Origin of the sequence: Weissella halotolerans DSM 20190 (assembly GCF_000420365.1) — a bacterium.
In the GTDB taxonomy this organism is placed as follows: Bacteria; Bacillota; Bacilli; order Lactobacillales; family Lactobacillaceae; genus Weissella; species Weissella halotolerans.
Genome location: NZ_ATUU01000003.1, coordinates 1 through 57,671, shown reverse-complemented (window position 1 = coordinate 57,671; position 57,671 = coordinate 1). Strand labels below are relative to the sequence as shown.

Below are 57,671 nucleotides of genomic sequence, written 5' to 3'. Positions count from 1 at the left end.
GTCGCTGGCCAAACTAATAATGCTCGACCCCTTTCCTTGACGATGAATCGTTTCCAGCTCTCGATAATTCAGTAAACCACTAGCCAATAAATCAAAAAACACTTGACCCGGCCCAACCGAGGGAAGCTGATCTTTATCACCGACTAAAATAACATGCATCCCGGCGGGAATCGCCGACAACAATAAAGCAAAAAGTTGCGTATCCACCATCGACATCTCATCAATAATGACTAAGCCACCTACTAAAGGCTCAATCTCAACTGTATCTAATGATTCCCGCCCCGTAATACCTAACAAGCGATGAATAGTTGATGCTGGCAACTCAGTGGCTTCAGACAGCCGTTTAGCTGCCCGACCAGTAGGAGCCGCTAACAGAATCCCCTTTTCAATGTCCCTATCTTTTACCCCATCTTGTCGTGCTAACCGCCGATAGGTCGTAACAATCGCATTAATAATCGTCGTTTTACCAGTTCCCGGACCTCCTGTTAAGATAAACAGATTATTCGTTAAGGCTGCAATGATAGCATCTTCCTGCATAGAATCATAGGTAAAGGCATTTTGTTCTTTAACTGCAGCTAATTCCTTAACCACTGCCTTACGCTGGTAACTATGTCCTTTTAGGCGACTTAAGGCCAACAATTTTTTAGCCGTTGTTTCTTCTGCGTCAAATAAGGCCTTCAGGTACAAATGATCACCTTCAGCAACAATCTTCCCCTCTCCGGTTAACTGCAAAAGGGCTTTTTGAATCAAGGCTAATTCAATGGGCGTATTTTGGGCCTGCTCAAGGAGCGCCCGTGTTTGATCTAAAAGACTATCGTAATCACTATATGTGTCGCCAGACTCAAAGGTTACCCGGCTTAACGTAGCCATGACCGCCGCTTGAATTCGATGCTCATCCGCTGCGGGAAAGCCTCGTTCAGCTGCCAGTTGATCAATTCGCTTAAAGGAGATTCCATCAATATCCAGCACTAACTGATAAGGATTCGTTGTCAGCTGTTCCAACGTGGCCGTCTGATATTTTTCATAAATTTTATTGGCTAAGGTGGTCCCAAAGCCGTAATTATTTAACGTAATGATGGTGCGTTCCACCCCATCAGACTGAGCTAATTGCTTCACCAAGGTTGCCTGCAAGGCTGGTGATAAATCAGTTTGCTTTAATACTGTTGGATCTGCCAGAATTTTTTCAATGGCATCCTTCCCTAACGCTGTCACCACCTTCTTAGCCGTCACTTCACCAATTCCCTTAAACTGGTCACTTGATAAGTATTTAATCACACCAGCTACTGATTCAATAGCCTGGTGTTGATAGTTATCAGCAGCAAATTGATCCCCAAAACGGGGATGGTGGGTTAGCTTTCCAGTAAAGATGTAACTATCACCTGGATGAATATCCCCGAAGTTTCCAGTTACCGTCATCTCGTCGTCATCAAACTCAAAGGTCTTATCCTGAATTTTTACTGCTAAAACCTTGTAAAACGAATCAGGAGCTGCAAACACAACATGACTCACCTCACCCACTAATTGGGGCTGGTCTTCCCCAAAAGATTTTGTTACCAGGCTTGCATGCTCAGCTTCCTTGTCCATGCTGACCCCCTTTTAAAACAGTCAACAGGTCATCAACCTTTTCTTGCTCTTGTACAAAACGCTCAGGATTCCTTAATTGAGCCCGCTTAAGCCAAGGATTATCATCCAATCCCTGTTCAATCAATGCAATCAGTCCTCGACCAAAATTACCCCTAAAATCATCTACCTGCTGCAATAAGGCCATCTCAAAGGCCTGTTTAGCCCGTTTTAAGTCATTTTGGCTTAACCAAAGATCACCTAATAAATCTTGTGCCATCACATCATTTGGATCCTGTTGAACCGCAGTTAAAGCAAACGCTAAAGCGCGCTTATACTGCCGCTGACCATACCAACTTTGTGCTTGCATCAAGGTTGCATCATGTTTTAATCGCTTGGCTTCAATGGTACTAAAAAAATGGTTAGCCCGATCAAAATCTCCCGCTTGATAATAGACATTACCCAAAGCATACTGTAATTCATCCCTGGCGACAGGCAGGTCACTAAAACGGGCCAAGGCCTTTAAACCAAGTTCTTCTGCCTGTGGCAAGCTATGCGCTGCAGTTAAAGCCGACACCAAATCAACATAGGCTGACCAATTATCAGCATCTGACTCAATTGCTTGCACTAAACGATGAATCACCTCGCTTTGCTCCTGATCCTTAGTCATCTGCTTACCATCCAATCTTTAAAAATTATCATTTCCCTGCTTAACGTCAGTTAAATAATGCGTATCATTACGAACAACTAGGTCATAGTGGCGCCCATCATTGGTTTTTAGCACCGTCGTACTGGTGTTACCCAGCCCACCCGCATCCCGCAAATGGTCAATTGATTGCCCTAGTAACCCATTAATGCCGGCGGTTAAGGCCATTCCATGGCTAAAAAAAAGTAAGTTAACGTCATGGCCACCATAACGTTGCACTTGGGTTTGAATCGCGCCCCTAACCCGATCCTGCAACCCTTGAAAGCTTTCTGCACCAGGAACTTCTTGCGCCACAAACTTTTGAGGTGCCGTTCGATAGGCAGCAAACATAGCAGGATGGTTAGCCTTTGCCTCTTCATAAGTTAAACCTTCCCAAATGCCCATCTCAAACTCCCGCAAGTCGACTAAGGTCGTCAATGGTATTGACACTTGCATGTCTGCTAAAGTTAATCGAGCTGTATCTTGGGCCCGTTTAATTGGGCTTACAAAGGCCCGGGCAAAATCAATGGGTCTTAAATAAGTCGCCAATTGTTTAATCTGTTGATATGATTCAGCTAATAATGGTGAATCCCCATGGGCCCCCTGTAAGCGACCTGCTTGATTCCATTCTGTACGACCATGTCGAACTAAATATATGGTGGTCATAACTTACTCCTCTCGATGCATTTCTTCTTCATTATAAAGGACTCTTAGTTGAGTTTTAACCCCCTATCAAAAGAAAAAGCCCACTGACCGTTAGCGGGACACTGGACTTTTTCCGTAGATAACTATTCTTCTAATCCTTCTTCTAATGCTTGCGGGAAGTTTTCCCGAATAATCGCTGCTTCATGTGCTGATAACATTGGGAAATCAGGGTCAGCTCCAATGTCTAAATGATACATCCGATCGCGTGGTGAAACCTCACCTTGCGCATGGGCAACCGCAACTTTGAGTCCATCATAGGTTGGTACATCAGAACCGGCTTCTTCTACCCGTGCTAAATGCAATTGCGAAACCATCAGTAAGACCCGGACATCCTGTCCTAGGGCAGCTAACAAATCTGCTTGTTCGTCCGTGAGATACAAGGTCACGGCCGCCTGTGAGGGCTTACCAATCAACTTATTATCACGAGCCACCTCGAGCGCCTTATTCACTGCATCCCGCAGCTGCATAAAGGCTTGCCAATTAGCCATCAATGTGTCTGTATCACCTAAATCAATTGGTTCAACCATTTCTGTCAAATAAGCAAAATCACCTTCCTCAGCTGGTAAGTAATCAAAGACCTCCTCAGCCGTATGAGGCAGAATTGGCAACCATAACTTATCCAGTCCCACTAAGACCCGATAAAGGACCGTTTGAATAGACCGCCGCAAATGGCCCTTAGGAGCTTCAACATACAAAATGTCCTTAGCAAAATCTAAGTAAAAGGCTGACAGGTCAACATTAATAAAGTTAATCAATAACTTATTAACGGCCTGAAAATCATAGTGATCGTAGGCAGCCTTTACATCTTGAATGAGTTGATTAAAGCGGGCATAGAAATATTGGTCTACAGGCGTCATATCTGAGTAGGCCACTTGATCGACCCTGGGGTCAAAATCAGCTGTGTTGGCCAATAGGAACCGGAAGGTATTCCGGATCTTACGATATACCTCAGCCTGCTTATCCATAATCTCTGCAGAGACGCGCACATCAGCAGATGTGTCGACTGACGTTACCCACAAACGAATAATTTCCGCCCCATTACGTTTAATTACTTCAGCTGGTTCTATGGTGTTCCCAATTGACTTGGACATTTTGTCACCATGTCCATCCAAAGTGAATCCCTGTGATAGGACATGGCGATAAGGTGCCTGATCATGCGTTGCAACTGACGTAATCAATGAGGAATTAAACCAACCACGATATTGATCTGAGCCTTCCAAAACCAAATCAGCCGGATAAGATAAGTCTGGTCGATCCACTAAGACCCCTTCATATGATGTTCCCGAATCAAACCAAACATCCATGATATCCGTTTCCTTGGTAAAGCTTCCATGTGGTGAATGCTCATTTTGATAACCAGCTGGTAGCAAGTCCTTAGCATCCCAGCCGAACCAAATATCTGCTCCATGTTTTGCAAACAAATCAGCAATATGTTCAATCAGGTCAGGCTCTAAAATGGCCGTGCCATCTTCAGCATAGAAAATTGGTAATGGGACGCCCCAAACACGCTGACGCGAAATGACCCAGTCACCACGATCGCGAATCATATTACCAAGACGTTTTTTACCCCAATCAGGTTGGAAAGTCACATCGTCTAAACTAGCTAAGATTTCTTGGCGGATTGGCTTTAGTGATGCAAACCATTGTGGAACCGCCCTGAAAATAACGGGTTTCTTCGTTCGCCAATCAAAGGGATAACTATGTGTAATATCGCTGGCCTTGACCAAGGCATCATGTTCAGCCAATTTGTCCAAAACAATTTGGTTGGCATCTTCATAAAAAATACCAGCTAAATCAGGCCCTGCTTCTTCCGTCAAATAGCCCTTATCATCTACGTTCATAATCACTGGCAAGTCATAGTCTTGCGTAGCATAAAAGTCAATTTCACCAAATCCAGGTGCTGTATGCACTAACCCAGTTCCCGCTTCATCCGTCACATGATCACCTGTAATCACTAAAATATCACGATCCATCCATGGATGCTGCGTTGTAATATACTCTAGGTCAGCCCCTAAGACTTCCTTTTCAACCTGGTATGCACCCCACGCGTAGGTTTGTGCTAATTGGGCCAACAATGAAGTCGCTACCACGTACTTCTTTTGGCTACCTTCTGGCTTCACGACACTATATGACATCGTTGGATTAACTGCAATGGCTTCCGAAGCCGGAATTGTCCATGGTGTTGTCGTCCATGCAACTAGATAGGTATCAGAATCTAAAATTCCTTTTCCATCTTTTACTTGTTCAGCAAAACTTACTGCCGTCGCGGTTAAATCATGGTATTCAATTTCTGACATCGCCAAGGCAGATTCTGAAGACCAAGACCAAAAGACTGGCTTTTGTCCCCGATAAATTAAGCCCCGTTCAACCATCTTAGCAAAAACATGTACCTCACCAGCTTCAAAGCTATGTTGCTTCGTTAAATAAGGATGATCCCAATCCGCAGCAATACCTAACCGTTTGAAGTCGGCCATCTGTTTTTTAACCTGCTTATCTGCATATTCAGCCGCCATCTTACGCCAAATCACTGGACTGACCTTTTTGCGATCCTTACCAGCCTTAGTGAGCTGTTGCTCAATTGGTAGCCCATGCGTATCCCAACCAGGAACAAAAGGTGCATAATACCCATTCATTGACTTATAACGAACAATAATATCCTTTGAAATCTTGTTCATGGCGTGTCCAATATGAATATTTCCATTTGCATATGGAGGGCCATCATGCAACATAAAGGAAGGCTTGCCCGCATTTAATTTCTGCCGGCGCTCATAAACCTTATTCTCAAACCAAATATTTTCCCGTTCTAATTCTTTTTGGGGAAGATTTCCACGCATTGGAAACTTGGTCTTCCCTAAATTTAACGTTTTCTTCATTCTCATTAGCATTTTCCTCGCTCATGTTGTTTAAAATTAAAGACGCCCCAAACTGACTACTGTCAGTCCGGGACGTCTATTAACGTGGTACCACCCAACTATTTACTACCTACTCACTCAGCTGGTAGCCTCAATTCGAATATCTATTCAGTTAACCTTTTGCTGATAAGTAAACATGCGTCACTAGCTTGGGCTCACACCATTCCCCAAGTCGCTGCCTAGAATACATGTTACCGTTTGGCCAAAAGACTGCTTCTCTATCTTAACGAATCATTAATCCTTATTCAAGAAAGTATCATCAGTATCATCTAAGTCTGGGAAAATAACCACGGTCTCTGTCTTCGCCCCAGCATCAGCTGAAGGGGCCATTTCAGAACTGGCTGTCGTTGTTTCCTGATCTTGTTGATAGGCTGGTGCTGCTACTTGGCTGTTCTGCTCCACGGCTGCTGTGGGTCCTTGGAACTCTGCCCAGCCATCGCTATCCAATAAGTCTAATTGTGCATTCAATAAATTAGCGATTCGACCCTTGAATTCCGTCATTTCTCGTTGCAAGGTTTCGTGACGGGCAACCAAAGTCTCATTCTTTTGCTGACTCTCAGTCAAAAGTGCATTCGCCTTAGCATTCGCCTCCATCACAATTTTTTGGGCCTCAGTTTGAGCTTGCTGCAACGTTGCTTCCGCTTCCGCTTCCGTTTGCTTCTTCAAACGATCGGCTGCCTCTTGTGCAATTAAGATTGATGAATTAACTGATTGTTTCATCTCTTCAACCTGCGTCGCATTAGCGTCCGCTTCGGTCAACTTAGTCCTCAAAGACTGGTTTTCTTGCAACAGATTATCATAATCCACCGCAATTTGGTCTAAAAAGTCAGTCACTTCCGCCTTATCAAACCACTTATTTGATCGGGTTGTAAACTGCTTTGCATGAATTTCTTGAGGTGTTGTTGGCATAATTAAACTCCCATCTATTTTTTCAACACGGCCACAGTTAGCCGAATTTTTTCTTTTTTAGTTAATCCATTATCAGCCACTATTTTAAAGCGACCAAAATGGCGTACGGAAATTAAATCACGTACACCTAAAGTATAGTCCGGGCGTTGGCACTCTGTCCAGTTAATTCGTACCTGACCGTTTTCCACCACATGTTTAGCATCATTCCGTGACATATGGTAAACCTTTGCCAACACACTGTCTAAGCGCAAGGCAGCTACCGTGAATGTTTCTTCTTGCCAGTTAAGGGCTGGCTTAAGGGCTAGCCCTTGATCAAGCTCCGTTAAGGTAACCTTAGTACGCCCCACGCGATCAACCTGCTGACTGATAAATTGACCAAGGGGCTTAGTAGTAGCTAACTGCCACTGCCCTTGCCCATCGGTCACAATATCGCCCACTCCTGTTCGCTTCAATCCAGCATGCATTAATGCACCCAAAATAGACCGATGACTTAAGCTGGCAAATTTGATTGGATAGTGAAGGGTTAACAGGCTTAAGTCAAAATCTGTGGCTTCAGGAGTAAAGTAAACTGGTGCTAACATTACCCGTTGACTCTCGGCATTCGTAAAAATTCCTGCCTCATAAAACGAGATATCTGAAACTCGATTAGTCAGTGTTTGAATAATATAACGTTGTCGTGGATTCAAAAAATCTGTTAGGACGGGGCGATATTCCCCACTAACCTGGCTCAACCAGGCCTCTACCTGACGAATGAAAGGGGCCTCATCGGGACGAAAATGCTGTGTTATGCTAGCTTCCATCACTGCCCCATTAAGATCTGTATAATAGCCATAATCCCATAGTCAGCTGCCTGCAAGATTAAAATTCCAATAATTGGTGAAAAATCAAACATCCCTGCCCGTGGCATAAAGCGCCGAATTGGATCAAGAATAATATCGGCTGCCTGACTAATCCAGCTGCCTAGCTTCGACTGCTGGGCCCCAGGTAACCAGGACATGAGGGCAGAAATAATAATCATAACTTCAAAAAATTTAACAATTCCCATCAAAATGGTGATAATGATGCCCATAGCTACTCCTATATGTCTGGACCTAGTTATTAAATTGGGCCCCAATATTCTGCGATAATGAACCGGTAATTTCAAAATTATGTGGTGTGGCTAAAAAGATTTGTTCACCAACCCGTTCTACCATTCCATCCACTGCAAAGGTAGCCCCTGCAATATAATCTAGCACGCGTAATTGGTTTTTTTCATCAATGGATCCAAAATTGACAATAACCGCTTCTCCTTGCAATATTTGGGTTGCAATAGTTTGTGCATCAGCATAGGTGCGCGGCTCATATAACGCAATTTTAGAAGCACTTGTCCGATTTGATCCATCCATACTTAACACCTTTGCTCTTTGTGTTGGTCGGGTGGCTTGTTCATGCATATTCTCTGCACGGCCACTTTCAGGTCCGACTTCTTCATTAGGTTGGTCGACAACCTCATCTTTATAGTAATCGTCACCGACACCGAAAAATTCTCTAAAATTAAATGGCATCGCTTATCACCTACTTATCCCCTCGTTTGTTCCAATTGAAAAAGGCTGGCCGCTCAAGCTCATCACTAGCTGGATTGTCACTAGCCTGTGCAGACTGAGCACCCGTCGTTGTTTGCTCAGCCTGTGTTTTTTGTTGCCCAATTTGCCAATTAGCAAAAGGATCATCACTGCTTGCTTTTGTTTTAACATCTGGGGTTCCCTGTTCTTCAACTTCTACCTTAGTTTCGGTAACAGTCTCAAATGGGCTAGCAACATTCTGACCCAAGTTTAATTCAGGTCGAGGGGTCTTAGCCTTATCAATACCCGTAGCAATTACCGTCACCACTAACTCGCCATCCATATCCATATCAATCGTTGTTCCAAAAATGATATCGACATCTGTACCAGCCGCTTGGGCAATTGTTTCTGACGCCTCTTGCGCTTCAAACAAGGACATATCTGTGCCACCCTTAATTGACATCAAGACATTACTTGCACCTTCAATTTTAGCCTCTAACAAAGGTGAGGCAATGGCCTTGCGGGTTGCTTCAGCTGCCCGGTTTTCACCAGAAGCCGCCCCGATTCCCATCAAAGCAGTTCCCTGTCCAGCCATGGCTGTTTTAACATCTGCAAAATCCAAGTTAATAATACCAGGTTTCGTAATTAGGTCAGAAATACCCGATACACCCTGCAATAAGACATCATCAACCATCTTAAAGGCATCCATGATTGGGGCTTTTTTGTCAACGATCTGTAGCAAATTATTATTGGAAATGACAATCAAAGTGTCAACATTTTCCTTCAATTTAGCCAATCCTTCAGCCGCTGACTTTCCTCGGCGGGGACCTTCAAATGAAAACGGACGGGTGACAACACCAATCGTTAGTGCGCCAGACTCCTTGGCAATTTCGGCTACAATAGGGGCTGCACCAGTTCCGGTGCCACCACCCATACCTGCAGTTACGAAAACCATATCAGCCCCTGATAAGGCTTCCGCTAACTCTTGCTCGCTTTCTTTTGCAGCAGCCTCACCAACTTCTGGGCGTGCGCCAGCCCCTAGGCCGCGCGTAGCTTTAGAACCAATTTGAATCTTATGTTCAGCGGCGGACCCCTCTAGGGCTTGAGCATCAGTGTTAGCAACAATGAACTCTACCCCTTCAACACCCTCACTGACCATTTGGTTGACGGCATTACCACCACCGCCACCAACACCAATTACCTTAATCGTTGCGCCATATTCTTGATTTGCACCTGTATCCATTTGGAAATCCATATCGAGCTCCTTGTATCTTGTCCTGATTAATCAAAGAATTCACGGAAAAAACGCTTTACCCGCGAAAAGCCTTGTTTAGCTTGTTGATGTGTTGGTTTATTTATTATATCGTTAGTCGTCTCAGCCACTTCGGGAACCTCAACTGGCTTGGAAACTGGTTTAGTCAATGCTGCTTGCTGTTTAGCTGGGTTCCGTTTAGCCGAAGCCGCAATCAGTGGCTGACCAATAAAGTGTAGGGGTAATCCGTATAAGGCCTGCTTAACAATCAACTCTACTGGCGTTTGTAAAGCAGCATAGTGAACTGCTGCCCAAGCACCGGCCATTCCCGGATGATGCAACCCAATATCATCGGGAGCAAATTGGTGCGTTGGTACCTGGTAAGTCTCACTAACCGCTTCATCAATCCCTCTAAGCGCAGCAGTACCACCAATAAGGGTAATCCCACCAGGCATATCAAAAGCACTAACTGCTTGTAATTGAGTCCCTATCTTTTCTAAGATTTGGTCGACGCGCGCAGCAATGATTTCAGTTAGATAAGGTTCGGCAATCTGTTCAGCTTCTTCCTTACCAACCGGTTGAATTACTAAGAGATTAGCTGGGTTAGCCTTTTTAACCAGGGCCAAGCCCGAATCTAACTTCAACATGTCAGCATCATAATTGCCAATTGATAGGACAGTGCTAATATCACGGCTAATATTTTCACCGCCAGCAGGGAAGGTTGATATAAACCTTAACTGATGGTTTTGAACCACCGTGGCGGTTGTTTGACCAGCACCCATGTCTAATAAAATGCTACCAAATTCTTGTTCAGCATCTGATAAAACGGTCTTAGAAGCTGCCAAGGGCGCTAGTACAAAGTCTCGTAGGTGTAAGCCAGCCTTTTCAATAGCCAATCGTAAATTAGTTAAAACATTTTTAGGTGTTGTATAGGCCGTGGCAGTAAGCTTTAAGCGCATCCCAACCATATCGTTAGGATCTTGCACCCCCTCAAAGTCATCAACGGCAAAAGCGTTGGGAACTAAGTCAACCACTTCGCGGTCAGCTGCTACCTGACCTTTGAGTGCTTCTTTAACGACTGCTTGCACATCAGTATAGGCAATGTGTTGACTATCCTGAACACTCACTTGTCCTGAAATCACGTTAATTTGAACCTCTTTGGCCGGAATTAACGCAACTACTTCAGAGACCGGCGTTTGCGTTTGTTCGTTAACTTGAGCAATTGCCTGACGAATATCGTTAGCAGTTGCCTCAATATCAACGACAACACCCTTTCGAACACCGTGGGCGACTGCTCGGCCAACGGCTACGATATTTGCTTGCTGGTCACGCACATCAGCTGCCAAAACTTTAACGGTATTGGTACCGACGTCAAGCCCAACAATTAATCCATGGTTGGCCATTTTTCCCCTCCTCTACTGATTTGTCTAACTTAGTTAAATAAATAAACATTTCCTTAAAATAATACCACACTTTACCCATTTTCTACTAGGGAGCCACCCTGATTTTTAGCCCTAAAACTCTAAGATAATGGTTTGGCATATGCACCCATCTGAATATCAATCAAACTCGGTTTAGCACTTTGAGCAGCCATACTAGGATAGAACTTAAATTTTTTAGCAAAATCATCGGCATTTGCCAGCACAACATTGCCATCATTCATGTAAATGAGCAACCGCTGAGGGTTTTCCTTGGTTGGCGACCAATTGACCTCTGAAACGGCATGGCGAATGGGTAACCGCATTTGTGCGAACTGTTTTAGCACCTGGTCACGTTTTTGTCGCTTGGTAAACCCATTGTAAACTGGTAAACCTGCGATCGGTCCAGTTACCTTATCTTGCTTTAATTCTTGCCCATTGGCTAACACGGGGATATAATCTGCCCCACTTTGGACATAACCAACCATAGCAATTTCACTAACTTTAACAACAATGGTGTTTGGCCAATCAAATTCAAAATGCACATTTGCAATTTGTGGATCGTTATGTTTAGCCAGCTTTGAAAAATAGCTTTGGTTCGTCATAATAAGGCCCAGTGATTGCCCAGTTGTTAAACCGGCTCGTTTAAGCACCTGTTGATCAGGAATTTCTGTGTTACCTTCCACTCGGTAATGTTGGGCAGTGCCCAGTGGGGAAAGACAATACAACAGCACTATCGCTAGCCCCAGAAAAGTGGCTAGCCATTTAAGTCCAATCTGATACTGCTGCCAAAAAGCATGTAAGTCGACCTGACCATGCTGATGCTTTGTTTGCACCACGCCATTAGCATGGTCCCTACTTTTTATACCTTTTTTTTGGACTAAAGCATGTAAGGCTGGCCACTGCCAGCGTCTCATGACTTGCACCCAAGTACCTGCTATCCAGTCCTTCACTTGCAAAACCCATGACCGGGGGGTTGATTCCTGCTGGCCGGCCTTCTCCCCTGAATCTGCTTGTGTTTCTAAAAGCTGATCTAAATGTTCCTGAATGGAGGGAGAATGATGTTTAACGTCCAAGGGGTGACTCGTTTGCTGTGCTTGTTTGTCTGTATCCTCTGCCATCGATTCTCCCTCCTTTCGCTACCTTTTCATTCATGAATGTTGCTTTAGACTATTTGTTTGCCACTAGCTTAATTAAGTCAATAAATTGGTTTACCGCGTCTGGTTGGCCTAGTTTCTTAGCTTCTTCGGCCATCAGTTGCCGTTTGGGTACATTTTGCATGATTTCATCAATCGCTTTAAAGAGGCTATTACCAGTTAGTTCATCTTCAGTAATCATCGTTGCTGCGCCAGCATTCACCAATGAGCGGGCATTCTTAGTTTGATGATCATTTGTCACATAGGGACTTGGAATCAAGACCATTGGCTTACCCAAAGCGGTTTGCTCAGCAATGCTCGTCGCCCCTGCTCGACCCACTACTAAATCAACGGCTGGCATTAATGCTGGCATATCTTCAATATAGGGTACCACTTGAATCGTTTTTGCTAAATTCAATCCTTGTTTAGTAAGCGCAGCTTGCACATCAGCAAAGCGTTTCGTTCCAGTAGCAAAAAGCACCTGGTAAGTAACCTGATTAAACTGCGGCATGGCCTCAACCATAGCTTGATTCAACTTCAGAGCACCTTGTGAACCACCAAAAATTAGAACAGTTGGAATGTCTTTTGAAAAATGATAGTTTGCCCAGTCAAATTCTGCTTGGCTATGGGCGACCTCTGAAGCCCTCGGATTACCGACTAAAACAGCTTGTGCTGGCTTAAAGGCCGACTTTGCAGCGGCAAAGGCTACCCCAACCTTATCAGCATGTCGGGCTAAAAATTTGTTGGTCACACCAACGACAGAATTTTGTTCATGAATCACCGTTGGAATATGTAATAACTGTGCCGCATACAAGACCGGCCCAGACACATAACCACCTGTTCCCACGACAACATCAGGCTTAAAGGCCTTTAAAAGACGCTTAGCTTGATGTGTTGCCGTCAAAAACAGATAGACTGTTTTAACATTATCCAATGATAAGGACCGCTTAAAGCCCTGCACAGCCAAAGCCTTAAAGGGAATATTGGCTGCTGGCACAATCTGCTTTTCTAACCCCCGCTCGCCACCAATATACAAAACATCAGTGGCTGGCTCGGTCGCCTTTAACTGTTTAATCGTTGCTAACGCTGGGTAGATATGACCACCTGTTCCGCCACCAGAAAATACTATGCGCATATCAGTCACCTCACTTTGCTGCTTGTGCATACTGCTCAACCGCATCAATAAATAAATCGCCTCGTTTTTCAAAACTTGGATACTGATCCCAAGAAGCCGCGGCAGGCGACAACAAAATCACGTCGCCTGGCTGACTCTTAGCAAAGGCGAGTGGTACCGCCGTTTGAACATCTTGTGTCTGTACAACTGGAATACCAGCTGCTTTTGCTAGTGCTATTAATTTAGGTGCTGTCTGACCAAACACAATCAATTGCTTCACCTTACCCTGTACAGCTGACAGCAAGCGCATCTCATCATCGCCACGGTCCAACCCACCAGCTAAAAGCACAATCGGTTGTTTAAAGCCAGAAAGCGCACTCTCAGTAGCTTCAATATCAGTAGCCTTTGAATCATTGTAGACTAGTCGTCCCGTAATCTTTCCAACTTTTTGTAGGCGGTGGCGTACGCCCTGAAACTGGCTCAACGCTTGCGCTATCTTATCGGTAGGGACGCCACTCAACTTGCCAACAGCAATGGCATTTAATGCATTTTCAATATTATGTTCACCGGGTACACCAAGGTCGAGCACTGGCATAATAGCTTCCTCCTTAAAGTAAAGCCAGCCTGCTTCTTGATAGGCGCCTTCGTGTGACAGTCCTTTTCGTGAGGTAGGAATCACTTGGGCCGCCGTTTCCTTAGCCAAGTCGCGCCATTCTTGACGGTCAAAATTCAATACCAGAAAATCACTTGCTAATTGATGGCGGGTAATATTCAGCTTAGCTGAGATATACGCCTCGCGACTACCATGAAAATCCAAATGCGATGAAAAAATATTGGTAATGACCGCAATATGAGGTCTAGCTGCCGGTAACCCAAGTAACTGGAAAGACGATAGTTCGGTTACGACAGTATCAGTCGGCTTTAAGGTTGGCACTAGTTCGCTAACCGGAAGGCCAATATTCCCCGCCACTTTAACTGTCGCTGGATCTTTTGCATTAGCCTTTAAAACAGCCGCAATCATTTTAGTCGTTGTGGTTTTCCCATTCGATCCAGTCACTGCAATCCAAGGGCCTTGAATATATTTTTGTGCTCGTGCTACTTCAACTTCAATCGGAATTCCCGCGGCTTGTCCAGCTTTCAAGATTGGAATCCAATAAGGTATCCCTGGATTCTTCACGATTAAATCAACATGGGTTAAAAGACTTGGGTCTTGGTCCTTTGTAAAGGTTACCCCTTTGGCTGCTAAGGCCTTCACTTTTGGATCATCTAAGTCTAACTTGGGGTCAGACACTGTAACCTTGGCGCCCTCGGCCTGTAATAATTTTGCTACGGCTGCCCCAGAACGGGCAAACCCAATGACTAATACCTGCATTACTGCCACCTTTCCCTAACGATGCGCTATGTACGTGGTCTGCTGAAACCACTTTACTCTTATTTGAGTGTTTTACTAAAAGAATATGAAATAAAGGAGCGCTCCTAACAAACCAAGCCCCCAAAAGAAGCCATCTACTCGCCATTCACTCCAAGGATGCTCTACATTTCCTGTTAAGCCTCCCTTTTCAAAACTGTGATGAATGGGGGTCATCAAGAAAACCCGTTTCCCAGTAAAATAATAGACCGGTACCTGAATCAAAACTGATAAGGTATCTAACATGAATACTAGCCCAATCAGTAATAACGACCAAGGCTGGTGGAGGACTAGCGAATTCATAGCTAATCCTGCACCGAGCGCCAAAGAACCTGTATCCCCCATAAAAATAGAGGCTGGATGGCGGTTGAAAATCATAAAGGCCAACAAGGCCCCCACCATCAGAGCATCGACCAAGGCCATGGCGCTATCCCCAACTTGAAGGGCTAGTATCAAATAAGCACTATAGGCAATAATCGCTGCACCAGCCGCTAATCCATCCAAACCGTCAGTCAAGTTCGTTGCATTAGACCAACCCACTAACCAAAAAATGGTAAAAAGTGTATAAACTAAAACACTATGCACAGCCGGCAAGCCCAGGGGTAATGGTAAAACAAAATCAAAATGACCAAACCAAAGTACCAAAGCCCCCAGGATTGCTGCCAAAATTTCAACTGTTAATTTCGGTAAGAAACGAAATCCTTCATCCCGTTGATTGAAGATCTTTACACTATCATCTAAGCCACCGACAATGGCATACAAGAAAATACCAATCAACGTGGCAAATGCCGTTGCAGCATAATGATGCGTTAGACCACCAATTATGAGATAGCCAATCAAGACTACCGGGATAAAACCAGCGCCTCCCATTGTCGGTGTACCAGCCTTAGCAGCGTGATCAGGACCACGACCATTTGTTCGCATCACTAACTGTTCAACTTTAATGCGTTTAAAATAATTTCGCAGATTAGGCTCAACCACCAAGGTCAATAAAAAGCCCATTCCTAAACCAACCATCCAAGTACTCATGCTTGCTCTCCTTTTAGTCCGTTTATTGTTTTATCTTAGGTTGCTTTAACTCAACCGTTAACTCATGAATGCCATCTTCAATATTAGTACCAGCTGTCACAGACTGAGTAGCAATAAAGCCACTGCCCTTGACAATGAGCTTAATGTTGGCTAAACGAGCCCAAATCAAAGCGTCATTTTTCGACCATCCGTGCATATTTGGCACGCGAATTTGGTCATTAGTATTAATGAAAGCCCGTTGGCCAGCCAAGGTCGACTGCCCACCAGCAGGATATTGTGACACCACCTTATCACCATCACCCATCACAACTGGATCTAAGCGGGCAGCCTTAACATCCTGCTCCGCTCGTTGTCGTGCTTCCTTTACTATCGTTGGCATCTTAACCTCTTGCTGCTTGCTGACCACAACTTTAGTATCATCAGCTGACATTTGCAGCGCTTGTTTCATCACCGAGACAAACACCTGGGCCATGTTCTTTGACACATTTCCCACATCCTTTTGGGGTTGTTTAACGACGACATACGTTAAATAACGTGGATGGTCACTTGGTGCCATTCCAATCCAAGAATGAATTTCATTCTTACTATCACCAGGTGCACTATAGCCTTGTGCCGTTGAAATTTGGGCTGTTCCTGACTTACCACTCGTGCGATAACCAGGAATTGCATAGGCCTGCCCAAATCCCTTATCAGAATATACAACCCCTTCCAAAGCTTTACGGGTTGCTTTTGCAGTAGCCTGCTTAATTGGCTGACCTACTTTTTTAGTTTTTGCCTCATAGACTACCTTTTGGGTATTAGGATCAACAACTTTACTAATAACATGCGGTTGTATCAAGTGTCCATCACCTGCAATTGCCGAATAGGCTTGAATCATTTGTAAGGGGGTCACTGAAATCGCTTGTCCAAAGGCCGTGCTAACTTGCTCAATTGGATACCTAAATTGCATACTTCCAGTAGCCTCATTGGGTAAACCAGACTGGGTCGATTTCAAAAAACGAAACCGCTGCAAATAATCATGCCAGGTTGAAGAGCCAATTTTTTGCTCTGTCAACGCCATTGCGACGTTTGAAGATTTTGCTAGCCCTTCTTCATAGGTAATCGTGCCCCAGCCCTGGCCAGCATTCCAATCATTAACGGTTTGATCGCCAACTTTAAGTTTACCAGAACGATAAAAACTATCACCATCCCAATGATTGGTATCAATCGCTGCCGCCAAGGTAACTCCCTTCATAACAGAACCCGGTTCGTAAGCCGACTGCGATAATTCATTGGACCAAAAATCTCCAGGTGCCTTCCCAGTTGCACTATCAAAGGAAGGTCGCTGGGTCTCAGCGACAATAGCTCCTGTTTTGGTATCCATCACAACGGCTATTACTGACTTAGGCGCCATTTTACTGTCTAAATCGCCAACTTGCTTTTCCAATGTCGACTGTAAATTAGCGTTCAAAGTCGTATATATGTCATACCCATTTTTTGTCGTTGTTTGTTTTTTCTGGGGCTCACTCGCTGTATCAATTGCGTTGGATTTGAAGCCATTACGTCCTGATAACTGCTTGTTCCAGCCGGCTTCAATTCCAGTCTGCCCCTTTAATACGGTTAAGCCCGTCTTCTTATCATCAACAGCCGCTACTAATCCAATTAGGTTGGAGGCATAAACCCCATTCGGATAGAAACGAGCTGGGCCGGTCACAAAGGTAATACCAGGTATTTTTGCAGCTTTAACCTTACGATAAGTCTCATTGGTCAACCGACTTCCTCGACTACCAAATTGAACCTGACTCAATTCATGTTTGCGTCCACGTTGCAAAATCTGATGATAATCAGTCGCTTTTCCTCCCAATAGTTGGGCAAGCTTTTGACTTACCACCACATCGTCTTGCTTAGCCACATAGGCCTTATGTCCGTTTGCATCAACCTGGCGCTTATCTAGTACCGCCACAACAGTATAGGCCGTCGCATTTTCTGCTAACGGATTCCCGACCGCATCATAAATGGTACCCCGCTTGGCTAAATCAACATTTTGACTTTGATAAAGTTGCTGAGTTGCCTGGTCAAGATGGTGTCCATTAACATCCTTAGTAATCGCCACATAAGAAAAACGGACTCCTAAAACCAAAAGCGTCCCCAACATCGCAAACAGTAAGAACTTCCCTGTCTGCCGACTATTTTGATCTGCTTGGGTCAATGATGTCCGTTTCTTTTTTACCATGTTATTTTACATTCCTAACATTATTATTATTCAGTGATAGGCCGTATTTTTTTGCTACCTGATCTAACCGGCTTGGATTCGTTAACTGACTAATCTCTTCTTTTAAATCCGTATTTTGATTACGAACTGTACTTAATTGAGCAGTCGTCTGACTGAGATGTTCGCTACTCATTGCAGCTTGATTTGACATATAAACGACCAGGCACATCATAACAACAGCCGTCACGAGGGCAGCTCCCAGCCAAATTTTATCCATCAAGCTCCATACTGGCTTTGCATATTTACGACGTATAGGCTTAACCTGCTGCCCACCAGTAGGTTGGGGCCGTCTTTGCGGTTGTATATAGTCAAACTCTGAGGAAGCTGCCATTGTTGATATCCTTTCATAAAATCACACGTTACTTAATCCGTTCAATGACGCGCAACTTAGCTGAATGTGCGCGGTGGTTTTGACTTAACTCTTGCTCATTCGGCAAAATTGGTTTATGCGTAATTAACTTAAAATCCGGTTCCAATTCAGCTGGAATCACCGGTAGACCTGCTGGCAACTCAGGGAGACTTGCGCGCTCACGAAACATCGACTTAACTAATCGATCCTCTAGGGATTGAAAGGTAATAACCGCAATGCGTCCATGAATAGCCAACATATCCAAGGCCTGCTCTAAAGATGTTTCCACTGCGCCCAACTCATCATTAACCGCAATTCGAATAGCCTGAAAAGACTTCTTAGCTGGGTGACCACCAGTTCGTCGGGCTGCTGCAGGTATAGCATCTTTAATAATGTTGACCAAGTCAAAGGTCGTCTCAATTGGCGCCTTCGCTCGTTCACGTTCAATTCCTCGGGCAATTTGTTTGGCAAAACGTTCCTCCCCATAACGGGACAAAATGCGCATTAAATCATGAAAAGACCAGGTATTGACCACTTGATAGGCATCTAGAGCCTGGCTTTGGTCCATCCGCATATCTAAGGGCGCCTCATAGTTATAAGAGAAACCTCGTTTACCATCATCAAACTGAGGTGATGATACGCCTAAGTCATAAAGAACACCGTCAACTCTGGTTACCCCAACTTGGGCTAAGTCTTGGGTTAGATTTCGAAAATTATCATTAATCAACGTGACCTTATCAGCGGCAATTTCTGCCGCCAAGTGTTCTTCGTTATAGTGAATAGCCGTTATATCTTGATCAAAGGACCATAAATGGCCTTGCCGCAACTGGCTGGCTAACAGTTTTGAATGTCCGCCCCCACCCAGGGTTGCATCTACGTACTGTCCAGCCGGTTGAACAGCTAATTGTTCAATTGCTTCATTCAATAGTACCGTTACGTGTTCAAATGCTGTCATGCCAACTAGTCCACCTATCTTCGTTAAAAATTCAATTCGTCTAAGCCATCCGCAATGTCATCGAAATTCTCAGTAACGGTCGCTTCATATGCTTGCCAACGTTCAGTACTCCAAATTTCAAAGGAGTCATCTCCCAAACCAAAAATAGTCGCATCTTTCGTAATGTCAGCGTAGGATCGTAAATTTTGTGATAAGTTAATTCGACCTTGTTTATCAAATTCAACTTCTTGAGCGCCCCCTAATACGAAACGCTTAAATTGTCGCGCCTTGGCATTTGTCTCGGGCAAAGCTTTGATTGAACTGGCTAATTGATCCCAACCTTGTCGGGTATATGCCCGCAGCGAATGTTCCATCCAACGAGTAATAACAAAATCATCCCCTAATTGGTTACGAAATTTGGCAGGAATAATTAACCGATTTTTAGTATCCAAGCTATGTTGATAGGTACCCATAAACATGGTCAATATTCCTCCCTTCGTTAGGTCACTGTTTGCTTAGCCAGCTAAAGACACTGCAGTTACTTTAATATGTTTAATTTACCACAATCCACCACCTTTCTCCACTATCTTCCACCCTTCTCCACACACTTGTTAGACTAACTTCGATGAGAAAGCCTGATACGTCGGTATTTCTTGCTATATCATGAATTTTAATAAAATTTATTACCCTTCTATCCCAACCTAGGCTATCGACTAAGAATGCTATGGACAGGCTGTTTTTTGACCATAAAAAAAGGTGGGCCCTGGGCCCACCTTTTAACACCACTTTACTTTTAAATACTATGATAACCACCGTCTACAGGAATTTGAGAAGCTATATCCGGTTCACTTTCCTGTCCACTCGTATATGTCACTAATTCCAAAAGTCCATATAGGATAGCCAGCGCATAACCATAATAAGCTGATACTAAACCAAACCAAGTTGCTAGACCAAACAATAATGGCCACCCCGCCAGGAACCACCAAAAAGCACCATGTTGCCTTAAGTAATGTCCTAAGTATAGGCTAAAGGTCATATTCAAGACAAAATAGAGTCCAATAATCTTAAACACAGCTTGTACACCAAGCCACTCACAAACTAAAGGGCCTAAAAAAGCCAATCCAAGCATACTTGCGATTAGCCACCAATTAATCCGTTGCCATACTTTTTGCATTTTTTCTCTCCTCATTCAGCCGCTAACTCTAACGCATAGCTTAGAGCTGCTAATATATAAAGGGGGGCGGTTTCAGCCCGCATGATACGGGGACCTAAACCAACTGGTATGAAGCCAACTTGTTTAAGCTCTGTAATTTCAGTTGGTGTCAACCCACCTTCTGGTCCAATTAGAGCAACCAAGTGATCACCCGGTTTAAGTTGCTGAAAAACACGCGCCAGTTGACGCTGTTCACCCTGTTTAGCACTTTCTTCCCAGGCTACCACTTTCTTTGCCGTCTCAGCTAGCCTTAAAGAAGTTAAAGCTGATTGGTAATTAACTATTGGCACCTTCGTCCGATGGCTCTGCTCAGCAGCTGCCTGCGCCACTTTTTGAAGACGAGCTACTTTTTTTGCTGCCTTACTACCCCAATGTACAACTGACCAAGCTGTCTCAACAAAGATTAGCTCTTTGACACCGAGTTCAGTCGCCTTTTGGACTACCAATTCAGGCTTTGTCCCCTTAGCCAAGGCAATAATCAAGGTGACCTCAACAGGTAATTCCACCTGAGGTTGGTAGCGTTCAAGCACCTCCATCTGTGCGCCATCAACTTGAAGTTGCTTAACGCGGGCCAGAATAACTGTTTCACGATCCGGTAGTACAAATTCTGCTTGATCATCCACCTGCGCTCGTAAAACGGTAATGAAATGATGAGCCAGGTCAGTTGGTAACTGAAAGGTGGTACTAGTTGGTTCAAAGTCTAAAAAATACCGTTGCATTGTTATCCCTCTTGTTTTGCCGGCTGTCGTTGTGCGATTAACCCATACCACTCGTCCATTTGTAACTGCTCTACTAACTGGTAGCCTTCTGCTTGAAGGGCTGCTTTAATTGTCGCTACCTTATCATAGTAAATTCCCGATAACAAAAACCAGCCACCAAGCGCAAGAACAGATTTAACCTGTGGAATTAAAGGTAACAAGACTTCGGCCAACATGTTAGCCACTACTAAGTCATTTGCTTGCTCTGTTACATCGGCTAAGAGGTCACTAACTTGGATCTCAATGGATCCAACCTGGGGATTTAAGGCAACATTCCCTTTAGCGGATCGTACAGCTACTGCGTCTAAATCGGTTCCCAACACGTGCTTTGCCCCCATTAATGAAGCTGCAATCGCTAAAACACCAGATCCAGTACCAACATCAATGACCCTTTCGCCACCACGCATAACGACTTCAAGCGCCTGCAACATCAACTTCGTAGTTGGGTGTGTCCCAGTCCCAAAAGCTAAGCCTGGATCTAAGGTGATAACGACTTCATCCCTACGACTAGCTTGATAATGTTCCCACTTAGGGACCACTGTAAGGTGCCGACTGACTTGAACAGGATGGTAGTACTTTTCCCATTCAGTCGCCCAATCAGTATCAGTCACTGTATTCAGCTCCACTGTCGCTGGTTGATTGTCCAAGCCAAAATTTGCTAATGTCTGCACCCGTTGTCGAATGGTCGGCAACAAATCTGCTAGCTTCACTGTATCAGGAAAATAGCCCGTCACTTGTGCCCCTTCCGTTGGGAAATCCACACTCGTCCAATCCAACAGAACGGTTTGATCAGCTGGCAAGTAATTTTTTCGGTCCGCCGCATCTGCAATTTGTAAGCCAGCGGCCCCCGCCTCCATCAAAATGTTACTAACAGCATCCACTGCTTCATTTTGGGTCGTTACCGTTAATGATTGCCATACCATGTTAGCAGCTCCTTTCTTGTTTCATCTATACTATTATGTATTCCTAGCATAGCATAAGTGAATAAAGAAAAGAGCCAGCAACACAAGGTTGCTGGCTCTTTTTACTTATATTCCTTAGTCGATTGTTACAATCGTCATCAAGTTGGTTGTACCTGATGTCGTCACTGGAATACCAGCGGTGACGATAATTGTATCACCCTTTTGTGCAATTCCTTGAGCAACTGCAGCTTCCTTAGCTGCGGCAATCATTTCATCAGTTGTTTGAACTGGAACTGACATGACTGGCTTAACACCCCAGTAAATCGTCAATGACCGTTGTACACGCTCATCAAAGGTCATGGCCAAGATAGTTGTGTTTGGACGGTACTTTGAAATCATCTTAGCTGTATAACCAGACGTTGTAGCAGCAACCACGGCCTTAACGTCCAAGTTGTTTGCTGCGTTAGCCACAGCAGCCGCTACAGATTCAGTAACATCACCGGTTACAAAGTCGTCTTGGTGACGGCCATACTTTAGCAAAGCAGTCTCAGCCTTTTCATCAATCCGTGCCATCGTTGCTACGGCCTGGACAGGATATGAACCATTAGCTGATTCTCCAGAAAGCATCGTTGCATCTGTACCATCAAAGACGGCATTGGCAACGTCAGATGCTTCCGCACGTGTAGGACGTGGGTTTTCTTGCATTGAATCAAGCATATCAGTGGCAGTAATAACTGGCTTACCTACTGCATTCAACTTCTTGATTAATTCCTTTTGTACCAATGGCACATTTTCAGCTGGAATTTCGACACCCATGTCACCACGAGCAATCATCAAACCATCTGAAACCTTCAAAATTTCATCAAAGTTGTCGATACCTTCTTGTGATTCAATCTTAGGGAGGATCATAACATCTTCCATGTTAGCTTCCTTTAACAAAGCACGGATATCCATTACGTCTTCTGGCTTACGTACGAAAGAAGCAGCGATGAATTGAATATCATGTTGCAAGCCAAAACGAATGTCATCAGCATCCTTTTCCGTAATACCAGGTAGGTTAATTGCAACACCTGGTGCATTAACTCCCTTACGTGAACCTAGGAAGCCGTGATTTAGTACCTTTACAACTAACTCACGGTTAGCTTCATCCTTATCCGTAACCAACATGTCAATGGCTCCATCATCAAAGAGAATGTGGCCACCAACGTGAACATCATCGAACAAACCAGGATACGTAACCGCAATCTTCTCCTTAGTTCCTTCAAGTGAACTATCCATTGAGATACGTGTGATATCCCCAATGTTAAACTCGATCTTGCCTGGTTCTTGAACAGTTGTCCGGATCTCGGCACCCTTCGTGTCTAACATCACACCAACGGTCTTACCAGTCTGCTTTTCAGCTTCATGGACAGCATTAATCCGTCCCAAGTGCTCTTCATGGTCACCGTGTGAAAAGTTCAAACGAACAACGTTTGCACCGTTTTCGATCAATTGGGCGATGGTCTCCACATCGTTACTTGCGGGTCCAAGGGTTGAAACAATCTTGGTCTTTTTCATGTTTTGAAAAATCTCCTTTATTAAAAGTTCACAATTGCTTGCTTAACTAAGGCTTATTGTACACCATTCCCCCATAATTTAATACTGAAAAAAGGGGGATTTTTAGATGTAAGCCTTTACACACCGGCTTTTTCACTGATCCATGAAATAAGCACCTGAGTATGCTGGTACCCAGGTGCTTATTATTATTTTCACATGTCTATTATTTAATCTTTAGGTCGAGCATCCGTTTGCAGGTCAATTTCAGTCAATGGTCGAATCTTTGAATGATGCCGCCATTGATAACCAACATAGAGACCAATAAAAATTGGAATCGCCAGATAGGTCGTTACAATTCCATGCCAGTTCCAATTTTGGATTGGACCTTGGAAGGAAGCCAAATCTTGACCAATCACTACGATGATGGACATAAACAAAGCCAACAAGGGGCCAATTGGGAAGAGCTTTGCATGGTAACGCAACTCATTAACCGAATGTCCTTGTGCTTTAAAGGCCCGCCGAAAGCGGTAATGACAAATCGCAATGCCAATCCAGGTTATAAACCCAGTTAATCCAGAAGCAGCAACCAAATACATATAAATGTTACCACCGATGACACTCATTGCAAAAACCAAAACAGCCACGACTAGGGTGCCTAGGAGGGCAATGACCGGAATACCAGTCTTAGGGTTTACCCGCCCAAAAATGCTAGGCGCAAAATGCTCGTGAGCCATTGAATAAAGCATTCGTGATGCTGTATATAGGCCTGAATTAGATGATGAAATAACTGAGGTTAGGATAACAGCATTCATTACCGAAGCAGCACTTGCTAGCCCTGCCTTTTGAAAGACTGTCGTAAAAGGTGAGACAGCGATATTAGACTCACTAGAATTTAGTAAGGAAGGATCCTTATAGTAAATAATGGCACCAATCACAAATATCGATAAAATATAGAAAAGCAAAATCCGCCAAAAAACTTGTTTAATCGCAATTGGGACTGAAGTTTCAGGCGTTTCAGACTCTCCAGCTGTTAAACCAATAAACTCGGTTCCTTGAAAAGAAAAGCCGGCGACCATCAAAACAGCCAAAATGCCATTAAATCCGTGGACAAAGCCATGATTACCAACCATTAAATTCCGTGATACATCCGGCTTATAAGTCATAATCCCTAAGATCATGGCAAACCCAACTGCCAAAAAGGCTAAAACCGCAATCACCTTAATCATGGCCATCCAGAACTCTGTCTCACCATAACTGCGTGCTGATAATAAATTAATCGCTGTAATTAAAATCAACACTAAGACTGACCAAATCCAAGAGGGTGTATTGGGTAACCAATAGCCCATCACAACCCCCACTGTAGCTGCTTCCACAGCTACAGTGACTGCCCAATTTAACCAGTAATTCCACCCCATCGCAAAGCCAAAGGCTGGACTGACAAAGCGATCAGCATACGTTGAAAAGGAGCCCGTAACAGGCATGTAAGTGGCCATCTCACCTAAACTGGTCATTAAAAAGTAAACCATCACTCCCGTTAAGCCGTAAGCCATTAAGGCACCTAGTGGCCCGGCCTGAGTAATCGTTGCACCAGAAGCAACAAAAAGACCAGTCCCAATGGTCCCACCAAGGGCAATCATCGATAAGTGGCGGGTCTTTAGCGTACGCTTTAGTTCACCCGGATGTTCAATACTCTCTGACATAAATCCTCCTTTAATATGAGGCCTAGATTTCATAACATAAAAAAAGCGCCCACCTTGCTAAAGATAGCAAACGATGGACACCCTAAGTTCCTGTTAATCTATCGATAGCGCTCCGCAATGGTATAAAATTATTGCGACAGTCTGCTGACTCTTAATCAGTAGACCAACGAACTAAGACTGCCATCCGTTCATTTCGGCAACTTCCCCTTTTACTAACCGCATTACCCGCCGGTTTGGTTAGTGACTCTTGTCAGCTGCAACCTCTATTTATTTATGTTAGCTTGTATTTTACGGCAGTCCGTCCCACCTTGTCAAGACTTAACGCTGGACATAACCTAGCCACATTGCAAAAATTAAAATGCATAACACCAAAAGGGTAATAACCGTATAAAGTTGGTCATGCATTTTTGCAAAAGATACAATCGAGGTCACCACTCGTAATACGGGTGTGAAAATTAAAATTAGCAGGCCAGTCATCATATAAGCGAGCGGGCTACCTTGTAGCAAGCCTTGATAAATTGCCCCTAATTCAGTTGGAAATTGACTACTCTCATGCACTGGATGGATTAGCGCTAAACCTAGGCCAATCACCATTACTACTATTGCTAAAGCTACTCCAAAGCGCATGTAGTAACCAATTCGTTTTTCAAGTGCTTGCATTGTTTGTTCATTTTCTTGCATGATTTAAAATACCGCCATTCCTTTATAAATCAATTGCACTGCCATCACAAGTACAATGGGGATGAAAAGCTGACGCAAACGCCTGGCAGGTAAATACTGCATAATCCGTGACCCAAACGTTGAACCAGCTAAAATACCTAGGGCTAGTGGCACAGCAATTAAGGGTTGAATATAGCCACTGAAAAAATACACTGTAGCTGAAGCAGCACCAGTTACGCCCATCATTAAATTAGAGGTAGCTGATGATGGTTTTAAGGGCATTTTCATTACCCCATCCATGGCCATTACCTTAAAAGCACCCGAACCAATTCCGAGCAAACCAGATGCTAGTCCGGCACCAAACATCACAGCTGCACCACCCGGGACATGCTCTAGGGTGTATGAGATCGAACGCTTGGACTCTTTATCATAGTAAGTCCCATTTAAGCGTAGTTTGGTGGCTAATGGATCTAAACTGTCATGTACCTGATCATCTTGATGTCCTTTAAGCTTGCGCCACATATTCCAACCTTGAAAGAGCAGTAAGCCCCCAAAAAGAAAATACAGAACTGTTGGCTTAAATATGCCTGCCAATACTGCCCCTAGTAAAGCGCCCACCGTAGTGAAAATCTCCAAGAACATGGCCACGCGCATATTTAAAACATCATCCTTCAAAAAGGCAACTGTTGCCCCAGAGCTGGTTGCAATCACAGCAATCACACTGGCTCCGACAGCATAACGAATATCAATGCCCATAAAGACAGTCAATATTGGGGTCACAATGATGCCACCACCAAGACCTAAAATAGCCCCAAGTGTACCGGCCAGTAGCCCCGTTAATAATATCAATATTACTTGCTCCATTTTATCTTCCCCTCATAAAAAATATTCTGATTTGATTATACGCTAAGTGCAAAATCGTTTACACTATAGATGACCGCTTTTTTATAGCCTGTCAAATTTTACTTATGAGGAGCAGCCATACTCATCCCATGTTAATTCGTAATCAACGTACACAACGTATTCTTTTAATCCTCTCAACGCTTGGTTTAGGCTGGTTAATTTTTGGTCATCTATTACATGTTCCTTTATTAAACATGCTCGACACGCTCAGTCAATCTTTGACCATAGAGCAGGTTCCGTCCATCTTTGCTTGGTTGACCTTTATTCCGTACTTGTTTGGACACCCCTTTGGCACCTTGGTGATCTTTACCACCCTTCTTTTTTGCTTATGGGGCTTTAAATATAAAATTCCGGCAGCTTGGTTAGCGCTTAGTCTATTAGCTAGTGAAGTCGTCTTACTTATCGCCGATCTTTTACTAACTGGTTTAACCCAGCCACATCATTTTTTTAACCACACTGTTTTTTGGTTAACGTGGCTGTATTCAAGCCTAGCTATTTTTGTGCTCCCCGAAATTAAGCGCTGGCGGTTGCGCCTACTCAACCAATTACTTCTATTAGTGACTTGGTTAGCCGGCATTAGCCATGCCCTACTGACTCCAGCTGGGACATTCACTAACTGTCTAGCTGGTTGGTGGCTAGCGCTAGTCTGTTTAACGCTAGCAGAGCATTGGTACATAAAAGGAGCTCCTTGGGCCAGTCGTTTCAATGGTTTTCATAATTCATGGTATTAAAAAGGTTTCCTTACTAGGTGCTATCGATAGCACCTAGTAAGGAAACCTTTTTGCTCTATTGCACATTAGAATGACCAAAATATTTTTTAGCAATTCGGTTTGCTTCACCATTTGCAGCTACTTGTTCTAAGGCTTGATTTAATTTAGCTTGCAAGCGACGATCGGTCTTACGCATACCAACCCCATACTGCTCTTTTGGAAAAGCTGTTTCAACAATCCGAAAATCCGTTGGCCGCGCTTCTTGCTTGACATAGTAGTGTGCATAATCCCGACTAATAAGCACCGCATCCAAACGACCAACTTGCAAATCATTCAATGCTTTATCATAACTATCATACTGAACAACCGGCTTTTTCACCGTATGTTTCAAAACTGTGGGCCGATCATTATACATCTGCAAACTAGAAGATCCAGTTTGCACCCCTAGTCGCTTATGTGCCATATCCTTAATCTGTTTAACTGATCCTCTTTTCATTGTCAGTAAAACTAATTTGTCCTCATGATATGGTTTTGAAAAAAGAACAGCCCGCTTACGTTCTGCGGTCATGGTATAACCGTTCCAAATAACATCAATATGCCCCGTTCGCAATTCTGTTTCTTTCATTGACCAATCAATGACCTGAAACTTAGGTTTAAGTCCCATCTGTTTAAACGCCGCCCGTGCTAAGTCAACATCAAACCCGACTAACTGACCATGGGCATTGCGAAAGCCCATTGGAACATAGGTATCATCAACGCCGACAACAATCGTTTGATGGGCAGACTGGGCTGACCAGTGCTTACTTGGTCGCTTTGTTAAGGCCCAAACTGTTCCAATCACCAGAACAACACAAAGCAAAACGATGCCATTCCCTAGCCACTGTTTTTTTGTTAGCTGTATTCGTTTCATCCTAGCATGCCTCTATTCACACGTCGTTACGCGCTTCTCTTGTAAATTGAGCAAAGTCCAAAATTCGGCTGTCCAAGGCTTCCACAAAAGGAAGATCGTGAGTGACAATCAATTGGGTTACGCCTTGCTCTTGCAAATCGTTAATAATTTGAATAACACGCTCAGTCGAAGCCTCATCTAGACCAGAAGTAGGCTCATCATAGGCTAAAATTCGTGGCTGCATAGCTAGTGCGCGTGCAATTGCCACTCGTTGCTTTTGACCCCCAGACAACTCAAATGGATACTGATTTTGTTGATCAAGTAAATCTAGTTCACCTAATAATTTTTTGGCTGCCCGCTCACTAGCAATCGCATTTAGTCGATTAACCAAACGAGGGGCTAAGGTAATGTTCTCTAAAACGGTATATTGTGGAAATAAATTAAAATCTTGAAAAATAACTCCCACATCAGCCCCTTTCCTTTGACCATCCAAAGCCAAGGACTGACCATCTAAAGTTAATTCACCCTCATCCGCCGCCAAAAGGCCTGCAATAATTTTCAAAAACGTTGTTTTGCCAATTCCTGAAGGACCAACAATCGTCAAAATTTCACCAGTTGGAACTGCTAAATTTAGACCCTTAAAAATTTGGTGTTGATTGTAGGTCTTGCTTAAATTAGTTAACTCTAACATGCTACCCTCCCCTAACGATAGTAATTTAACCGGGTTTCAATGTGCCGCATGCCAGCGGTCACTAAGACAGTCAACATGAGATAGAGCAATCCAACTAATAAGTAAGGAACTAAACTCACATCGCGCGCGGCTGCAATATTACCGGCTCGCATTAAGTCGCCAATTCCAATCACATAGACCAGGGAAGAATCCTTAACTAAGTTGATTACTTCATTACCGACAGAGGGCATGACCACCTTAACGACCTGTGGCAAAATAACATACCGCATCGTCTGCCAACGGGTCAAGCCCAAAACTTTGGCCCCAGCATACTGACCCTTGGGAATGGCCTGCAAGCCACCCCGAAATATTTCTGCAAAATAAGCAGCATAATTTAAAATAAAGGTCACTAAAGCCGCTTCAAATCGTGGTAACGTTGCAATATTAGCCATACTCAATCCATAATAGACAAAAACAATCTGCAAGAGTAGTGGTGTCCCCCGCATAACGCTAATGTAGAGGTTCATCAACCAACGTAACAATTGAATGTCCGAGCGTAAGCCCATGGCTACCAGGACTCCAAGTGGTAAAGCCCCCAACAAGGTCAATCCAAAAATGCCGATGGTCATTTTTAAGCCTTCTAATAGACTTGGTAAGATTTGTAGTAAATAATCCATCTGATAACCCTTCCCCAAAACATGTTATTTTCACAAAATAAAAGTCCTCAAGCCATCCATAGATGACTTGAGGACGACGTAGCGCGATTCCACCTCAATTTTGTTAACCATTACTGGTTAACACTCAAGCACCTTCACTAAACAAAGGCGCAGCGGATAGTGGCGCAACCCAGTGTGATAAAGTTTGAACTGAATAAGTGTGGTTCGGTAAAGATGTTGGCCATTTTTCAACTTCTGCATGACTCTCTTAACAACAAGCAATACCTACTCGTTTATTCTTCATACGTGAACAATCACATAGCTAAATTTTAAAAGACTGCCCTTTAAAAGTCAACTCTTATTTACGTGCTCAGTAGCGTTGTGAACGCCGTTTGAAATTTAAGCCAGAATTTAAATCACGCCGATCAACATTGTAATGTTCTAAATCTGGCTGCCTAGTTGCCTGATACAAAAAATCTAACCCTTGATAGCAGAGCAAAAACAAAATCAAGTTAATTAACAGCGTTGGAAACAAATGAAAGACCACAAAACTAGCTGGTGCCAAATTAGCTAAGTTAATCAAGCCAAAGGCTAAATAATCATAAGTTAAATACGTACACAATGACAAAAACCAAGTTGCCATGGCCCAAAACATAGTGTTTGGAAAATAACGCTGAATATTAGCTGCTACCCAAAAGGTTAAGGGAAAACCAATCATGGCAATGCCAATAATCCCTGTGTAAAAAATATCAAACACCAACCCACCGGCAAAGGCGATGACATACCCCCACCGCATCCGTACTTGATTGACCGTCCCCGATAGAATTGGCATTAAAATAACTAAAATACATAAGAAGGGACTGGCTGCTGTTGGTAATTTAAATAAGACACCGGCCAATTGTAAAGCAATCCCACCATCTAAATAAACGGCCACTAAAACCAAGATGGCATGCAGCCAGGTCGTATGAATATATTTAAGCATTGCACCCCCCATTATTTTAATCTGCTATTATGTTCTTCGTTATGGTCAAACCGAACTTTCTGGCGATAAGTGCTTAATAAGCGTACACCCAGATAAGCCAAAGCAAGCATAACCAAAAAAACGCCAATCGTGAGCCCCAGTGTGACACCATCCCCCCGTAAGACGGCATCTCCACCAACCGCATAAAAAATTGCGGTTGGTAAAAGACCAAAAATCATGACTCGTAAACGTGATCTTTGAGACAGGGAACTTTCCTGTAGGACCCAGTCAACCAAGCTGGTTGGCACTAAAGGAACCATATAACCCAAAACCAGCCCTAATTCCGGATACCGCCACTGTTTTAGCCAGGCCGCCAGTTTTTGCTGATAGCGTCCTTTAGGGTGCCCCCGATGATGTTCACCATAGTGGGCCATAATATACAGAGCTAAACAGTTACCAGCAACCATCCCCGTTAAATTAACCAGCGCACCTGATACTTTCCCCAGGCAAACGCCAGCCAACACACCAAGCAAAGCAACAGGTACCCCAGGAATGCAAGACGCAATACAGAGCATCACAATCAACAAACCCGCCCCGCTTAATCGATGTTGGCGTATTAAGGCCATAACGTCGGCCCTGGAAAAATTTAAGGGTAAACTCGTTACCAATAAATAGCCATAATAAACGACTAAGATGACCACTAGGAGGGAAAGAATTAGTTTAAGAAAATTATCTATGCGTGCAGCTTTAACTTTATGTTGCATCCCTCACAGTCCTACCTAAAATGAGGTTAGGAAGGCCAAGAAACCAAATATAATCCCGGGTACATTAGCAAAAATAATCGCCTTATCTCGGGTATGACCGTCTAAGCCAAAAAGACCGTGAATAGTCCAAAAAATACAATTTATCATCGCCACAAAAGGTTGAATTGGATTGCTAGGGTTACCATGTAAATTACCATAAATTTGTGGAATATAGGAAACATACATTAATACAGACATCCATGAAGCTAAAACCGCGATTTGATGTAATACCTTCTTTTCAGTCGGTGTAATTTTCTTAACCTGCTTGCTGGTCCCATTCTCTTCTGGTTGTTCTGACATTGTCTGCCTCCTTTTAATTGACCCGCTCAGACTCATACTATAAATAGAAGAAGCGGTCACTTCATTGAACTATTATAAGCCATTTAATACGGTTTATACAGGTGTTATTTTTGACAGCCTATTTCTTTCTTGCTATGATGAACAGAAATCAAGAAAGTGTTAGGTGAAAATTCATGTTAGATTATCATCATCAAGCAGACTAGCCCTTCATTAGCGGTCAAATGCAATCACCTGTTGACTTACCACTCAAACTAGCCTGCGCAGATTCTAGTTCCGACCTTACACCCTTACAATTAGATCTTGGACCCACTATCAATACTGTGTTTATGAGTGCAAGTAGTTTGACGTTTGGTCTAACTGCTCATAATAGCATTAACGGTCGCCGCTTTACCTTACAGGAAGGGCATATTCATACGCCGAGTGAACATAGTTTTGACCATCAATTTTTTGCCGGTGAGCTACACCTAGTCCATCAGGCCAGTGACGGTCGGCTAGCCGTGATTGCCGTCATGTTAACGCCTGGAAAAGAAAACCCCGCCATCGCCAACATACTTGCGCATTATCCAACCACAACACCTTTTTTGGCTGACCTAGGCCCACTCCTTCCTGATGATAATCACTATCTTCACTATCTTGGCTCACTTACTACTCCGCCACTGTCAGAAAACGTTGAATGGTACCTCTTTACAAAACCAATCTGTGTATCCTCAGATCAGTTAGCACAGGTGACTGCCTTTCATCCTGATAATCGTCGTACACAGCAAGCTTTAAATGACCGGCCAGTTACCTATTTTTAATCCTAAAAAAGCTCGAAGACAGCTGTCTTCGAGCTTTTTTTATTTTATGTTTCAGGAATTGCCACCGTCACTACGGAAATATTATTATAATCCGTTGCCGGCTTAATATAAATTGTCTTTGTTAAGCCCGCATCACCAGCAGAAACATGATCGACCTCACCGATATAAAGGCCAGCTGGCGTGATACCACCTAATCCACTGGTGGCTACCTTATCGCCAGGCTCAACCTTGGTGGAAGCCGTAATACGCCCCATCACAATCATGTTTTGGGCTTGGTCAAAGTTAGTGATAATACCATCTACACTCTTACCGCCGGCTGCTTGTACTCTGATTGCAAAGCGGTTGGCTGTTTGACTATTATCTGATAAGAGCTCAACCTTTGCACTCGTTGTGTCTACCTCAGCTATTCGACCGATTAGACCCCCAGGTCCCATCACGGACATATTTTTTCGAATCCCTGCATTCGAACCCCGGTTGATGATTAACTCAGACTGCCAATTACTTGGTGAACGCGAAATCACACTGGCATTTACCTTTTGATAATCGGTCAAGGTTTTACTTGTTGCCAATTGCTTCTTTAAGGATTTATTTTCAGCCCGTACTGTTTGTAATTCAACTTGAGTAGCCGCTAAACTATCAACCTTACGATTTAACCGTTCATTTTCTTGATAGGTATTCAACAATTTACCGGTTCCCTGGATACCATTAGTAACTGCCTTAACAGGTGCCGTGACGACTTGTGAAACCCACCCCGATACATCAGCAACCACCCGGACAGGCAGGGCTGGTTGTTGGCGTGTATTACGTGAGCGCGAACTCAATGTAATCACCCCAATTGTAATAATTAAAATTAACACCCCCACTACTAAGCGACGGGACGTAAATAATTTTTTCATGCTCCGGATGCCCTTTCTTTTTACTGACCAACTTAAGAGAAAGAGCGCCCACCAGCAAATAGGTGCGGCGCTCTTTTTTATTGTCTGCCGTTTTAATTATTCTTTAAAACGTCAATGGACTTTAGGGCTTCACCAGTTCCAATGACCACAGCATCTAATGGATCAGGTGCCACAAAAACAGGAACTTTGGTTGCTTCGGCAATCACCTCATCAATATGCTTCAATAAGGCGCCACCACCTGTTAAGACAATCCCATGGTCAATCACATCAGCCGCAATTTCTGGTGATGTTTCCTCTAGCGTTTCTTTGATAGCCACAATAATTTCAGCAATAACATCATTAATGGCTTCAGCGATATCAACGGCTGGAATATCAACTGTCTTAGGGAGACCTGTAACAAGATCACGGCCCCTAGCAGTACTTCCTTCCATTTCCTTAGCAGCTTGAATATCAGCTGAACCAATTTCCATCTTTAACCGTTCCGCAGTCTGCTCACCAATCAAAATCGAATAGTTTTGCCGAATATAGGTCATAATGGCTTCATCAATCTTATCCCCAGCCATTCGAATTGACCGTGATGAAACGATCCCACCTAATGAGATGGTAGCAATATCTGATGTACCACCTCCTAAGTCAGCTACCATAGACCCAGTTGGCTCCATAACAGGTAGACCAGCACCTACGGCGGCTGCAAAAGGTTCTTCAATCACATAAGCGTCACGAGCACCAGCAATCCGGGCTGCATCAATAACCGCCCGTTGTTCGACCGCTGTCACGCCAGATGGCACCCCAATGGTAATGTAAGGTTTGGCATTCGCCATTCCGCGTTCACCAAGCGCCTTAGTAATATAATATTTAAGCATGGCCACTGTTGAATCATAATCAGCGATGACACCATCCCGTAAAGGACGAATAGCCTTAATCGAGCCTGGCGTTCGACCTAACATCTCCTTAGCTGCTTGACCAACAGCGACAATTTCGTTTGTTTTTGTATTACGTGCCACTACGGATGGCTCGCGAAGGACGATTCCCTTGCCCTCGATATAAACCAGAGTATTGGCCGTTCCTAAATCAATTCCAACATTATGAGTTCCAAATGAAAACACGGCGATTATCCCTTTTCTTTAAGAATTGTTAAATTAGCGCAACTTCTCCTAAATCGTTCATCTAATTTCTAGATAAGTTTATCATAGTTTAGCCATAGTCGTCCACAGTCCTAATAAGGTTTCCAAAGTGATTTTGGGCCAACGTTTTAAAGTGCAATGACTACAAAAGTGGCTTCGGTTAATAATAATAAAGTCAAGAAATACAATCTGCATAATACTACTACAAAGTGCTAGTTGATAGATTGCCTGCCAATCAGCCCGAGAGGCTTTAAGTTGGCCGCTAGGATGGTTGTGAGCAATAATAAAGCCATACGCATTTAACGAAACTAACCGGCGAAAGATATCGCGCGGATGAATCTGCACTTGATTAACTGTTCCCAGCGCCACCGTTGAAATTTCTAATATCTGTAATTGACTGTTAACCGCAATTAAGCGACACGTTTCCTGCGGCTGACTACCATACGTTTGGGCTAAGAATGAACCCAACCCCTGGATAGACTTAATCTCTTGCATGCTGCCCCCTCTTGATTGATGCACCTTCAAACTGCGACGCCTAAATTAAACCTGTTACCCACCTTCTTTACGGTGTAGAATAGCTTATAGTTTTTATAATCTGTCGATGATTAAGGAGATATTATGCGCGTTCGTAAATTTTCACCAATGCAAATTCCAGCCCAAGACGTTGCCCGGGCGGTTCGCTTTTATCGTGAGGTCTTTGACTTACCAACTCAATTTGGCGAGCAAGAAGAAAGACATCTCTTTTTCCATGAAGAACCTATTCACTTTAACCAAACAGCCCCTTTTGAACCAATTACTGTTCAAGTCGTTGTGAGAGACCACCAAGAAGCCGTAGAAAACCATCTGATTAATTATGCTGTTCCTCAAGTTGCCCCCATGTCACAAGCCCCAGACGGACAACATGTCATTTTTCACCTTGACGACTTTGAGGGGAATCGCATTCAAGTTATTGCTAATAAATAAAAAGGGAACTGCCTTAGCAGTTCCCTTTTTATTTTTATTTAACCGGCTATTATATAGCCCAACCAAAAAAACATGAGTCCAAAACTAAACAAAGCCACCATACGAACCAAAACCCGCCAGCGAGTAGCTGGATTAGCAAGACCCTCAGTTAATTCAACAATTGGGGCCGAAAAGGTCGATAATCCACCAGCGATGCCGGCCTCCAAAAACGTTCCCACTGCTAGTGATACCGTTAAACCGTATGCCCATCCCATAATGAAAACCGCTAACATATTGATACAAAAAACCATCCAGTCACTAGCAGGACCAAACCAGCGTGGTGCAAACTCCAATAATACAAAACGCACGACAGTCCCTAAAATTGCACCAATGCCAGCCATGATTACTTGGACAACCATCACTTAACCTCCTTTGCCAGCCTGCGTGCCAGCAATACCATCCCTACACTACCAAGGACTGATAGCACTAAGTAACCTGTGGCCGCCATCAAAGAAAGCCGTGTTGCCATGTCTAAAATTGATGTTGAAAAAGTCGTATAGGCGCCCAAAACGCCAACTAACGTAAAATCAGCAAATTCTTGTGAAAAATGCCAATGATCAGCAAAGAGATCAGTTAAAAAGGCAGATAAAAAGGTTCCCGTAAGATTGACTACTACCGTCCCTAAGGGATAACCAGGCAGCGTGACCACTAACTCTACCGCTTCCCGTAAGGCACCACCAAAAAATCCCCCTAATGCCACTGCCATTAAACGTGTCCAAAATCTTGCCGTCATTACGCCACTCCTTATATAGTTAATACCGCTCAAAATAAGCTAGCAAATCTGCAACTGACAGATTAGCCTTGTCACTATCTTTGAAATCCTGTGCTATCTGACCATTAGCTAAAACTAGTAAGCGATTCCCATATTCTAAGGCATCGGCCAGATTATGGGTAATCATCAAAGCCGTTAAGTGTTCACGGCGAATATGTTCATCTGTTAAGGCCATTAGTTGGGCACTGGTTTTAGGGTCCAAAGCTGCGGTATGTTCATCTAACAGCATCACTTCTGGTCGTACCTGGGTTGCCATCAAGAACGATAAGGCTTGCCGTTGCCCCCCCGATAAAGCCCCTGTAGCGACGTCTAAACGATCGCTAAGACCATTGCCCATGGTTTTGGTCAGTTCTCGTAAGGTTTGGCGTTTTGCCTCAGTCAACCCTCGGTCACGTAAACGCCGTTTCTTACCCCGGCGTTGTGCCAGCAATAAATTCTCTGCCACAGTCATCCGGGGTGCTGTCCCTAACTTAGGATCTTGAAAAATACGAGCTAATATTTTTGTCCTTTCAATCTCATTAAGGTGGGTCACCTCTTGGCCGCCTAGATAAATATGACCACTTGTTAGTGGTAGCGTACCCGCAATCACATTAAAGAGGGTTGATTTACCCGCCCCATTTGAACCTAAAACGGTCACAAACTCACCTTGGTGCACAGTTAGTGAAACATGATCCAAAATGATGCGCTCTTCAGCCGTTCCTTGATTCACAATCACTGTTGCTTCTTGTAAACGTAAACTTGCCTTCTCTATTGCCATTTACCTAATCCTCCTGCCTTTGCGCCTTAAAATGCAAGTGATGTCCCAGTTTTGGTAACATTAAGGCCAGTCCCAAAATAATAGCACTAACCAATTTCAAGTCATCTGCATTAAAGCCAACTAACAAAACGAGGACGAGCACGAAACGATACATAATTGAACCAATTGCCACCGTAATCAAGCGATTAGTCAAGGTCATTTGTTCACTAAAGGCTACCTCACCAATGATAATAGATGCTAGCGCAACCACGATGGTTCCAATTCCCATGTTTACGTCAGCAAAGCCATTATTTTGAGCAACTAAGGCACCGCCCAGGGCAATTAAGGCATTCGATAACATTAAACCTAATATCGTCATCCGGTCTGTATTAATCCCCATAGACCGAGCCATATTAGCATTATCCCCAGTTGCAATAAAAGCTTGTCCAAGCTCCGTCTTTAAAAACCATGTGGTCAAGCCAATTACTAATACCATCACGCCAATTCCGACAATCACAACTGGAAAATTCTTTGGTAAACCCGCTAACAAGGGAGCTGAAAAGACCGTTTGCTCTTGTAACAAAGAGCGATTGGCCTGGCCCATAATGCGCAAATTTATCGAATAAACTGCTGTCATCGTCAAAATACCAGCCAAAAGAATCGGAACCTGCCCTTTTGTGTATAAGAGCCCCGTGACTAAGCCCGCAATAGATCCGACTAACATCGCAATGCCCGTTGCAACTAGTGGCTGCCAACCATTACTTATTAGAGTCACTGCCGTGGCAGCCCCCAAGGGAAAGGTTCCTTCAACAGTCATATCTGGGAAATCTAGAATCCGAAAAGATAAGTAAAGGCCAATGCCCAACGTAGCCCAAATAAGGCCCTGCCCAATTGCTGATACAAATAATGCCATCTACCTATTCCCCCTGATCAATAAACTTTGCTTGCTGGTAACCAGCTGGCAACTGCATGTGTAAGCGTTCAAGTTGACTGCGATTAACGACTAAGGTCCCTTTTTCAATAAAATCAACTGGCAAGTCCTTTGGTGATGCTCCTTTGAGTATTTTGACCATCATTTTCCCAGTTAAACGGCCAATCTCTCGTTGATTAATTGATTCAGCGGCCACTCCGCCTGCTGCCACCATCGTATCAACGGTGGGAAACACTGGTACCCCTGCTGCATCAGTATTTTTAATTAAGGTTGGCATGGCTGCTGCAATCGTATTATCAGTTGGTACAAAGACTGCTTCTACCTGCTGGTGACTAACCATCTGCTCAGCTGTCTGATTCAAATCATTAGACGACGTAATCGTATACTCTTTAACGGTCACCCCCGCCTGTTGGGCAAGTTTCACCATCGCTCTGGCTTCGGACACAGCTGAATCATCAGAAGAGGTATAGATAACACCTAACCGCTTCAAGTGGGGCACAAATGCCTGGATCATTTTTAATTGATCAGCCAAGGGGGCTTGGTCCGTTACACCTGTCACATTGCTGCCTGGGTGTTGGTAACTTTTTACCAACTTTGCCTGGATAGGATTCGTCGACGCTGAAAAGAGGACTGGGTTATCCTGAATCGTATTTGCTAAGGCCACCGCAGCTGGTGTTGCAATTCCTACAGCCAGGTCTGTCTGCCCATTAGCAAACTTAGTGGCCATCGTTTTTAAATTCGATTGATCGCCCTGTGCATTTTGAAAGTCAATCTTAATATTTTTACCAGGCTGATAACCTGCTGCCTGGAGAGCATCAATGATTCCTGCATGAATTTGATCCAAAGCCGGATGTGAAGTAAACTGTAAAATCCCCACTTCGGGCATCGTTTTTTTATCTTGGGCATGTTGCTCAAAAAAACCAGCAACCCCTAAAAATAAAGCCAATGCCGCCAACACACTCATAATTTTTTTATCCATACTCCCACTCCTATGTCTCACTTTTGCCGTTCTCTTATTCGTCAACCGAGCATAAGTAGTCGTTTCAATGCCGTCCATTGACACAAAAAAAGCCCGCCGGATAGCTAATCCGTGCGGACTTTTTGTTTCTAGGAAACTGGTCAACACAGACTCGACTACTCACTCTATCAAGAGTGCATCCATCGAATCTGTCATTTCTGATCACGACCCAATGATGCCTTAGCTGCGCCACCAACCATTTAGTTGTTGCTTTGTCACCATCATCTATGTTTCCCACCTATCATTAGAATGTTTATAATATAACACCAGTCAAAACTGTCGTCAAGCGATTATTTTGTTAAACCGTAATCATAGTCCTCATCATTCATGGTCTCAACCTGACCAAGTCGATAGCCATTTCCAACTTGAGAGAAGAAATCATGGTTAGACGTTGTCGTTGAGATACCATTCATCACCACCGGGTTAACGTCCTCATAACCGTCTGGAAAAAGTGGGTCTTGCCCTAAGTTCATCAATGCTTTATTGGCATTATATCGTAAAAAGGTTAACACTTGTTCCGTCCAACCAACACCATCGTAAAGTTCATGTGTATAGTTTTCTTCATTGGAATAAAGGTCAAACAGAAAGTCATACAACCATGTTTTTACTTTTTCTTGTTTTGCACTCGTCAATTCATTAAAACCTAGCTGAAATTTATAGCCTATATAGGTTCCATGGACAGATTCATCTCGTAAAATCAATTTGATAATTTCAGCCACATTATTCAACTTATTATGTCCCAAGTAATAAAGTGGGGTGTAAAAGCCCGAATAGAACAAGAATGTTTCTAAGAAGACTGAGGCTACTTTTTTTTCTAACGGACTGCCCGCTTGATAAACCGCATTAATCTTTTGTGCCTTGTATTGCAAATGAGGATCTGTCTGTGCCCAGGCAAAAATCGCGTCGATTTCACTGGCCGTATTCAAGGTTTCAAAAATAGAAGAATAAGACTTTGCATGCACCGATTCCATGAACTCAATGTTATTTAAAACGGCTTCTTCATGCTGAGTTCGAATATCTGCCTTCAAAGCTGACATACCATCCTGGGACTGTAATGTGTCTAAGAGAGTCAGTCCCCCAAAAACCTTCCCCACTAAATCATGTTCTTCAGGCGTCATTTTACGCCAATCATCCAAATCATTTGACAAAGGAATACGGGTATCAAGCCAAAATTGTTCGGTTAGTTTTTCCCAAGTTGCCTTGTCAATGGCATCTTCGATTTCATTCCAATTGATTGCTTTATAATAATCTGCCATTTTTTGATTCCTTTTCTACCTAAATTGAACAGCTCTCACACTCATTAACGCCGAATTCTTCCATGTCGTCTGTATATGTCCGCACATAGTAAATGGATTTAACGTTCCGATGAAAGGCGTAATTGCGTAAGATATTTAAATCACGCGTGGTCATCTTATTTGTATGCCCATCTTTCCATTCATATAGGCCTTCAGGAATTGTCGATCGCATAAATAAGGTCAGGGCCATACCTTGATCAACGTGTTCCTGGGCCGTAGCATAAACATCAATCACCTTACGCATATCCATGTTATAGGCCGATTCATAATAAGTAATTGTATCTTCAGACAAATAAGGAGCAGGGTAATAAATCTTTCCAATTTTCTTTTCCTGACGTTCTTCAACCTTATTGACAATCGGATGTAATGAGGCCGTTGAGTCATTAACATATGAAATTGACCCCGTAGGCGCAATTGCCATTCGATAAGCATTATACAAGCCATCACGCTGTACTGCAGCCTTTAAAGCCTGCCAATCGGCTTGCGTAGGAAAACCTTTATCCGCAAACAAGGCTTTTACCTTATCCGTTTTAGGTTCCCAATCTTTTTGAATATATTTATCAAAATAAGATCCATCTGCATAGGCTGACTGCTCGAAGTCATGGAAACTCTCCTGTCGCTCACGTGCCAATTTATTCGAGGCCTTAAGCGTATAGTAATTTAACATCAAGAAATACGCATTCGTGAAATCTAAGGCTTCTTCATCCCCATAATACATATGGTTTTTTGCAAACATAGCGTGTAGCCCCATTGCGCCTAACCCAATAGCATGTAACTGGCGGTTACCATTTTGGACGGAAGGAACAATATCTAAGTCAGAATGATCTGACACAAAGGTCAAGGCACGTACCATGGTATCAACTGACCGTTCAAAGTCATCTGTTTCCATCATGTTCACAATATTAGTCGATCCTAAATTACATGAAACATCTGTTCCCAAGCTAGCATAGCGTTGCTCATTCGTAATCTGCGAAGGTTTTTGAACTTGTAAAATCTCTGAGCACAAATTTGAAGAGATAATTTTACCAGCAACTGGATTGGCCCGGTTAGCCGTATCAATATTAATAATGTAAGGGTACCCTGACTCCTGTTGCATCTTTGAAAGCTCATTTTCCAAGGTGCGGGCCTTAATTTTCTTTTTATGAATGGCAGGATTAGCCACCAAGTTGTCATACTCTTTGGTAATATCAATATAGTTAAAGGGTTGACCGTATTCTTGTTCTACATCATATGGTGAAAAGAGATACATATCAGCATTGGCCCGGGCTAATTCATAAAACTTATCCGGTACAGTAACCCCTAATGACAACGTCTTGACCCGTACCTTTTCATCAGCATTTTCTTTTTTGGTACCCAAAAAAGCCATAATATCAGGATGAAAGACGGATAAGTAGGCCACGCCAGCCCCATTTCGCTGCCCCATCTGGTTAGAATAAGAAAAGGCATCTTCTAGTAGTTTCATGACTGGTACGACACCAGAGGCGGCCCCCATAATCCCCTTGATTGGCGCACCAGCTTCACGTAAATTGGCTAAGTTAATCCCAACCCCGCCACCAATCTTTGATAACTGAAGAGCAGAATTGATCACACGGCCAATGGCATTCATATCATCAGTAGCTTGTAAAATAAAACAAGACACCAATTCGCCCCGTCGTGACCGTCCAGCATTTAAAAAAGAGGGGGTTGCTGGCTGATAACGTTGATGGACTAATTCATCAGCTAAATTCATGGCTAATGTTTCATCACCAGCCCCGTAAAAGAGCGCATTCATCGCCAAACGGTCAATATAGCGTTCTACATAATAGGCACCATCATTGGTCTTTAACACATACTGGGCATAAAACTTATATGCTGCCATAAATGATTTAAAATGAAAGTCTTGTCCCTCCAAGTATGCGTATACCTTTTCAATAAAGGCAAAGTCATATTGTTCAACAAGGCTAGGGTCAATAAAATCATGCGCTATTAAATAGTCAAACCGCTCGCGTAAGGTTGAAAACTGAAGTGTATTTGGTTCGACGTTTTCCTTTAAGAAGGCCGCCAAAGCCTCTTTGTCCTTTCCTAACTGAATAGCATTATCTTTAGGGATGTTTAGTTCATTGTTTAAGTCAAAATAGGTAACCTTGTCTAAGTCAAGATCTAATAACGACATTCCTTACTCCTCTACTACCTGAACATCTGTATGTACGTAAAGCGGAATCACTTGGATTGCACCGACCTTTACATACAGATGCGTAACATTACATCGTCTCTTTAGCCAAGTTTTTTAAAAAATCTGGGCGAAAACCTTGGACAGGTTCAAACCCTTCAGCAACAATCACCGGTACCGCTTGAAAGCCGAGTGCTTTTACTGCTGACATCGCTGCTGGTTCCTCTTGGACATTATGCTCTTCAAAGTTAACGCCATACTGTGCTAAAGTCTTCTTGGTCATCATGCACTGGACACAATTATTTTTCGTGTATACGGTCACTTTTTGCATTTTCTTCACCATTCTTTCTGCTTGATGTTCTTTTAACTGTTTTCGAGTATAGATAAAAAAATAACGGTTTGCAAGGTTTAAAAATTGATAAAAAAAGGCTTGACACAGCTATGTACCGCTAGTTCAGGCTTTTCGTTCATTATTACAAATTAATTAAAAAACAACAGAGCGTTAGCTAAAAACTCACTAAGCTCCAATCTCGTATCTTCCAAATCGCTTACCCTATTTTTTGCTTGCCCCAAATCCAATTTTGGATTAGGTTAATAACAATGACTTAAAAAGGAGGGCGCTAATGACAGCCATTCGTTTGATTTTCATCTCACAAGCTGGAAATACCCGTTCATTTGTTAATAAACTTGTTGCCTATGCCAAGACACAACCCGAACAACTCACCTTTGAGGCTGTTGAAGTTACAGAATTGACCCCTGATAGATCCGAAAATGACCCTTACTTTGCCTTTGTCCCCACTTATTTAGATGGTGGCAATGGTATCGATAATGGGGTTAAAGAAATTTTAACCACCCCCTTACGAGATTATCTCACTTATGCTGACAATCAAGCACAGTTACTAGGTATTATTGGCTCAGGCAATAAGAACTTTAATGCTCAATATATCCTAACAGCACGCCGCTATGCCAGCAATCTTCATGTGCCCCTAATTGGGGACTATGAACTACGTGGCAATGAACGCGACGTCGCACGAATTTACCGCTTAATTAAGGACCGATTAGCCACTAGTAATAGTTAAGAAAAAGGAGATTAGGTTAGCTAACCTAATCTCCTTTTTCCTATGCTTAATTTATAAGTTAGATTGACCGCTTACCACCAACCATTTGCAGCTCGATAGGCTACAGCGCCCGCAATCGAACCATAACGATCAATAGCATAATTTACCATTCCTTGTGTTTGACTAGCAACAGAACCCGTACCCCAAGCTTGCATAGTTTGTCCTAATCCACGATAACCGGCAGGGCTCACCGCATTAGGGTTCCCACCAGATTCTGGTAATACAACATTTTGCCAAAGTGCATCGGTACCACCAGCAGCGATAAATTGCTCATAAACCGACCCAGTGCTCGTCTGAGTTGATTGAGCAACTGGTGCTGCTGGCTTGGCTGGCTGAGCTTCAGGTTGAGTTGGTTGAGCAACTGGTGCTGCTGGCTTAGCTGGTTGAGCTTCAGGTTGAGTTGGTTGAGCAACTGGTGCTGCTGGCTTAGCTGGTTGAGCTTCAGGTTGAGCAACTTCACCACGCAAAGTCAATTGTTCCCCAACAAAAATCATGCCTGCATTATTTAATTGATTCAACGCTACAAGCTTATCGACGGTTGTACCATACTGCCGGGCAATACTTGATAATGTATCCCCCGCCTTAATCGTATGTGTGCTTGCATTCACGTCTACTTGTTGAGATGATTGAGTAACTGGTGCTGCTGGCTTGGCTGACTGAACTTCAGGTTGAGCAACTGATCCTGCTTGTCCTTTTACCGTCAACTCTTCACCAGCATAAATCATACTAGGATTACTCAAGTGATTTAATGCTACTAGTTCTTGTACGCTAACGCCATATTCCCGTGCAATGCGCGATAAGGTCTCACCTGGTTGAATAGTATGCGTCGAACCTGTCTGTTTTTGGCTAACCTGTTTTGTCTGATTTTGAACATTCCCCGTCAAACTTAACTGTTGTCCTGCAAAAATCATATTTGGATTGCTTAACTGGTTTGCGGCCGCCAAAGCCTGTACTGAAACTGAGTGTTGGCGAGCAATACTCGACAGAGTATCCCCACGCTTAATCGTATACGTACTATCAGCCGAAGCAGCTGATGACATACCAAAGGTTGCCAAACCGGCAACTGTTAGGGCAGATACTATTTTCTTATTCATATAATCTCATTCTCCTTATTTTACCCATTTTTCACATCACCATTATCCTGGTCGACCTGATGCAATCAGGTAGTAACAACATGACAATCTATCTAGCGGTGACAATTACTAGTTTACCAAGTCAGTTCCTTTTTATATTGCAAAAAGAAGTCATATTATGTCATTTATGTATCAAATAAACCCGTAAGGTGTAAGACCTTTGTAATTTAGCCAGTAAAAAGGCTAGCCATCAGTCATAATCCATCTGAATTCATTAATCAATCAGGTCCATTTTCACTCAAAATTATAAGCCCCGGTACGATTAATGTACTTACTAACGAACAGTCCCTTTGAACTGACCTTCAATATTGCACATAAGTAACAAGCGTAAAGTTAAACTAAGCCAATAAGAATAACTTACTTACGCAACCAGCTGCAAAATCTCACGCGTCACTAACTCATCTAAATAGTAATGATAAAGTTCCAGCAAGGCGCTATTATCAGCTAAGTTAAAAATATTGACCTTAGCGGTTCCAACTGGATTAACCGTTTTAATTTTAATCCCCGTCAGGTCCTGATTAACTACAACTTTCAATTTAATTGCCTTGGCCAAGCCCTTCATTGGTTGTAAAGAGCGTTCCATCACGTAAGCCCCCGCATTGTTACGGACAAAACCCAAATCTAACAACGCATAGCGCTTAACCGCCACGTTTAAACGGTACTTTTGTGGGTCTCCTGGGACTGTCACCACTTCTTCAAATGCCATTCGTCTTCTCCTTCATTAAACTGTCTTCAAATATGCAATTAAGCCCTCAGCCGAACGTTTACCAGCTTCCCAAATAAACTCATCAAAGGTAGGACCGGCCTCTCCATTAGCATTGTCAGAAATTGCACGAATCACAACAAAGGGAACCTGATAAAAGCTAGCTGTTTGAGCAATGGCCGCTCCCTCCATTTCAGCTGATAAGGCCGTTGGAAAATGTGCCAACAGATGGTCTTTTTGTTCTGGTCCGGCAATAAATGAGTCAGACGTCACAATTAGCCCCCGATATAACTGACCAGCCATTGCCTCTTCAAAAACCTGGCCAATAGCTGCCGATAAGGCCTCATCTGGAATAAATTGAGCTGGCTGTTGTGGCACTTGTCCATATTCATAACCAAAAGCGCGAGCATCAGCATCTCCATAGACCAGTGCATCGGCCACCACTACATCTCCAATCCGCAAATCCTGGCCAAGAGCGCCTGCAGATCCACTATTGATAATTACATCCACCTCAAAGGTATTAATTAACACAGTCGTTGCAATCGTTGCCGCTACCTTTCCAATACCGGATTCAACTAAGACAACTTCGTGTTGCCCAATTTGTCCCACATAAAAGGTCTCTTGTCCTTCCTTACGAACTGTTGCTGCTGTCATAGCGGCAACCAGTTCCTTTTTTTCTTCAGCCATCGCATTTACGATTCCAAAACGCATGTTCGTTCTCCTTATAGATAGATTAACACTATATAACAGCCAATAATAAGCAGCCCTAAAATAATAATAGTGATGTTTAACCGATGCCTAAGCCGTGTCGTTTTACCCGCTGGGGTTAAACGATGCGTGGTTTGATTAATTTCATAACGACCTTTACGACTTAGGCGATAATCACCACGCGTCATCGACTTGGCAGCCTCTAGTCGTACCTGATTCTTTTCCTGCTTAGCCTGCCATTTTTGCCAATAGGTTTGAACTGTATGTCTTATTCTTTCCATTACCATCCCCACCTTCACCACGTTTTATTGCATGGTTTGCCAATAAAAATAAGCCATCAGTGTCTTAGCATCCTTCAGTTCCCCTGATTGGTAAAGCGCCCGCATTTCTTCAAAGGTGTAATAGCTCAAGGTAATCGCTTCATCATCATCTTGTGGTAACGCAGTCGCCACAGGGGTTAAATCGGTCGCCAAATACAGGTCCATATATTCATTTGAAAAACCAATCGATGTATAAAAACCCGCAATTTTTTCCAACTTACCAGCTTTCATGCGCGTTTCTTCATTTAGTTCTCGGACAACCGCATCTTCAGGTGATTGATCTCGTTGATCAATTTTACCCGCTGGAATTTCTAAAGTCATCGCCTGCACAGAAGCCCGCCACTGCTTTTCTAAAATCATCCGGTCATCCTGGGTGATGGCCAATATTGCCACTGCACCACTGTGTTTAACAATATCACGTTTAGCCCTGCGCCCATCGGGGAGTGCAACCGTCTGTTCAACAACTCGAATAATATGCCCATCATAGCGGACATCTTCTTGCACTACCCGTTCTTCATATGCTGCTTGATCATCCATGATATCCGTCCTCCTTTGGCTCAACCCCAGCAGCTTGCCAGCCACGTGCTCCCTGCACCATAACAAAGGTTACTGGCTGCCCTACTACCAAGTCTCCTACATGGGGGGTCACAATGCCAGAATAATGAACAAAAACGTCTTGCGCATCTGGTAGTTCAATAAAGCCAAATCCTTGATCCGCATTCCAAATCTTTACTGTACCCTCTAATTTTTCCATTTTGTTTGTCCCCTTTTTAACTTATTTTTATTTGAAATAACAAACGTACACAATGATGCAAAGCCAAACCAGTAACGACGCCAAATCTACTAGTCGCCACCAAATTAATAAAAAACGGCGCGGCTCAAAATTTTGTCCGACAAAGGTTTGTAATCTAATTATTACCAATCCCCAAATAACAAACATTAAAAGTAGCGGTAAAAGGATTGAATAGTGTGTTAATTGAAAGGTTATTGAAGCTAAACTCCACCAGATTACAAACACAGTTACATCAACTGGTCGCAATGATTGAGGCCACTTCACAGAGCTGACATATTTGCTTACTAGTATCAAACTTAGCCATGTTATTATTACCAGGCCAATTGTCAAAGGCCAATGAATCAAGGTTACCATCAGCTACCTGCCTTTCCAACATTTAGTCATCAACTTTAATTATACTTGATTCAACTTACTTATGGTGTAATTCTGCCCTTAATTTGTTATAATACTCCTAATATAAAAATCAATATTAACTTAGAAAGTGGTGCTCGCTCTTCATGAAACAAACCAATAAACAAAAAACAACTATGCAAAAAGTTATCCAAGGCTTTACAATTTTTATGCTCTTCATCTTAATTAGCAGCGCCTTGATTACAGTAATTTCTATCCTTTAAAAAAATAAAAAAGTGGTGCTTTGAATATCATTCAAAGCACCACTTTTTTGTCTAGTCTAAATTCGACCATACATGAGCTACCTGCAATTGATTAAAGAGCTGATCAATATCCTCGCCCCGGGCCAAAACATGACCAATCCGACCGTGAATACTCGTATTGTATACTGCAATTTGCCACTGGCTCTGCATATGCCAATGCCATAATAAAGCCTGTTTTTGACTTTCTAAAACCGGTAAGTATATACCTACTTGTTCCTTTCTAACTGTTTGCAAGGCTTGCCCAGTAATCGCACGAAAATGGTTTTCAACAACAGACAGGCTGGCCGTGGCCTCATACAAGATATCTGTATCTGGAATGCCAGCTGTCAGATCGCGCACATAAAGATTGCCTTGTTGACTATAAAAGAAATTCAAATGAAAGGCACCCTGGTATGCGATTAACTTGCCCATGCGCTCAGTTACTGCATACATTTCTTTTAAAAGATCATGGGGTAAATCCTGGGGTGTAAAAGCTGAACGAACATAATGATCAAGGCGTTTTGTTTCTTGAATGGGATAATAGACAAGTTCAGCGTCCCTTCCTTTAATCGCCGTTAATGAAAACTCACGTACATCATCTAGCCAGGATTCAATGATAATTGATCCCCCATCTATCAGTGGTGCCACCTTCCCTAAGTCCCAGATACCTCGTAGAATCACTGTATCATCATGATGCTGGTGTTTAAAAATTGGCTTAACCACTACTGGAAATCCTAATAGCTCGGTAGCCTTGGCTACATCATCAAGCGACACCCCAATTGCATAGGGCAAAATGTTGAGGGCATGCTCTTCACAAAAGGCCCTACTCAAAGCATGATCATCTGTATAACTAATTAAATCAGTTCCCTGGGGTAAATGACTGTCGTGTAACCGGTCAATCATCTCAGCTGGTAACCATGAAGACGTATATGTCACGATGTCAGCCAAACCAAGAAAATTATCAAAATCACGTGCACTCGTAAATTGATAGTCCGCATCTGCCAAAACAGGGGCCTTTGGCTCTTGACTAAAGGCAGCAACTAAAAAGCCTTGATTGTGCGCTACTTGTGCCAAATAGCGTCCAGTAACGCCATCCCCTAAAATGCCTACTGTTGCACCTGGTAAGACCTCATTTGTCATAAGTCACCTACTACTCACTTTCCTCTGTACTTTACCTAACGTCAAACCGGTCCAAATCATAACTTTCAATGACCCTAATCAGCTTATTTGCATAATCTGGATCCGTAGCATAGCCACCGGTCACCAATGCTCGCGCTGCCGCCTGATAATTTGCTGCCTGGATTACGGCTTCATAACGTCGTGGATTATCTTGCGTTCCAGATGCTAATAATTTCCCGTGATCCCAGATTGATTCTTGCCAACTGGTATACCAGCGAAATGGCGCCTGAACAGTTACCCACTGACCATCTTGAACCTCCTTAGTCGGTAAGGTTACCTTTCGCATGCCCGAACTTGCTTTGACACCAAAAAAATTATTATAATCCGTCGCTAATTTAGACTGACCCCAGTCGGACTCTAAAATAGCTTGTGCCAAGGTAATGGAAGCCGGCACCCCATATTGTCGCTGAGTGCCTTTTGCAACGGGCGCTAAACGGTTAATAAATGCTTGGTGTTGCCGTTGGGTAGGCGTCAATTGTGCTTGCTGCTCTTTACGTCCCTGATTAATTTGGTCAGCCTGCCAAGCAGCTAAACTAATCACTAAGAGCAAGGTCAACCAAATATTACGCCAAAAGATATGACCCCGCCGAATATAAAGTCGTTTAATAAAGCGACGACTATTTTTTGTAATTTTTTTTAACATGCCATGCACTCCTGGTGCTTATTATAACCTAAATCACCTGTCCTAATCTTAGTTTTACCTTTAATTCGGCTAAAAGTCTCCACGATCAAGGGCCAATAAATGAGCAAAGCGCGATGATGTCTGTAGTAATTCCGTTGGTGTACCAGCTAATGAGATACCCTGTTGATCAATAAAAATAACCTCATCTGCCAAATCGACACCGGTTAAATGGTGGGTTACCCAAATAATCGTCTTATCAGTTAAGCTCGTAAAAATGGTTTTTAAAACTGCTAATTCAGTAATTGGATCTAGTCCTACTGTTGGTTCATCTAAGATAACAATCGGGGTATCTTGAATCAAAATTCGGGCTAAAGCAAACCGCTGTCGTTCACCACCAGAAAATCGTTTACCTGCCTCGGTCATCGGAGTATCTAATCCATCAGGTAATTGCTGTACCAACTCCTTTAATTGGACCTTAGCCAAGGCTTCCCACAAAACGTCATCACTGGCTTGTAAGTTACCCAACCGTAAATTATTTGCTACCGTCGTGGCAAATAAATAAGGTTTTTGGTCTAATACTGAAATCAAACTTGCTCGATGCTGAGATAATGCAGTGACAGGTACACCAGCAATCGTAATCATCCCTTTTTGAGGCTGCTCATCACCTAACAATAACTTTAAGAGAGTCGTCTTACCAGCCCCTGATTGACCCAAAATAGCTAAATGTTCACCTACCTGCACTGTTAAATTAATATCAGTTAAGACGGGGGTATCCGCTTGGTAGTAAAAAGTCACCTGATTAAAATTAATAGGCCCATTTTGGGGGTGCTCAATTTGTGCGACCTCATCTTGTGCGTCTGTCTGACTGGTTTGTTCAAGCTGGTTTAAACGTTTAATTGAATCAGCATAGCGGGGCCATTCGCCAAAACCAGTACTAATACTGACAAAGGCATCACTTAAAGGGAAGACCACTAGACCAAAAGCAGCAATCCAATTTACTGACAAATAACCCTGACCAAATGTATGGGTTGCAAATACAACTAAAATAATAACCACCAGGCCCAAAACACTCTCTGCGACACAAGCACGCCACCATTCAAAATGACTATTTTTACCTTGTAACTGGCCGATATTATGAAAGTCCGTTTCCTGATCAGTCAATAATTGATCGGTACGTCCTGACAAAATCCAATCCTGCAAGCCCATGACAGCATCAGTTAAATCTGTATATAATTTTCGTTCTAACTGCTTTTGTTGATAATCTCTAGCCCCACGAACGGCTACTGTAATGAGCGGTAACATAATCGTATCCAAACCCAAAACAAGTAGAATCAATAAGGCCGTCAACGGATTAAAGATGCCAATCACTAATGTCACCACAATATAAATCAGCCAGCCAATAATGGTTGGAAACAAAAGTCGTAAATAAAAATTTTCAATTTTAAACAAGTCATTGGCCAAAACATTAAACACTTCACCAGTTTGTGCCTTGGCATAAATGCTTTTTGTTCCTTGTTCAACGATCAGGTACAGCCGTTGTCTAAAGCGCGAAACAATTTTTAAGACCCAATTATGAGAAACAAGACGTTCGACATAACGGAATGAAGGACGACCAATTCCAAATGCCCGGGTTAAAACAATGGGCGCATACACCATTAAAATGTTTTCAGGCCGTTGTGCTGAACGTGATATCAAGTATCCCGACGTAAACATCAAGGCACCCCCACAAAAAAAGGTCATGGTACCTAGAAACAGTACTAGCGTTAGTAGTCCCCGATATTGTTTTAAATAGGGGAAAACCCAATGGTCATGCTTAATTAACTGCCAATATTTATGCATGTTCTTCCTCCCCACGCATTGCTGCTCTAAGTTCATTGAAATAGCCGTCCTGTTGCAGTAGCTCAGACAAAGTCCCCTGCTCAACAATCATTCCATCTCGCATCACAATAATCCAATCCATTTGAGCTAACCAGTGTAGACGGTGGGTTGCAAATACCACCAAGCGCTGGTCAAAAATTGGTAACATCGTTTCCTTTAGTCGCATTTCAGTTTCAATATCTAAATGTGCTGTCGGTTCATCTAACAAGACAACCCGCCGCTTACGGTCTAACATAATCCTTGCTAACCCGATGCGCTGTGCTTGACCACCCGAAGTCTGCAGAGCACCTTCCCCAATCACTGTATCCAACCCAGCCGGCAGGGTCTTAAACCAGGCTGCTAAGCCCACCTGTTCTACTACAGCCATTATGTCATCATCATTGACCGTGGGTGCATAAAAGGCCAAATTGTGGCGTAAGGTATCATGGAAGAGGTATGGTTCTTGAGGTAAGACTTGTAGATCTTGCTGCCAGTCATGCTGCGCTAAATGTGGCACGGATTGCTGATTAATCTCAATCGCCCCCTGTCCGATGAGAAAGCCACCAAGCAGATTCAATAAAGTTGATTTACCTGAACCAGAAGTACCAACTAGTCCAACCCGTTGATACCCTTGCAGATCCAATGAAATATGCTGCAAAGCCGGTTTTTCAGCATCTGGGTAGGTAAAGGACACATTCTTTAGTCTTAAAGTGTCTGTCTGTGTCCATTCAGGACTTTTTTGCTGATAAACTAATTGGTCATCAGGTTCTGGTAAGGCTAAAATATCCATAATGTCCGCTAAAGAATTTTTCCCGTTTAAGGTTGCGTGATAGTCATTAGCAAAATTACGAATTGGTAAGAAGTAATCTGGTGCCAAAATCAAAATTGTCATCGCCGGTAGTAAAGGAAGCGTACCGTTCAATAAGTCCATTCCTAAAAATACCGCAATAACCGCTATTGACAACGTCGTAAAGAAATCCAAGGCAAAGGTTGATAAAATGGCGATCTTTAAAGTGCTTAAAGTTGCTTTACGATAATCTTCAGACACATCAAAAATGTTATGTGCATATTTTTTACCTAGACCTAATTGCTTTAATGTGGTTAAGCCCCGTAACGTATCGATAAAGTGGTTTGAGAGACGATTAAAGCGATCATACTCTCGGTCAGCTTTACTTTGAGCTGCATAACCCAGAATAACCATAAATAAGACAATGACCGGATAGATGAAAAATAAAAACAGGGCTGATTCCCAACGTAGATAAGCTAAGTAAGCTAGAATAACCCAGGGAATCACAGACATATCAAATAACTTTACTAGCACCAACGATAGATAATCATGAACCTGGTCGATTCCCTCTACTGCTAGCGACACCGCCTTACCAGTACCGAGCTTCGCAATTAAACTAGGCCCAACTTCCGTGTATTTTTTTACCAAATCCTGCTGTAACTCGCCAGTTGTCTGATCAGCAAATGGTGCCAAGGCATAGTTTTTAGCAACGGTTAGTACCTGACGTAACACAAAGGCTATCAGAAAGATTCCCATTGGTATCGGTACCAACGACAAGGAATGCCCCTTCCATAAGTCCGTTAACATGATACTTGAATAACGCCCTTGTACAACAATAATAAGCGCTTGTAACAAGGTCAACAGCAATAATCTTATCAGTGCTGGTTTAGCACCCTTAAATTTAAATATTCGTGCATCTAGCATTATTTTCCCCTTATCTACGCATAGTTAATTAAGATGTTTATGTACAAAAGGGACCCTCATTAACTGAGCGATCCCCTTTAATTCTAATATGTTACAATCTTACTTTCCATTAACTTTAATTCGTTGCCTAAATGTCCAAAAGCTCCAAGCCTGGTAAGCAATGACAATTGGCACTGTCGTTAAGGCAATTCCTGTCATCCACTTCAACGTATAAGGAGTTGATGTAGCATTTTTCAACAAAATTGAATTAGCAGGATCAGTTGCAACCATCACTCGTGGGAACAAACCAACGAATAAGAGTACAACAATCATAATGATAACCAAACCAAGGGCCAAAAAGGCAACCATTTGGTGGTTCTTCAAGCTAGCAAACCAACTCAATACCGTTAACAAGACTACTGCAGCAAGCAAGGCAACCGTAAGCACTGGCTTTTCTACAAAGAAATCAGTACTAAAGTACAATGCCACCGCAAAGGCTACTTCTCCAACCAATAGAACTGGATAAAGAACCTTCAATTGGTTAGCAGCCCGGGTTACTAACTCACCTGGCAACAACTTCAACCGCATATAATTTAATCCATGCATATATGAAAGCAAGGCCAATGCCACACCACCAATGATAGAAAATACATTAAGGTAGTCAAAGAAACCAGCTGTTGCTAGAATGTTACCTTCCTTATCCATTGGCATACCAGCTACCACGTCGGTAAACAAAACGCCAAAGAAGAAAGGAACAATGAATGAACACAGCGCTGAAATGGTGGTCCATAAATCACGATACTTAGATGTTTCCATTGAGCCACGGAATTCAAAGGATACACCACGATAGATTAACCCTAAAAGAATAATCAGCAAAATAATGTAAAATCCTGAGAACAATGAAGCATACCAATAGGGAATGGCCGCAAACATTGCTCCACCTGCAGTAATCAACCATACTTCATTTCCATCCCAATGGGGACCGATTGAATCAATCAAGGCATCTTGTTCAGCATCAGTTTTAGCCACCGTGCGCAAGGACATTCCAATTCCAAAGTCAAATCCTTCTAAGAAGAAAAATCCTGAAAAGAGCACTGCAATTAAGACAAACCATAATAATTGTAACATCGACATTAATCCGTACCTCCTTGTGCAAATGCTGCGGAAGAATAAGGATCAGTTGCCCCTTCATTATCAAGCTCTGACTTTGCAGGTTCTGGTCCTTGAATCATCACCCGCCGAGCAAGATAAATCATAATTCCACCTAGGGCAGAGAAGGTCAAGAAGTACAAAATATTTGAAACCAATAATGAAGTAAAGGTAACATTTGGTGAAACTGAGTCGGCAATCGTCAAGACCCCGTAGACAATCCATGGGTAACGACCTAATTCAGTCACAAACCAGCCGGCAGTAATCACAACAAATGGCAAGTAAGTAGCAATTCCATAAATCCAAAGTACCCAACGATGCTTCTCAAAGTCAAAACTTGACTTGGCTCTCGTTACCCACCATGCGGCCAATCCTAGTAGTCCAAAGACCATTGAAGAGGCAGCCATAATTCTAAACGAATAGAATAAGGTGTTTGCTGGTACCCAATAACTCATGTCTTTACCAAACTTTTTATCAAATTCAGCATGCAACTCTTTATTAATTGTTTGTGTACCCTTGTTAGACCCTGTCAAACTGTGGTGGGCCAAAATAGAGAGCAGATATGGTACATCTAATGACCATTCTGTCTCATGGGTCTTTGGATTGGTATATGCAACCAAGGCCCATGCCTCCTGCTCATTTTTACCACCAACATCTTGGGAAATCCCTTCCATCGCAGCAAACTTCATTGGCTGGTCATTTTGCAAATCATAGGCGTGCATGTCACCTGTCCACAAAACACCAACCGTTCCTACTAGTGCAACGACTGAAGCAATATGGATGGACTTTTTGAATAAGGTCACATCCTTAGTATGGCGTAAGAACGAGAAGGCCGATACACCCATTACCACGAAGGAACCGGCTAAGAAGGTTCCAAAAATAACATGAGGGAACTGCGTCCATAATTGATGATTAGTCAACAAGGCTGGAAAATCAACCAAGACCGCACGATCAAACTTATGATCAATCCTAAAGCCAACTGGATTTTGCATAAAAGAATTTGCCGCTAAAATCCAAAGTGCTGAAAACATTGAACCAAGTGACGTTAACCAGATAAAGGTCAAATGAAGCCCCTTACTGAAACGGTCCCAACCAAACATCCATAGGCCCAAGAACGTTGACTCCATAAAGAAAGCCACTAAAGCCTCAACTGCAAGTGCTGGTCCAAAAATATCACCAACATAACGTGAATAACGTGACCAATTCATTCCAAACTGGAATTCTTGAATAATACCTGTAACAACACCTACAGCAAAGCTCAGTAAGAAAATCTTTCCCCAAAACTTTGCCATACGTTTATATGTATCATCCTTTTTGATCACATACATTGTTTCCATGATGGACACAATTAGCCCTAAACCAATTGACAATGGGACAATGAAAAAATGAAACACTGTCGTCATCGCAAACTGGAAACGTGCCAAGTCCAACATGGAAAGCCCCGTAACCAAGTTCATAAACTTGCCTCCTAATGATTAAAAAAGTAATTTTTTTAGAGTTTCAGAGAAACTCCTATCCTTCTCACATTATACGCTTTAAGGTCTATTTTAGCTATACAAAAAGGGTAGTTTTTCAGTCATCATAAATCATCTTCAGAGTTAGCCAAAAAACCAATTTGTGATTTTTCACCACAAATTGATTTGAAACAAAAATAATATTTTTGTATGATGTTAACCTGGGATTTTGGTATAGTTTACCCCATTTTCAGCTAAATTTTTTGTTTCCATAATACATCTTGATAATTTTTTACAATATCATTGAGTCGTTGATCCTTAGAAAATTTGGCCGCTGCGTAAGCTAGTACTAAGGCCTCTTTTTTATCATCATCGGACTTCAATATTTCTGCGCATTGGAAACGTAATTGCTGGAGGGCTAACATTTCATGAAACACATTATCTGCTGGTAATAACGCCATGGCTTCCTTAATACGATGTAAACTCTTCTTAGCATTCCCTACCGAAACATATAGCTCTGCCTGGCGCCGATAAGTGTGTGCTATTACAACTTTCATTGTTTCCACCTGAGCATCAGACAAGGATCGAATTATCGCTTTGGCCCGTTCCAAACACTCTGTTGCATTGACTATCTCCTTTTGCAAAAGCCAGGTGGCACCCATTTCTGTAAAAATTTCAATTAACAATTGATGCTGATGATGGCCAACATCACCAAGAGCCAATTGCAAATGTTGCATGGCTTCAGCAAACCGTTCGAGACCAAGCGCGATTTTTCCTTTCAGTAAATGATATTCAGGTAATGCAAATTCAGGTAACTGGCGCTTAAAGCGCTTTGACTGTAAATAAGCATCTGCACGTAATAATTCATTACTGTTAATCAGCTCTCTAATAACATTCAGTGGCATATGTTCTTGGTCCTTTAATGTCACTACTGTAGATACATTAATCTGTAGACGTGCACAAATATTTTGCAATATCGTCATGGACGTGATGTGGTTCGATTTCTCCAGTCGTGATACTAAGGATTGGTGACAGATACCCTCTGCTAACTGCCCCTGCGATACGCCTAACTGTTCTCGTCGCTGTCGCAACAACTTTCCGTTTACAATCACCCTTGCAGTCCTCCACTATTTATTTACTGCGTTTAGTTTATGTGATTGCCCCTGAAACAACAAGCTCACCCCATTGACCGTTAACAGGCTTATTTATTTCATTATTATCGTATTATCATGCCTGATTTCATAAATTAGCTCATCTATTTTAATTTCCTAAATAACGAAGCCTAGTTAAGCTCAACTTTCACCACTTTTTTTTAACTGCTATCTTTCATAAAGATGATTATAAGGTCTCTCAGAAAAATAGCTTTGCGTTCATAAAAATGATCTAAAACTTAATTTTACATAATCTTCATGTTATAAGCGCATAATCCATATTAAGCAAAAAAAGTACTCACAAGTCTATCGTGTGAGTACTCTTAATTCATTACATTTACCTAAATAATCGTAAAACGGGGACAGAGGGATTCGAACCCTCGCGCCGGTTTCCCGACCTACACCCTTAGCAGGGGCGCCTCTTCAGCCTCTTGAGTATATCCCCATGTCAATAATATAGTGACAATGGGACTGAGAGGACTCGGACCTCCGACCTCACCCTTATCAGGGGTGCGCTCTAACCAGCTGAGCTACAGTCCCATAAAGCGGACGACGGGAATCGAACCCGCATTCCCAGC

General features: G+C 42.9%; 61 protein-coding genes, 2 tRNA genes and 1 riboswitch (1 of these 64 running past the window's edge). Of the genes, 4 read left to right on the top strand and 59 right to left on the bottom strand.

Features of this window, described 5'->3' with window-relative positions; genetic code table 11:
- The 25 genes from recD2 to G414_RS0104860 all read right to left on the bottom strand — a co-directional run.
- On the bottom strand, positions 1–1,584 hold the 5' portion of the coding sequence (gene recD2, locus G414_RS0104980; protein WP_022791753.1) for an SF1B family DNA helicase RecD2. 930 nt of this gene lie to the left of the window's left edge; 1,584 of the gene's 2,514 nt are visible here — the first part of the coding sequence; its start codon is at positions 1,582–1,584; its stop codon lies beyond the left edge, outside the window.
- Positions 1,568–2,230, bottom strand: a complete 663-nt coding sequence (locus G414_RS0104975) for a tetratricopeptide repeat protein (protein WP_022791752.1) — start codon at positions 2,228–2,230, stop codon at positions 1,568–1,570. The genes recD2 and G414_RS0104975 overlap by 17 nt, the downstream gene beginning before the upstream one ends.
- 18 nt (positions 2,231–2,248) lie before the next feature.
- Positions 2,249–2,911 (bottom strand): histidine phosphatase family protein, encoded by a 663-nt coding sequence (locus G414_RS0104970; RefSeq protein ID WP_022791751.1) that lies wholly within the window; start codon positions 2,909–2,911, stop codon positions 2,249–2,251.
- A gap of 122 nt (positions 2,912–3,033) precedes the next feature.
- Positions 3,034–5,829 (bottom strand): isoleucine--tRNA ligase, encoded by a 2,796-nt coding sequence (gene ileS / locus G414_RS0104965; protein ID WP_022791750.1) that lies wholly within the window; start codon positions 5,827–5,829, stop codon positions 3,034–3,036.
- 267 nt (positions 5,830–6,096) lie between these two features.
- Complete coding sequence (locus G414_RS0104960) at positions 6,097–6,771, bottom strand: DivIVA domain-containing protein (RefSeq protein ID WP_022791749.1); 675 nt, start codon at positions 6,769–6,771, stop codon at positions 6,097–6,099.
- Positions 6,772–6,785: 14 nt separating this feature from the next.
- On the bottom strand, positions 6,786–7,571 hold the full coding sequence (locus G414_RS0104955; RefSeq protein WP_022791748.1) for a YlmH family RNA-binding protein: 786 nt from the start codon (positions 7,569–7,571) through the stop codon (positions 6,786–6,788).
- The gene (locus tag G414_RS0104950) at positions 7,571–7,840 is read right to left on the bottom strand and encodes a YggT family protein (protein ID WP_022791747.1); all 270 of its coding nucleotides are present in this window, start codon (positions 7,838–7,840) and stop codon (positions 7,571–7,573) included. The genes G414_RS0104955 and G414_RS0104950 overlap by 1 nt, the downstream gene beginning before the upstream one ends.
- 22 nt (positions 7,841–7,862) lie before the next feature.
- Positions 7,863–8,315, bottom strand: a complete 453-nt coding sequence (locus G414_RS0104945; protein ID WP_022791746.1) for a cell division protein SepF — start codon at positions 8,313–8,315, stop codon at positions 7,863–7,865.
- 10 nt (positions 8,316–8,325) lie between these two features.
- Entirely contained in the window at positions 8,326–9,567 is a 1,242-nt protein-coding gene (gene ftsZ, locus G414_RS0104940) for a cell division protein FtsZ (RefSeq protein WP_022791745.1), read from the bottom strand.
- A gap of 26 nt (positions 9,568–9,593) precedes the next feature.
- Complete coding sequence (gene ftsA / locus G414_RS0104935) at positions 9,594–10,967, bottom strand: cell division protein FtsA (protein WP_022791744.1); 1,374 nt, start codon at positions 10,965–10,967, stop codon at positions 9,594–9,596.
- Positions 10,968–11,086: 119 nt separating this feature from the next.
- On the bottom strand, positions 11,087–12,103 hold the full coding sequence (locus G414_RS07320) for a cell division protein FtsQ/DivIB (protein ID WP_022791743.1): 1,017 nt from the start codon (positions 12,101–12,103) through the stop codon (positions 11,087–11,089).
- A gap of 49 nt (positions 12,104–12,152) precedes the next feature.
- Positions 12,153–13,253 carry an undecaprenyldiphospho-muramoylpentapeptide beta-N-acetylglucosaminyltransferase gene (gene murG / locus G414_RS0104925; RefSeq protein ID WP_027694552.1) on the bottom strand — a complete coding sequence of 367 codons (1,101 nt, stop codon included), beginning with the start codon at positions 13,251–13,253 and terminating at the stop codon, positions 12,153–12,155.
- A gap of 10 nt (positions 13,254–13,263) precedes the next feature.
- On the bottom strand, positions 13,264–14,604 hold the full coding sequence (murD, locus tag G414_RS0104920; protein ID WP_022791741.1) for a UDP-N-acetylmuramoyl-L-alanine--D-glutamate ligase: 1,341 nt from the start codon (positions 14,602–14,604) through the stop codon (positions 13,264–13,266).
- Between the two features lie 75 nt (positions 14,605–14,679).
- Positions 14,680–15,669 carry a phospho-N-acetylmuramoyl-pentapeptide-transferase gene (mraY, locus tag G414_RS0104915; RefSeq protein WP_022791740.1) on the bottom strand — a complete coding sequence of 330 codons (990 nt, stop codon included), beginning with the start codon at positions 15,667–15,669 and terminating at the stop codon, positions 14,680–14,682.
- A gap of 22 nt (positions 15,670–15,691) precedes the next feature.
- Entirely contained in the window at positions 15,692–17,881 is a 2,190-nt protein-coding gene (locus G414_RS0104910; RefSeq protein WP_022791739.1) for a penicillin-binding protein, read from the bottom strand.
- A gap of 1 nt (position 17,882) precedes the next feature.
- Positions 17,883–18,251 carry a cell division protein FtsL gene (ftsL, locus tag G414_RS0104905; protein WP_022791738.1) on the bottom strand — a complete coding sequence of 123 codons (369 nt, stop codon included), beginning with the start codon at positions 18,249–18,251 and terminating at the stop codon, positions 17,883–17,885.
- Positions 18,252–18,279: 28 nt separating this feature from the next.
- A complete protein-coding gene (gene rsmH, locus G414_RS0104900; protein WP_022791737.1) occupies positions 18,280–19,224 on the bottom strand; it encodes a 16S rRNA (cytosine(1402)-N(4))-methyltransferase RsmH in 945 nt (314 codons plus the stop codon).
- Positions 19,225–19,247: 23 nt separating this feature from the next.
- The gene (gene mraZ / locus G414_RS0104895; RefSeq protein WP_022791736.1) at positions 19,248–19,682 is read right to left on the bottom strand and encodes a division/cell wall cluster transcriptional repressor MraZ; all 435 of its coding nucleotides are present in this window, start codon (positions 19,680–19,682) and stop codon (positions 19,248–19,250) included.
- Between the two features lie 314 nt (positions 19,683–19,996).
- Entirely contained in the window at positions 19,997–20,377 is a 381-nt protein-coding gene (locus G414_RS0104890) for a hypothetical protein (protein WP_022791735.1), read from the bottom strand.
- 11 nt (positions 20,378–20,388) lie between these two features.
- Entirely contained in the window at positions 20,389–21,135 is a 747-nt protein-coding gene (locus tag G414_RS0104885; protein WP_022791734.1) for an RsmE family RNA methyltransferase, read from the bottom strand.
- A gap of 2 nt (positions 21,136–21,137) precedes the next feature.
- Positions 21,138–22,097: a 50S ribosomal protein L11 methyltransferase gene (gene prmA / locus G414_RS0104880; RefSeq protein WP_022791733.1), complete on the bottom strand. Its 960-nt coding sequence runs from the start codon at positions 22,095–22,097 to the stop codon at positions 21,138–21,140.
- A gap of 114 nt (positions 22,098–22,211) precedes the next feature.
- Positions 22,212–23,633, bottom strand: a complete 1,422-nt coding sequence (pyk, locus tag G414_RS0104875) for a pyruvate kinase (RefSeq protein WP_022791732.1) — start codon at positions 23,631–23,633, stop codon at positions 22,212–22,214.
- A gap of 206 nt (positions 23,634–23,839) precedes the next feature.
- Entirely contained in the window at positions 23,840–25,312 is a 1,473-nt protein-coding gene (locus G414_RS0104870; protein ID WP_022791731.1) for an amino acid permease, read from the bottom strand.
- Positions 25,313–25,409: 97 nt separating this feature from the next.
- A riboswitch (Lysine riboswitch) is annotated at positions 25,410–25,586 on the bottom strand.
- A 44-nt stretch (positions 25,587–25,630) separates the two neighbouring features.
- Positions 25,631–25,993: a DUF1634 domain-containing protein gene (locus G414_RS0104865; RefSeq protein WP_022791730.1), complete on the bottom strand. Its 363-nt coding sequence runs from the start codon at positions 25,991–25,993 to the stop codon at positions 25,631–25,633.
- A 3-nt stretch (positions 25,994–25,996) separates the two neighbouring features.
- On the bottom strand, positions 25,997–26,836 hold the full coding sequence (locus G414_RS0104860) for a sulfite exporter TauE/SafE family protein (RefSeq protein ID WP_022791729.1): 840 nt from the start codon (positions 26,834–26,836) through the stop codon (positions 25,997–25,999).
- Positions 26,837–26,964: 128 nt separating this feature from the next.
- Between G414_RS0104860 and G414_RS0104855 the strand changes: the two genes are divergently transcribed.
- Complete coding sequence (locus G414_RS0104855; RefSeq protein WP_022791728.1) at positions 26,965–27,606, top strand: hypothetical protein; 642 nt, start codon at positions 26,965–26,967, stop codon at positions 27,604–27,606.
- Between the two features lie 55 nt (positions 27,607–27,661).
- Here G414_RS0104855 and G414_RS0104850 read toward each other — a convergent pair whose 3' ends face one another.
- The 6 genes from G414_RS0104850 to G414_RS0104825 all read right to left on the bottom strand — a co-directional run bounded on the left by G414_RS0104850 (position 27,662) and on the right by G414_RS0104825 (position 31,762).
- Positions 27,662–28,495 (bottom strand): amino acid ABC transporter substrate-binding protein, encoded by an 834-nt coding sequence (locus G414_RS0104850; protein ID WP_022791727.1) that lies wholly within the window; start codon positions 28,493–28,495, stop codon positions 27,662–27,664.
- A gap of 16 nt (positions 28,496–28,511) precedes the next feature.
- Positions 28,512–29,165 carry an amino acid ABC transporter ATP-binding protein gene (locus G414_RS0104845; protein ID WP_022791726.1) on the bottom strand — a complete coding sequence of 218 codons (654 nt, stop codon included), beginning with the start codon at positions 29,163–29,165 and terminating at the stop codon, positions 28,512–28,514.
- A gap of 11 nt (positions 29,166–29,176) precedes the next feature.
- The gene (locus G414_RS0104840) at positions 29,177–29,821 is read right to left on the bottom strand and encodes an amino acid ABC transporter permease (protein WP_022791725.1); all 645 of its coding nucleotides are present in this window, start codon (positions 29,819–29,821) and stop codon (positions 29,177–29,179) included.
- 349 nt (positions 29,822–30,170) lie between these two features.
- Positions 30,171–30,782 (bottom strand): rod shape-determining protein MreD, encoded by a 612-nt coding sequence (mreD, locus tag G414_RS0104835; protein WP_027694550.1) that lies wholly within the window; start codon positions 30,780–30,782, stop codon positions 30,171–30,173.
- Between the two features lie 11 nt (positions 30,783–30,793).
- Positions 30,794–31,525 carry a VTT domain-containing protein gene (locus G414_RS0104830; RefSeq protein ID WP_022791723.1) on the bottom strand — a complete coding sequence of 244 codons (732 nt, stop codon included), beginning with the start codon at positions 31,523–31,525 and terminating at the stop codon, positions 30,794–30,796.
- 15 nt (positions 31,526–31,540) lie between these two features.
- Positions 31,541–31,762: a hypothetical protein gene (locus tag G414_RS0104825; RefSeq protein WP_051125796.1), complete on the bottom strand. Its 222-nt coding sequence runs from the start codon at positions 31,760–31,762 to the stop codon at positions 31,541–31,543.
- Positions 31,763–32,085: 323 nt separating this feature from the next.
- Here G414_RS0104825 and G414_RS07315 point away from each other — a divergent pair, with 323 nt between their 5' ends.
- Positions 32,086–32,661, top strand: a complete 576-nt coding sequence (locus G414_RS07315) for a carbonic anhydrase family protein (protein ID WP_051125790.1) — start codon at positions 32,086–32,088, stop codon at positions 32,659–32,661.
- A gap of 44 nt (positions 32,662–32,705) precedes the next feature.
- Here G414_RS07315 and mreC read toward each other — a convergent pair whose 3' ends face one another.
- The 3 genes from mreC to G414_RS0104805 all read right to left on the bottom strand — a co-directional run bounded on the left by mreC (position 32,706) and on the right by G414_RS0104805 (position 35,176).
- Positions 32,706–33,557 (bottom strand): rod shape-determining protein MreC, encoded by an 852-nt coding sequence (gene mreC / locus G414_RS0104815; protein ID WP_022791721.1) that lies wholly within the window; start codon positions 33,555–33,557, stop codon positions 32,706–32,708.
- A gap of 92 nt (positions 33,558–33,649) precedes the next feature.
- A complete protein-coding gene (locus G414_RS0104810) occupies positions 33,650–34,663 on the bottom strand; it encodes a rod shape-determining protein (protein ID WP_022791720.1) in 1,014 nt (337 codons plus the stop codon).
- 81 nt (positions 34,664–34,744) lie between these two features.
- Entirely contained in the window at positions 34,745–35,176 is a 432-nt protein-coding gene (locus G414_RS0104805; RefSeq protein WP_022791719.1) for a JAB domain-containing protein, read from the bottom strand.
- Positions 35,177–35,299: 123 nt separating this feature from the next.
- Here G414_RS0104805 and G414_RS0104800 point away from each other — a divergent pair, with 123 nt between their 5' ends.
- Complete coding sequence (locus G414_RS0104800; RefSeq protein WP_022791718.1) at positions 35,300–35,644, top strand: VOC family protein; 345 nt, start codon at positions 35,300–35,302, stop codon at positions 35,642–35,644.
- Positions 35,645–35,682: 38 nt separating this feature from the next.
- Here the strand turns inward: G414_RS0104800 and G414_RS0104795 are convergent, their stop codons facing one another.
- From G414_RS0104795 to nrdH, 8 genes are all read right to left on the bottom strand, one after another.
- Positions 35,683–36,042 carry a fluoride efflux transporter FluC gene (locus tag G414_RS0104795; protein WP_022791717.1) on the bottom strand — a complete coding sequence of 120 codons (360 nt, stop codon included), beginning with the start codon at positions 36,040–36,042 and terminating at the stop codon, positions 35,683–35,685.
- Positions 36,042–36,416 (bottom strand): fluoride efflux transporter FluC, encoded by a 375-nt coding sequence (locus G414_RS0104790; RefSeq protein ID WP_022791716.1) that lies wholly within the window; start codon positions 36,414–36,416, stop codon positions 36,042–36,044. The genes G414_RS0104795 and G414_RS0104790 overlap by 1 nt, the downstream gene beginning before the upstream one ends.
- A gap of 19 nt (positions 36,417–36,435) precedes the next feature.
- A complete protein-coding gene (locus G414_RS0104785) occupies positions 36,436–37,206 on the bottom strand; it encodes an ABC transporter ATP-binding protein (RefSeq protein ID WP_027694547.1) in 771 nt (256 codons plus the stop codon).
- Between the two features lie 10 nt (positions 37,207–37,216).
- Complete coding sequence (locus G414_RS0104780; protein WP_022791714.1) at positions 37,217–38,104, bottom strand: ABC transporter permease; 888 nt, start codon at positions 38,102–38,104, stop codon at positions 37,217–37,219.
- Between the two features lie 4 nt (positions 38,105–38,108).
- Positions 38,109–39,101, bottom strand: coding sequence for a tryptophan ABC transporter substrate-binding protein (gene trpX / locus G414_RS0104775; protein WP_027694546.1), 993 nt, complete (start codon positions 39,099–39,101; stop codon positions 38,109–38,111).
- A 329-nt stretch (positions 39,102–39,430) separates the two neighbouring features.
- The gene (nrdF, locus tag G414_RS0104770) at positions 39,431–40,396 is read right to left on the bottom strand and encodes a class 1b ribonucleoside-diphosphate reductase subunit beta (protein WP_022791713.1); all 966 of its coding nucleotides are present in this window, start codon (positions 40,394–40,396) and stop codon (positions 39,431–39,433) included.
- A 19-nt stretch (positions 40,397–40,415) separates the two neighbouring features.
- On the bottom strand, positions 40,416–42,587 hold the full coding sequence (gene nrdE, locus G414_RS0104765) for a class 1b ribonucleoside-diphosphate reductase subunit alpha (protein WP_022791712.1): 2,172 nt from the start codon (positions 42,585–42,587) through the stop codon (positions 40,416–40,418).
- A gap of 88 nt (positions 42,588–42,675) precedes the next feature.
- The gene (gene nrdH / locus G414_RS0104760) at positions 42,676–42,915 is read right to left on the bottom strand and encodes a glutaredoxin-like protein NrdH (protein ID WP_022791711.1); all 240 of its coding nucleotides are present in this window, start codon (positions 42,913–42,915) and stop codon (positions 42,676–42,678) included.
- 292 nt (positions 42,916–43,207) lie between these two features.
- On the opposite strand from nrdH, the gene nrdI reads away from it, so the two are divergent.
- Positions 43,208–43,663: a class Ib ribonucleoside-diphosphate reductase assembly flavoprotein NrdI gene (gene nrdI, locus G414_RS0104755; RefSeq protein WP_022791710.1), complete on the top strand. Its 456-nt coding sequence runs from the start codon at positions 43,208–43,210 to the stop codon at positions 43,661–43,663.
- A gap of 71 nt (positions 43,664–43,734) precedes the next feature.
- Here nrdI and G414_RS07310 read toward each other — a convergent pair whose 3' ends face one another.
- The 17 genes from G414_RS07310 to G414_RS0104675 form a co-directional block, all read right to left on the bottom strand.
- Positions 43,735–44,796, bottom strand: coding sequence for an aggregation-promoting factor C-terminal-like domain-containing protein (locus G414_RS07310; protein ID WP_022791709.1), 1,062 nt, complete (start codon positions 44,794–44,796; stop codon positions 43,735–43,737).
- A gap of 400 nt (positions 44,797–45,196) precedes the next feature.
- A complete protein-coding gene (locus G414_RS0104745; RefSeq protein ID WP_022791708.1) occupies positions 45,197–45,541 on the bottom strand; it encodes a cysteine desulfurase in 345 nt (114 codons plus the stop codon).
- A 15-nt stretch (positions 45,542–45,556) separates the two neighbouring features.
- Positions 45,557–46,249, bottom strand: a complete 693-nt coding sequence (locus G414_RS0104740) for a 5'-methylthioadenosine/adenosylhomocysteine nucleosidase (RefSeq protein WP_022791707.1) — start codon at positions 46,247–46,249, stop codon at positions 45,557–45,559.
- Between the two features lie 11 nt (positions 46,250–46,260).
- Entirely contained in the window at positions 46,261–46,527 is a 267-nt protein-coding gene (locus G414_RS0104735; RefSeq protein ID WP_022791706.1) for a hypothetical protein, read from the bottom strand.
- A 24-nt stretch (positions 46,528–46,551) separates the two neighbouring features.
- A complete protein-coding gene (locus G414_RS0104730; protein ID WP_022791705.1) occupies positions 46,552–47,103 on the bottom strand; it encodes an NUDIX hydrolase in 552 nt (183 codons plus the stop codon).
- Positions 47,096–47,320 carry a cold-shock protein gene (locus G414_RS0104725; RefSeq protein ID WP_022791704.1) on the bottom strand — a complete coding sequence of 75 codons (225 nt, stop codon included), beginning with the start codon at positions 47,318–47,320 and terminating at the stop codon, positions 47,096–47,098. Before G414_RS0104725 ends, G414_RS0104730 begins: the two co-directional genes overlap by 8 nt.
- 27 nt (positions 47,321–47,347) lie before the next feature.
- The gene (locus G414_RS07760) at positions 47,348–47,623 is read right to left on the bottom strand and encodes a DUF3397 family protein (protein WP_420031174.1); all 276 of its coding nucleotides are present in this window, start codon (positions 47,621–47,623) and stop codon (positions 47,348–47,350) included.
- Positions 47,592–47,735 carry a hypothetical protein gene (locus tag G414_RS07700; RefSeq protein WP_022791703.1) on the bottom strand — a complete coding sequence of 48 codons (144 nt, stop codon included), beginning with the start codon at positions 47,733–47,735 and terminating at the stop codon, positions 47,592–47,594. The genes G414_RS07760 and G414_RS07700 overlap by 32 nt, the downstream gene beginning before the upstream one ends.
- Positions 47,736–48,024: 289 nt before the next feature.
- Positions 48,025–49,131 carry an ATP-grasp domain-containing protein gene (locus tag G414_RS0104715; RefSeq protein WP_022791702.1) on the bottom strand — a complete coding sequence of 369 codons (1,107 nt, stop codon included), beginning with the start codon at positions 49,129–49,131 and terminating at the stop codon, positions 48,025–48,027.
- A 31-nt stretch (positions 49,132–49,162) separates the two neighbouring features.
- Positions 49,163–49,813, bottom strand: a complete 651-nt coding sequence (locus G414_RS0104710; protein WP_022791701.1) for a glycoside hydrolase family 73 protein — start codon at positions 49,811–49,813, stop codon at positions 49,163–49,165.
- 69 nt (positions 49,814–49,882) lie between these two features.
- The gene (gene cydC / locus G414_RS0104705) at positions 49,883–51,631 is read right to left on the bottom strand and encodes a thiol reductant ABC exporter subunit CydC (RefSeq protein ID WP_022791700.1); all 1,749 of its coding nucleotides are present in this window, start codon (positions 51,629–51,631) and stop codon (positions 49,883–49,885) included.
- Positions 51,624–53,360, bottom strand: a complete 1,737-nt coding sequence (gene cydD, locus G414_RS0104700) for a thiol reductant ABC exporter subunit CydD (RefSeq protein ID WP_022791699.1) — start codon at positions 53,358–53,360, stop codon at positions 51,624–51,626. The genes cydC and cydD overlap by 8 nt, the downstream gene beginning before the upstream one ends.
- A gap of 99 nt (positions 53,361–53,459) precedes the next feature.
- On the bottom strand, positions 53,460–54,473 hold the full coding sequence (gene cydB, locus G414_RS0104695) for a cytochrome d ubiquinol oxidase subunit II (protein ID WP_022791698.1): 1,014 nt from the start codon (positions 54,471–54,473) through the stop codon (positions 53,460–53,462).
- Positions 54,473–55,945 (bottom strand): cytochrome ubiquinol oxidase subunit I, encoded by a 1,473-nt coding sequence (locus tag G414_RS0104690; RefSeq protein ID WP_022791697.1) that lies wholly within the window; start codon positions 55,943–55,945, stop codon positions 54,473–54,475. Before G414_RS0104690 ends, cydB begins: the two co-directional genes overlap by 1 nt.
- A gap of 251 nt (positions 55,946–56,196) precedes the next feature.
- Entirely contained in the window at positions 56,197–57,054 is an 858-nt protein-coding gene (locus tag G414_RS0104685) for a helix-turn-helix domain-containing protein (protein ID WP_022791696.1), read from the bottom strand.
- A 396-nt stretch (positions 57,055–57,450) separates the two neighbouring features.
- A tRNA-Ser gene (locus G414_RS0104680) sits at positions 57,451–57,538 on the bottom strand.
- Between the two features lie 21 nt (positions 57,539–57,559).
- Positions 57,560–57,633, bottom strand: a tRNA-Ile gene (locus G414_RS0104675).
- Positions 57,634–57,671: the final 38 nt, after the last annotated feature.

Bases quoted from the DNA above. Each gene is read 5' to 3' on its own strand.
- cydC (WP_022791700.1), bottom strand. From the start codon at position 51,631: ATGCATAAATATTGGCAGTTAATTAAGCATGACCATTGGGTTTTCCCC.
- G414_RS0104850 (WP_022791727.1), bottom strand. From the start codon at position 28,495: ATGAAACGAATACAGCTAACAAAAAAACAGTGGCTAGGGAATGGCATC.
- G414_RS0104860 (WP_022791729.1), bottom strand. From the start codon at position 26,836: ATGGAGCAAGTAATATTGATATTATTAACGGGGCTACTGGCCGGTACA.
- G414_RS0104730 (WP_022791705.1), bottom strand. From the start codon at position 47,103: ATGGATGATCAAGCAGCATATGAAGAACGGGTAGTGCAAGAAGATGTC.
- mreD (WP_027694550.1), bottom strand. From the start codon at position 30,782: ATGCTTAAATATATTCATACGACCTGGCTGCATGCCATCTTGGTTTTA.
- G414_RS0104955 (WP_022791748.1), bottom strand. From the start codon at position 7,571: ATGGAAGCTAGCATAACACAGCATTTTCGTCCCGATGAGGCCCCTTTC.
- G414_RS0104795 (WP_022791717.1), bottom strand. From the start codon at position 36,042: ATGGTTGTCCAAGTAATCATGGCTGGCATTGGTGCAATTTTAGGGACT.
- ftsA (WP_022791744.1), bottom strand. From the start codon at position 10,967: ATGGCCAACCATGGATTAATTGTTGGGCTTGACGTCGGTACCAATACC.
- G414_RS0104780 (WP_022791714.1), bottom strand. From the start codon at position 38,104: ATGGCATTATTTGTATCAGCAATTGGGCAGGGCCTTATTTGGGCTACG.
- G414_RS0104800 (WP_022791718.1), top strand. From the start codon at position 35,300: ATGCGCGTTCGTAAATTTTCACCAATGCAAATTCCAGCCCAAGACGTT.
- pyk (WP_022791732.1), bottom strand. From the start codon at position 23,633: ATGAAAAAGACCAAGATTGTTTCAACCCTTGGACCCGCAAGTAACGAT.
- G414_RS0104870 (WP_022791731.1), bottom strand. From the start codon at position 25,312: ATGTCAGAGAGTATTGAACATCCGGGTGAACTAAAGCGTACGCTAAAG.
- nrdF (WP_022791713.1), bottom strand. From the start codon at position 40,396: ATGGCAGATTATTATAAAGCAATCAATTGGAATGAAATCGAAGATGCC.
- G414_RS0104790 (WP_022791716.1), bottom strand. From the start codon at position 36,416: ATGACGGCAAGATTTTGGACACGTTTAATGGCAGTGGCATTAGGGGGA.
- nrdI (WP_022791710.1), top strand. From the start codon at position 43,208: ATGACAGCCATTCGTTTGATTTTCATCTCACAAGCTGGAAATACCCGT.
- rsmH (WP_022791737.1), bottom strand. From the start codon at position 19,224: ATGACAGCATTTGAACACGTAACGGTACTATTGAATGAAGCAATTGAA.
- ftsL (WP_022791738.1), bottom strand. From the start codon at position 18,251: ATGGCAGCTTCCTCAGAGTTTGACTATATACAACCGCAAAGACGGCCC.
- G414_RS0104845 (WP_022791726.1), bottom strand. From the start codon at position 29,165: ATGTTAGAGTTAACTAATTTAAGCAAGACCTACAATCAACACCAAATT.
- G414_RS07320 (WP_022791743.1), bottom strand. From the start codon at position 12,103: ATGGCAGAGGATACAGACAAACAAGCACAGCAAACGAGTCACCCCTTG.
- G414_RS0104890 (WP_022791735.1), bottom strand. From the start codon at position 20,377: ATGCAAAAAGTATGGCAACGGATTAATTGGTGGCTAATCGCAAGTATG.
- G414_RS0104715 (WP_022791702.1), bottom strand. From the start codon at position 49,131: ATGACAAATGAGGTCTTACCAGGTGCAACAGTAGGCATTTTAGGGGAT.
- G414_RS0104725 (WP_022791704.1), bottom strand. From the start codon at position 47,320: ATGGAAAAATTAGAGGGTACAGTAAAGATTTGGAATGCGGATCAAGGA.
- G414_RS07315 (WP_051125790.1), top strand. From the start codon at position 32,086: ATGCAATCACCTGTTGACTTACCACTCAAACTAGCCTGCGCAGATTCT.
- mraY (WP_022791740.1), bottom strand. From the start codon at position 15,669: ATGAGTACTTGGATGGTTGGTTTAGGAATGGGCTTTTTATTGACCTTG.
- G414_RS07310 (WP_022791709.1), bottom strand. From the start codon at position 44,796: ATGAATAAGAAAATAGTATCTGCCCTAACAGTTGCCGGTTTGGCAACC.
- mreC (WP_022791721.1), bottom strand. From the start codon at position 33,557: ATGAAAAAATTATTTACGTCCCGTCGCTTAGTAGTGGGGGTGTTAATT.
- murG (WP_027694552.1), bottom strand. From the start codon at position 13,253: ATGCGCATAGTATTTTCTGGTGGCGGAACAGGTGGTCATATCTACCCA.
- G414_RS0104950 (WP_022791747.1), bottom strand. From the start codon at position 7,840: ATGGGCATCATTATCACCATTTTGATGGGAATTGTTAAATTTTTTGAA.
- G414_RS0104960 (WP_022791749.1), bottom strand. From the start codon at position 6,771: ATGCCAACAACACCTCAAGAAATTCATGCAAAGCAGTTTACAACCCGA.
- ileS (WP_022791750.1), bottom strand. From the start codon at position 5,829: ATGAGAATGAAGAAAACGTTAAATTTAGGGAAGACCAAGTTTCCAATG.
- murD (WP_022791741.1), bottom strand. From the start codon at position 14,604: ATGCAGGTATTAGTCATTGGGTTTGCCCGTTCTGGGGCAGCCGTAGCA.
- G414_RS0104855 (WP_022791728.1), top strand. From the start codon at position 26,965: ATGTTAATTCGTAATCAACGTACACAACGTATTCTTTTAATCCTCTCA.
- trpX (WP_027694546.1), bottom strand. From the start codon at position 39,101: ATGGATAAAAAAATTATGAGTGTGTTGGCGGCATTGGCTTTATTTTTA.
- G414_RS0104970 (WP_022791751.1), bottom strand. From the start codon at position 2,911: ATGACCACCATATATTTAGTTCGACATGGTCGTACAGAATGGAATCAA.
- nrdE (WP_022791712.1), bottom strand. From the start codon at position 42,587: ATGTCGTTATTAGATCTTGACTTAGACAAGGTTACCTATTTTGACTTA.
- G414_RS0104840 (WP_022791725.1), bottom strand. From the start codon at position 29,821: ATGGATTATTTACTACAAATCTTACCAAGTCTATTAGAAGGCTTAAAA.
- G414_RS0104975 (WP_022791752.1), bottom strand. From the start codon at position 2,230: ATGACTAAGGATCAGGAGCAAAGCGAGGTGATTCATCGTTTAGTGCAA.
- G414_RS0104710 (WP_022791701.1), bottom strand. From the start codon at position 49,813: ATGTTAAAAAAAATTACAAAAAATAGTCGTCGCTTTATTAAACGACTT.
- G414_RS07700 (WP_022791703.1), bottom strand. From the start codon at position 47,735: ATGTTGGAAAGGCAGGTAGCTGATGGTAACCTTGATTCATTGGCCTTT.
- G414_RS0104830 (WP_022791723.1), bottom strand. From the start codon at position 31,525: ATGCAACATAAAGTTAAAGCTGCACGCATAGATAATTTTCTTAAACTA.
- cydD (WP_022791699.1), bottom strand. From the start codon at position 53,360: ATGCTAGATGCACGAATATTTAAATTTAAGGGTGCTAAACCAGCACTG.
- cydB (WP_022791698.1), bottom strand. From the start codon at position 54,473: ATGTCGATGTTACAATTATTATGGTTTGTCTTAATTGCAGTGCTCTTT.
- G414_RS0104735 (WP_022791706.1), bottom strand. From the start codon at position 46,527: ATGGAAAGAATAAGACATACAGTTCAAACCTATTGGCAAAAATGGCAG.
- G414_RS0104825 (WP_051125796.1), bottom strand. From the start codon at position 31,762: ATGTCTGTATTAATGTATGTTTCCTATATTCCACAAATTTATGGTAAT.
- mraZ (WP_022791736.1), bottom strand. From the start codon at position 19,682: ATGTTTATGGGTACCTATCAACATAGCTTGGATACTAAAAATCGGTTA.
- G414_RS0104945 (WP_022791746.1), bottom strand. From the start codon at position 8,315: ATGCCATTTAATTTTAGAGAATTTTTCGGTGTCGGTGACGATTACTAT.
- G414_RS0104910 (WP_022791739.1), bottom strand. From the start codon at position 17,881: ATGGTAAAAAAGAAACGGACATCATTGACCCAAGCAGATCAAAATAGT.
- prmA (WP_022791733.1), bottom strand. From the start codon at position 22,097: ATGGTATGGCAATCATTAACGGTAACGACCCAAAATGAAGCAGTGGAT.
- ftsZ (WP_022791745.1), bottom strand. From the start codon at position 9,567: ATGGATTTCCAAATGGATACAGGTGCAAATCAAGAATATGGCGCAACG.
- G414_RS0104745 (WP_022791708.1), bottom strand. From the start codon at position 45,541: ATGGCATTTGAAGAAGTGGTGACAGTCCCAGGAGACCCACAAAAGTAC.
- G414_RS0104740 (WP_022791707.1), bottom strand. From the start codon at position 46,249: ATGCGTTTTGGAATCGTAAATGCGATGGCTGAAGAAAAAAAGGAACTG.
- G414_RS0104885 (WP_022791734.1), bottom strand. From the start codon at position 21,135: ATGCAACGGTATTTTTTAGACTTTGAACCAACTAGTACCACCTTTCAG.
- G414_RS0104805 (WP_022791719.1), bottom strand. From the start codon at position 35,176: ATGCAAGAGATTAAGTCTATCCAGGGGTTGGGTTCATTCTTAGCCCAA.
- G414_RS0104690 (WP_022791697.1), bottom strand. From the start codon at position 55,945: ATGAACTTGGTTACGGGGCTTTCCATGTTGGACTTGGCACGTTTCCAG.
- nrdH (WP_022791711.1), bottom strand. From the start codon at position 42,915: ATGCAAAAAGTGACCGTATACACGAAAAATAATTGTGTCCAGTGCATG.
- G414_RS0104865 (WP_022791730.1), bottom strand. From the start codon at position 25,993: ATGCAAGAAAATGAACAAACAATGCAAGCACTTGAAAAACGAATTGGT.